This window comes from Streptomyces sp. NPDC029956 (assembly GCF_055574655.1).
This window is the reverse complement of sequence record NZ_JBVHZJ010000039.1, coordinates 1-56,085: the sequence shown is the minus strand read 5'-3', so window position 1 is coordinate 56,085 and position 56,085 is coordinate 1. Positions and strand designations below refer to the sequence as shown.

Annotated in this window: 51 protein-coding genes; 25 read left to right on the top strand and 26 right to left on the bottom strand. The window is 72.8% G+C overall.

Going from position 1 to position 56,085, the window contains the following annotated elements; translation table 11 throughout:
• The first annotated feature begins 633 nt into the window (after nucleotides 1–633).
• Complete coding sequence (locus ACZ4XX_RS27230; RefSeq protein WP_468510498.1) at nucleotides 634–1,323, top strand: HAD family hydrolase; 690 nt, start codon at nucleotides 634–636, stop codon at nucleotides 1,321–1,323.
• Nucleotides 1,324–1,448: 125 nt separating this feature from the next.
• Here ACZ4XX_RS27230 and ACZ4XX_RS27225 read toward each other — a convergent pair whose 3' ends face one another.
• A complete protein-coding gene (locus ACZ4XX_RS27225; RefSeq protein WP_468510497.1) occupies nucleotides 1,449–2,015 on the bottom strand; it encodes a hypothetical protein in 567 nt (188 codons plus the stop codon).
• A gap of 259 nt (nucleotides 2,016–2,274) precedes the next feature.
• Between ACZ4XX_RS27225 and ACZ4XX_RS27220 the strand changes: the two genes are divergently transcribed.
• Nucleotides 2,275–2,553, top strand: a complete 279-nt coding sequence (locus ACZ4XX_RS27220) for a hypothetical protein (protein ID WP_468510496.1) — start codon at nucleotides 2,275–2,277, stop codon at nucleotides 2,551–2,553.
• A 114-nt stretch (nucleotides 2,554–2,667) separates the two neighbouring features.
• Here the strand turns inward: ACZ4XX_RS27220 and ACZ4XX_RS27215 are convergent, their stop codons facing one another.
• Complete coding sequence (locus tag ACZ4XX_RS27215) at nucleotides 2,668–4,611, bottom strand: propionyl-CoA synthetase (protein WP_468510495.1); 1,944 nt, start codon at nucleotides 4,609–4,611, stop codon at nucleotides 2,668–2,670.
• A 509-nt stretch (nucleotides 4,612–5,120) separates the two neighbouring features.
• Between ACZ4XX_RS27215 and ACZ4XX_RS27210 the strand changes: the two genes are divergently transcribed.
• Nucleotides 5,121–5,822 carry a 2-phosphosulfolactate phosphatase gene (locus tag ACZ4XX_RS27210; RefSeq protein ID WP_468510494.1) on the top strand — a complete coding sequence of 234 codons (702 nt, stop codon included), beginning with the start codon at nucleotides 5,121–5,123 and terminating at the stop codon, nucleotides 5,820–5,822.
• A gap of 347 nt (nucleotides 5,823–6,169) precedes the next feature.
• Nucleotides 6,170–6,373: a cold-shock protein gene (locus ACZ4XX_RS27205; protein ID WP_030213732.1), complete on the top strand. Its 204-nt coding sequence runs from the start codon at nucleotides 6,170–6,172 to the stop codon at nucleotides 6,371–6,373.
• Nucleotides 6,374–6,536: 163 nt separating this feature from the next.
• On the opposite strand, the gene ACZ4XX_RS27200 is transcribed toward ACZ4XX_RS27205, so the two are convergent.
• Nucleotides 6,537–7,436: a TSUP family transporter gene (locus tag ACZ4XX_RS27200; RefSeq protein WP_468510493.1), complete on the bottom strand. Its 900-nt coding sequence runs from the start codon at nucleotides 7,434–7,436 to the stop codon at nucleotides 6,537–6,539.
• A gap of 169 nt (nucleotides 7,437–7,605) precedes the next feature.
• Between ACZ4XX_RS27200 and ACZ4XX_RS27195 the strand changes: the two genes are divergently transcribed.
• Both ACZ4XX_RS27195 and ACZ4XX_RS27190 read left to right on the top strand, forming a co-directional pair.
• On the top strand, nucleotides 7,606–7,971 hold the full coding sequence (locus tag ACZ4XX_RS27195) for an iron chaperone (RefSeq protein ID WP_468510492.1): 366 nt from the start codon (nucleotides 7,606–7,608) through the stop codon (nucleotides 7,969–7,971).
• Nucleotides 7,972–8,217: 246 nt separating this feature from the next.
• Complete coding sequence (locus tag ACZ4XX_RS27190) at nucleotides 8,218–9,504, top strand: hypothetical protein (RefSeq protein ID WP_468510491.1); 1,287 nt, start codon at nucleotides 8,218–8,220, stop codon at nucleotides 9,502–9,504.
• A gap of 3 nt (nucleotides 9,505–9,507) precedes the next feature.
• Here ACZ4XX_RS27190 and ACZ4XX_RS27185 read toward each other — a convergent pair whose 3' ends face one another.
• A complete protein-coding gene (locus ACZ4XX_RS27185) occupies nucleotides 9,508–9,879 on the bottom strand; it encodes an ArsR/SmtB family transcription factor (protein WP_468510490.1) in 372 nt (123 codons plus the stop codon).
• Between the two features lie 96 nt (nucleotides 9,880–9,975).
• Between ACZ4XX_RS27185 and ACZ4XX_RS27180 the strand changes: the two genes are divergently transcribed.
• Entirely contained in the window at nucleotides 9,976–12,135 is a 2,160-nt protein-coding gene (locus ACZ4XX_RS27180; protein WP_468510489.1) for a heavy metal translocating P-type ATPase, read from the top strand.
• A 60-nt stretch (nucleotides 12,136–12,195) separates the two neighbouring features.
• Here ACZ4XX_RS27180 and ACZ4XX_RS27175 read toward each other — a convergent pair whose 3' ends face one another.
• Together ACZ4XX_RS27175 and ACZ4XX_RS27170 are read right to left on the bottom strand one after the other, a co-directional pair.
• Complete coding sequence (locus ACZ4XX_RS27175) at nucleotides 12,196–13,167, bottom strand: LysR family transcriptional regulator (protein WP_468510488.1); 972 nt, start codon at nucleotides 13,165–13,167, stop codon at nucleotides 12,196–12,198.
• A gap of 166 nt (nucleotides 13,168–13,333) precedes the next feature.
• Nucleotides 13,334–14,029: a type 1 glutamine amidotransferase domain-containing protein gene (locus tag ACZ4XX_RS27170; protein WP_468510487.1), complete on the bottom strand. Its 696-nt coding sequence runs from the start codon at nucleotides 14,027–14,029 to the stop codon at nucleotides 13,334–13,336.
• A 586-nt stretch (nucleotides 14,030–14,615) separates the two neighbouring features.
• Between ACZ4XX_RS27170 and ACZ4XX_RS27165 the strand changes: the two genes are divergently transcribed.
• The 5 genes from ACZ4XX_RS27165 (at nucleotide 14,616) to ACZ4XX_RS27145 (ending at nucleotide 18,229) form a co-directional block, all read left to right on the top strand.
• On the top strand, nucleotides 14,616–14,966 hold the full coding sequence (locus ACZ4XX_RS27165; protein ID WP_468510486.1) for an SAV_915 family protein: 351 nt from the start codon (nucleotides 14,616–14,618) through the stop codon (nucleotides 14,964–14,966).
• Nucleotides 14,967–14,980: 14 nt separating this feature from the next.
• On the top strand, nucleotides 14,981–16,330 hold the full coding sequence (lysA, locus tag ACZ4XX_RS27160) for a diaminopimelate decarboxylase (RefSeq protein WP_468510485.1): 1,350 nt from the start codon (nucleotides 14,981–14,983) through the stop codon (nucleotides 16,328–16,330).
• Between the two features lie 253 nt (nucleotides 16,331–16,583).
• A complete protein-coding gene (locus tag ACZ4XX_RS27155; RefSeq protein ID WP_468510524.1) occupies nucleotides 16,584–17,405 on the top strand; it encodes a maleylpyruvate isomerase family mycothiol-dependent enzyme in 822 nt (273 codons plus the stop codon).
• A 239-nt stretch (nucleotides 17,406–17,644) separates the two neighbouring features.
• The gene (locus tag ACZ4XX_RS27150; protein ID WP_468510484.1) at nucleotides 17,645–17,785 is read left to right on the top strand and encodes a hypothetical protein; all 141 of its coding nucleotides are present in this window, start codon (nucleotides 17,645–17,647) and stop codon (nucleotides 17,783–17,785) included.
• Between the two features lie 144 nt (nucleotides 17,786–17,929).
• Complete coding sequence (locus tag ACZ4XX_RS27145) at nucleotides 17,930–18,229, top strand: DUF1876 domain-containing protein (protein WP_468510483.1); 300 nt, start codon at nucleotides 17,930–17,932, stop codon at nucleotides 18,227–18,229.
• Between the two features lie 143 nt (nucleotides 18,230–18,372).
• Here ACZ4XX_RS27145 and ACZ4XX_RS27140 read toward each other — a convergent pair whose 3' ends face one another.
• Nucleotides 18,373–18,996: a CBS domain-containing protein gene (locus ACZ4XX_RS27140; protein WP_468510482.1), complete on the bottom strand. Its 624-nt coding sequence runs from the start codon at nucleotides 18,994–18,996 to the stop codon at nucleotides 18,373–18,375.
• A 246-nt stretch (nucleotides 18,997–19,242) separates the two neighbouring features.
• Between ACZ4XX_RS27140 and ACZ4XX_RS27135 the strand changes: the two genes are divergently transcribed.
• Nucleotides 19,243–20,529, top strand: a complete 1,287-nt coding sequence (locus ACZ4XX_RS27135; protein ID WP_468510481.1) for a YncE family protein — start codon at nucleotides 19,243–19,245, stop codon at nucleotides 20,527–20,529.
• Between the two features lie 112 nt (nucleotides 20,530–20,641).
• On the opposite strand, the gene ACZ4XX_RS27130 is transcribed toward ACZ4XX_RS27135, so the two are convergent.
• The 3 genes from ACZ4XX_RS27130 to ACZ4XX_RS27120 form a co-directional block, all read right to left on the bottom strand.
• Nucleotides 20,642–22,705, bottom strand: coding sequence for a discoidin domain-containing protein (locus ACZ4XX_RS27130; protein ID WP_468510480.1), 2,064 nt, complete (start codon nucleotides 22,703–22,705; stop codon nucleotides 20,642–20,644).
• Between the two features lie 135 nt (nucleotides 22,706–22,840).
• A complete protein-coding gene (locus tag ACZ4XX_RS27125) occupies nucleotides 22,841–23,434 on the bottom strand; it encodes a TetR/AcrR family transcriptional regulator (protein ID WP_468510479.1) in 594 nt (197 codons plus the stop codon).
• Nucleotides 23,435–23,483: 49 nt separating this feature from the next.
• Nucleotides 23,484–24,062: a 3'-5' exonuclease gene (locus ACZ4XX_RS27120; protein ID WP_468510478.1), complete on the bottom strand. Its 579-nt coding sequence runs from the start codon at nucleotides 24,060–24,062 to the stop codon at nucleotides 23,484–23,486.
• Between the two features lie 105 nt (nucleotides 24,063–24,167).
• Here ACZ4XX_RS27120 and ACZ4XX_RS27115 point away from each other — a divergent pair, with 105 nt between their 5' ends.
• Nucleotides 24,168–24,371 (top strand): hypothetical protein, encoded by a 204-nt coding sequence (locus ACZ4XX_RS27115; RefSeq protein ID WP_468510477.1) that lies wholly within the window; start codon nucleotides 24,168–24,170, stop codon nucleotides 24,369–24,371.
• Here the strand turns inward: ACZ4XX_RS27115 and ACZ4XX_RS27110 are convergent.
• Entirely contained in the window at nucleotides 24,368–25,132 is a 765-nt protein-coding gene (locus ACZ4XX_RS27110) for a maleylpyruvate isomerase family mycothiol-dependent enzyme (RefSeq protein ID WP_468510476.1), read from the bottom strand. The genes ACZ4XX_RS27115 and ACZ4XX_RS27110 overlap by 4 nt on opposite strands.
• A 500-nt stretch (nucleotides 25,133–25,632) precedes the next feature.
• Here ACZ4XX_RS27110 and ACZ4XX_RS27105 point away from each other — a divergent pair, with 500 nt between their 5' ends.
• Nucleotides 25,633–26,061 carry a VOC family protein gene (locus tag ACZ4XX_RS27105; protein ID WP_468510475.1) on the top strand — a complete coding sequence of 143 codons (429 nt, stop codon included), beginning with the start codon at nucleotides 25,633–25,635 and terminating at the stop codon, nucleotides 26,059–26,061.
• A gap of 36 nt (nucleotides 26,062–26,097) precedes the next feature.
• Here ACZ4XX_RS27105 and ACZ4XX_RS27100 read toward each other — a convergent pair whose 3' ends face one another.
• Complete coding sequence (locus ACZ4XX_RS27100; RefSeq protein ID WP_468510474.1) at nucleotides 26,098–26,769, bottom strand: GntR family transcriptional regulator; 672 nt, start codon at nucleotides 26,767–26,769, stop codon at nucleotides 26,098–26,100.
• Nucleotides 26,770–26,850: 81 nt separating this feature from the next.
• On the bottom strand, nucleotides 26,851–28,047 hold the full coding sequence (locus ACZ4XX_RS27095) for a CaiB/BaiF CoA transferase family protein (protein ID WP_468510473.1): 1,197 nt from the start codon (nucleotides 28,045–28,047) through the stop codon (nucleotides 26,851–26,853).
• 137 nt (nucleotides 28,048–28,184) lie between these two features.
• Here ACZ4XX_RS27095 and ACZ4XX_RS27090 point away from each other — a divergent pair, with 137 nt between their 5' ends.
• Nucleotides 28,185–29,393 (top strand): acyl-CoA dehydrogenase family protein, encoded by a 1,209-nt coding sequence (locus ACZ4XX_RS27090; RefSeq protein WP_468510472.1) that lies wholly within the window; start codon nucleotides 28,185–28,187, stop codon nucleotides 29,391–29,393.
• Between the two features lie 155 nt (nucleotides 29,394–29,548).
• Here ACZ4XX_RS27090 and ACZ4XX_RS27085 read toward each other — a convergent pair whose 3' ends face one another.
• A complete protein-coding gene (locus ACZ4XX_RS27085; RefSeq protein WP_468510471.1) occupies nucleotides 29,549–30,052 on the bottom strand; it encodes an FBP domain-containing protein in 504 nt (167 codons plus the stop codon).
• Between the two features lie 76 nt (nucleotides 30,053–30,128).
• Nucleotides 30,129–31,598 (bottom strand): MocR-like transcription factor YczR, encoded by a 1,470-nt coding sequence (yczR, locus tag ACZ4XX_RS27080; RefSeq protein ID WP_468510470.1) that lies wholly within the window; start codon nucleotides 31,596–31,598, stop codon nucleotides 30,129–30,131.
• A 101-nt stretch (nucleotides 31,599–31,699) separates the two neighbouring features.
• Between yczR and ACZ4XX_RS27075 the strand changes: the two genes are divergently transcribed.
• A complete protein-coding gene (locus ACZ4XX_RS27075) occupies nucleotides 31,700–31,927 on the top strand; it encodes a hypothetical protein (protein WP_468510469.1) in 228 nt (75 codons plus the stop codon).
• Nucleotides 31,928–31,945: 18 nt separating this feature from the next.
• Here ACZ4XX_RS27075 and ACZ4XX_RS27070 read toward each other — a convergent pair whose 3' ends face one another.
• The gene (locus ACZ4XX_RS27070) at nucleotides 31,946–33,427 is read right to left on the bottom strand and encodes a DUF6777 domain-containing protein (protein ID WP_468510468.1); all 1,482 of its coding nucleotides are present in this window, start codon (nucleotides 33,425–33,427) and stop codon (nucleotides 31,946–31,948) included.
• A 124-nt stretch (nucleotides 33,428–33,551) separates the two neighbouring features.
• On the opposite strand from ACZ4XX_RS27070, the gene ACZ4XX_RS27065 reads away from it, so the two are divergent.
• Entirely contained in the window at nucleotides 33,552–34,934 is a 1,383-nt protein-coding gene (locus ACZ4XX_RS27065) for a streptophobe family protein (protein ID WP_468510467.1), read from the top strand.
• A 125-nt stretch (nucleotides 34,935–35,059) separates the two neighbouring features.
• On the opposite strand, the gene ACZ4XX_RS27060 is transcribed toward ACZ4XX_RS27065, so the two are convergent.
• The 3 genes from ACZ4XX_RS27060 to ACZ4XX_RS27050 form a co-directional block, all read right to left on the bottom strand.
• Nucleotides 35,060–36,085, bottom strand: a complete 1,026-nt coding sequence (locus tag ACZ4XX_RS27060; RefSeq protein WP_468510523.1) for a hypothetical protein — start codon at nucleotides 36,083–36,085, stop codon at nucleotides 35,060–35,062.
• Nucleotides 36,086–36,292: 207 nt separating this feature from the next.
• Nucleotides 36,293–36,670 carry a hypothetical protein gene (locus ACZ4XX_RS27055; RefSeq protein ID WP_468510466.1) on the bottom strand — a complete coding sequence of 126 codons (378 nt, stop codon included), beginning with the start codon at nucleotides 36,668–36,670 and terminating at the stop codon, nucleotides 36,293–36,295.
• A gap of 373 nt (nucleotides 36,671–37,043) precedes the next feature.
• On the bottom strand, nucleotides 37,044–37,439 hold the full coding sequence (locus ACZ4XX_RS27050) for a RidA family protein (protein WP_468510522.1): 396 nt from the start codon (nucleotides 37,437–37,439) through the stop codon (nucleotides 37,044–37,046).
• A 155-nt stretch (nucleotides 37,440–37,594) separates the two neighbouring features.
• On the opposite strand from ACZ4XX_RS27050, the gene ACZ4XX_RS27045 reads away from it, so the two are divergent.
• From ACZ4XX_RS27045 to ACZ4XX_RS27035, 3 genes are all read left to right on the top strand, one after another.
• Nucleotides 37,595–38,593, top strand: a complete 999-nt coding sequence (locus ACZ4XX_RS27045; RefSeq protein WP_468510465.1) for a helix-turn-helix transcriptional regulator — start codon at nucleotides 37,595–37,597, stop codon at nucleotides 38,591–38,593.
• Between the two features lie 213 nt (nucleotides 38,594–38,806).
• Entirely contained in the window at nucleotides 38,807–39,085 is a 279-nt protein-coding gene (locus ACZ4XX_RS27040; protein ID WP_468510464.1) for a hypothetical protein, read from the top strand.
• A gap of 323 nt (nucleotides 39,086–39,408) precedes the next feature.
• Nucleotides 39,409–41,583, top strand: a complete 2,175-nt coding sequence (locus ACZ4XX_RS27035; RefSeq protein WP_468510463.1) for a HEAT repeat domain-containing protein — start codon at nucleotides 39,409–39,411, stop codon at nucleotides 41,581–41,583.
• On the opposite strand, the gene ACZ4XX_RS27030 is transcribed toward ACZ4XX_RS27035, so the two are convergent.
• From ACZ4XX_RS27030 to ACZ4XX_RS27020, 3 genes are read right to left on the bottom strand one after another with little or no spacing between them, the layout of a single operon-like run.
• Nucleotides 41,580–42,563, bottom strand: coding sequence for a serine/threonine-protein kinase (locus ACZ4XX_RS27030; protein ID WP_468510462.1), 984 nt, complete (start codon nucleotides 42,561–42,563; stop codon nucleotides 41,580–41,582). The genes ACZ4XX_RS27035 and ACZ4XX_RS27030 overlap by 4 nt on opposite strands.
• Nucleotides 42,563–43,336 (bottom strand): hypothetical protein, encoded by a 774-nt coding sequence (locus ACZ4XX_RS27025; protein WP_468510461.1) that lies wholly within the window; start codon nucleotides 43,334–43,336, stop codon nucleotides 42,563–42,565. The genes ACZ4XX_RS27030 and ACZ4XX_RS27025 overlap by 1 nt, the downstream gene beginning before the upstream one ends.
• A gap of 3 nt (nucleotides 43,337–43,339) precedes the next feature.
• Nucleotides 43,340–46,000 (bottom strand): FHA domain-containing protein, encoded by a 2,661-nt coding sequence (locus ACZ4XX_RS27020; RefSeq protein WP_468510460.1) that lies wholly within the window; start codon nucleotides 45,998–46,000, stop codon nucleotides 43,340–43,342.
• Between the two features lie 101 nt (nucleotides 46,001–46,101).
• Between ACZ4XX_RS27020 and ACZ4XX_RS27015 the strand changes: the two genes are divergently transcribed.
• On the top strand, nucleotides 46,102–46,806 hold the full coding sequence (locus ACZ4XX_RS27015; protein WP_468510459.1) for a TetR/AcrR family transcriptional regulator: 705 nt from the start codon (nucleotides 46,102–46,104) through the stop codon (nucleotides 46,804–46,806).
• Here the strand turns inward: ACZ4XX_RS27015 and ACZ4XX_RS27010 are convergent.
• Together ACZ4XX_RS27010 and ACZ4XX_RS27005 are read right to left on the bottom strand one after the other, a co-directional pair.
• Nucleotides 46,775–47,581: a class II aldolase/adducin family protein gene (locus ACZ4XX_RS27010; RefSeq protein WP_319312179.1), complete on the bottom strand. Its 807-nt coding sequence runs from the start codon at nucleotides 47,579–47,581 to the stop codon at nucleotides 46,775–46,777. The genes ACZ4XX_RS27015 and ACZ4XX_RS27010 overlap by 32 nt on opposite strands.
• Before the next feature lie 259 nt (nucleotides 47,582–47,840).
• Nucleotides 47,841–48,680, bottom strand: coding sequence for a DUF3626 domain-containing protein (locus ACZ4XX_RS27005; RefSeq protein WP_468510458.1), 840 nt, complete (start codon nucleotides 48,678–48,680; stop codon nucleotides 47,841–47,843).
• Between the two features lie 128 nt (nucleotides 48,681–48,808).
• Between ACZ4XX_RS27005 and ACZ4XX_RS27000 the strand changes: the two genes are divergently transcribed.
• Nucleotides 48,809–49,513, top strand: coding sequence for a ThuA domain-containing protein (locus tag ACZ4XX_RS27000; RefSeq protein WP_468510457.1), 705 nt, complete (start codon nucleotides 48,809–48,811; stop codon nucleotides 49,511–49,513).
• Between the two features lie 253 nt (nucleotides 49,514–49,766).
• Nucleotides 49,767–51,164, top strand: coding sequence for an NADP-dependent succinic semialdehyde dehydrogenase (locus ACZ4XX_RS26995; RefSeq protein WP_468510456.1), 1,398 nt, complete (start codon nucleotides 49,767–49,769; stop codon nucleotides 51,162–51,164).
• A 119-nt stretch (nucleotides 51,165–51,283) separates the two neighbouring features.
• Here ACZ4XX_RS26995 and ACZ4XX_RS26990 read toward each other — a convergent pair whose 3' ends face one another.
• Nucleotides 51,284–52,309 (bottom strand): PHP domain-containing protein, encoded by a 1,026-nt coding sequence (locus tag ACZ4XX_RS26990; RefSeq protein ID WP_468510455.1) that lies wholly within the window; start codon nucleotides 52,307–52,309, stop codon nucleotides 51,284–51,286.
• Between the two features lie 125 nt (nucleotides 52,310–52,434).
• Nucleotides 52,435–54,516 (bottom strand): SpoIIE family protein phosphatase, encoded by a 2,082-nt coding sequence (locus ACZ4XX_RS26985; protein WP_468510454.1) that lies wholly within the window; start codon nucleotides 54,514–54,516, stop codon nucleotides 52,435–52,437.
• Between the two features lie 267 nt (nucleotides 54,517–54,783).
• On the opposite strand from ACZ4XX_RS26985, the gene ACZ4XX_RS26980 reads away from it, so the two are divergent.
• On the top strand, nucleotides 54,784–56,085 hold a 1,302-nt coding region (locus ACZ4XX_RS26980; protein WP_468510453.1), incomplete at its 3' end, for an AfsR/SARP family transcriptional regulator.

Here is a 56,085-nt window from a genome sequence, read left to right as displayed (position 1 = left end):
CCGAAGAATCCCTCCGGGGGGCGCCCTCGTGGTGTGACCAGGAGCCCACGAGGTGACTGCCGAGCCTGTCCCCCAGGAGGCACGTCGCGGCGATGCGTAGCAGAGAAACAGGGCGACCTGCAGATTCCCTCCGTACGGGGAGCAGCGCGCGATCTCCGCGGCGCGGGGCAGCTGCGCAGTGCCGCCTCCCGGCATCCGTCGGCGTACGGCGTGCGAAACGTCTCCGTGTGCCTCGGGCACGGCGGGCGCCGTGGTCACGGGCGGATCGAGGACGGTCATGTCGAGGGCTCCCGGGCGGCTCGCCGTCCGCGGGATCGGCCGGGGCGTCCCCCGGACAACTCTCCGGACCGGGTTCCGGACGGGTGACGCCGTCCCATCAGGTCTTCCGCGGAGTGATCGAAGTAGGCATGAGACGTGCTTCGCCGGGTACCCGCGAGGGTGACCGTGGAGTGTCCGTGACCCGTGGGGGAGGCGGAGGAGGCGGAGCAGGCAGGGCCGCGAGCAAGATGGAACGGACGCCCGATGACCACCCGTGAGGGTAGCGGCCTGTGAGGGACAGCGCCTGTGATGAACAGCCGTGTGTGACGGGTGGCTTCAGGGGGACGAACGCAAGCCTTGCAAGGAGTCGAGGACATGGACCGCGCCGCCCTCTTCGACGTCGACGGAACCCTCGTCGACTCCAACGCCCTGCACGTCGTCGCCTGGTGGGAAGGCCTGCGTCAGGGCGGACACCACGTCCCCACGCACGCCGTCCACCGAGCGATCGGCCTGCCAGGAGAGAAGCTCCTGGAGCACCTGCTCGGACCCGACCGGGACCGGTCCCGGGACGATCGCATCAGCGCCGCCCACGACACCCTGTACGGGGCGTACTTCGAGCGGCTCCGGGCCTTCGACGGTGCGGGTGAGCTGCTGAGCACCCTCGCGGGCAGCGGTTGGAAGGTCGTCCTGGTGACCTCGGCCAAGGACCGCGAGCTGGCGGCCCTGCGCGCGGCCGTGGACGCGGATGCGGCGATCTCGGCGACGGCCACGGCCGACGACGTCGAGGAGGGAAAGCCCGCGCCGGACCCGGTCGAGCACGCGCTCTCGCTGGTCGGAGTGGCCCCGGAACGCGCTGTGCTCGTCGGGGACAGCGTGTGGGACATGAAGGCCGCGCGGCACGCCGGCGTGGTCTGCGTGGGCCTCCTGTGCGGCGGCATTCCGCGCTCGGACCTGGAACAGGCGGGCGCCTCCGCCGTGTACGACGACGCGACCGACCTTCTCCACCACCTCGGGACGGGGCCGTTCGCGACCGTGGGGGCCGACCGGGAGGCGCCGTCGGAATAGCCGGACACCCTGCTGGCCACCACGTGGAGCGGGAGACGGAGGCCACGCAGGCCTTCACCGACGCGGAGGTCGTCGCCTGGAGGGCGGGCGCGACCCGACGGAGGACGGTCGCGCGTGCCGCGGTCCTACCGCTCGGGGGCTCCGGGACCGGCCTCGTCCCCGTCGGAGAGGAGTTCGTCGAAGAGGGCTCGGTAGTGGGCCATGGCTCCGTGCAGCTGCTCCGCGGTGGCCCGGTGCGCGGCGGCGAGCAGCGCGGTCTCGTGGGCCTCCCGGAAGTGCTCCAGCGCACGGCCGTGCTCCACGGGCAGATCGCGCGGCCGCTGCTCGACGTCCTCCGTGGGATATCCCCGCTCCCGCATGAGCACGTTCACCAGCCGGTCCGCGTCGTGGACCGCCGCTTCCGGCCGGTCGGCGAACTGCCCCTGCACGCCGTGCCACTCCCGCAGGTAGCGCTCCCGCACGTGGTCCGGCAGGGGCCGGCTGTCGAGGGAGGCGTGCCGTTCCTCGCGCTCTCCGAGGTCGTCCGGGGCCGCCCGCCGGCTGCCCGGCTCGTCGACCGTACGGCCGTACTCCGGGCCGAAGCGTTCGCGCAGCCGGCGCCGACGCCGAAAGTCCAGCGCGAACGCCGACGCAATCACGACGATCAGCACCGCGGCCGGAATGACGATGGCCAGAATCGTTCCGGTGGACATGGCCCACAGCCCCTTCGCCGCGATGGGTGCCTCTACCGGGCAGGTGCCCGCAGGGAATGCGCCGAAACCGGGGCGTAGGCCGCTCGCCCGCTACCGTACGGCTGCCGGTGAGGCGTCCCGCACGCCCGTACCGCCGTCGTCGAGGCGCCCCGCGCGCCACTGCGGAGCGGTTGTCGGATACTGGGTCCACCACCCGTTGCCTCCTCCCGCCCACGGAGGACCGAGGCAGAGGGCGGACCGACGTGTGGCAGGAGGGTTCATGCTCATCAGCCATGTCCTTGAGGATCGCGTCCTGCACGTGACTCTCCTGCGCGACCTCGATGTCACCGGCCGCGCGGCGGTCGCCCTGCACATCGAGACGCTCCTGGCCGCTCATGGCCCGCGGCACGTCCGCATACAGCTGCCCACCTCCGACCCCTCCCCGGCCTCACTCAGCGTGCTCGCCCGAGCCCGCCGTCTGTGCGAAGGCCTGGGGACCCCGATGACGGTCGTCGGCCCCACCCGGATCGCCCCGCACGCGCGGCCCGCGGCGGCGTGACGCGCCCATGAGCCAGGTGTCCGCGGCGGCCGTTGTCCGGTGTCCGGCGAGGCCGGTGAGGCCGTCGCCTCGGCGGCCTCGCCCCGGCGGGGTCCGACAGCGGACGGGACGCGCTCACGAAGTGTGACCGCTGGGGCCGCCGGGGCCGCCGGAGCCGCTGGGCCCGCTGGGACCACCGGGACTGTCGCGCCGGAGGAAGGGACGCAGCGCCTCGATGACGCTCGCGTCGTCGACGGTGGAGGGGACGGGTTCGTCGCGGCCGTCCGCGATGCCGCGCATCGTCCTGCGGAGGATCTTTCCCGAGCGGGTCTTGGGCAGGGCGGCCACGACCGCCACGTCCTTGAGCGAGGCGACGGCGCCGATGCGGTCGCGTACGAGCTGGACGAGTTCGCCCTCGACCTCGCCCGGTTCGCGGGCGGCGCCCGCCTTCAGGACGACGAAGCCCCGTGGCACCTGTCCCTTGAGCGGGTCGGCGACCCCGATGACCGCGCACTCGGCGACGTCGGGATGGGCGGCCAGGGCCTCCTCCATGCTGCCCGTGGACAGCCGGTGTCCGGCGACGTTGATGACGTCGTCGGTGCGGCCCATGACGAAGACATAGCCGTCGTCGTCGATGTGCCCGCTGTCGCCCGTGAGGTAGTAGCCGTCGTAGGCGGACAGGTAGGAGGCGATGTAGCGGTCGTCGTCGTTCCAGAGGGTGGGGAGCGCCCCGGGCGGCAGGGGCAGTCTGACCACGATCGCGCCGTCGACGCCCTCGGGCGCCTGCCGGCCCGACGGGTCGAGGACGCGGACGTCCCAGCCGGGCAGCGGGCGGGTGGGGGAGCCGGGTTTGACGGGGGCGGCCTCGATCCCGACCGGGTTGGCGACGATGGGCCAGCCGGTCTCCGTCTGCCACCAGTGGTCGATCACCGGGACGTCCAGGAGAGCGCTCGCCCAGCGATAGGTCTCGGGGTCGAGGCGCTCGCCGGCGAGGAAGAGGTAGCGCAGCCGGGAGAGGTCGTGGTCCGCGGCGAGTGTTCCCTCGGGGTCCTCCTTGCGGATGGCCCGGAAGGCGGTGGGCGCCGTGAACATGGTCTTGACGCCGTAGTCGGCCGCGACGCGCCAGAACTGCCCCGCGTCCGGCGTGCCGACCGGCTTGCCCTCGTACAGGACGGTCGTGGCGCCGACGAGCAGGGGACCGTAGACGATGTACGAGTGACCGACGACCCAGCCCACGTCGGATCCGGTGAACATCGTCTCGCCCGGGCCGATGTCGTACACGGCGCCCATCGACCAGTGCAGGGCCACCGCGTAGCCGCCGCAGTCACGCACCACTCCCTTGGGCTTTCCGGTGGTCCCGGAGGTGTAGAGGACGTACAGGGGATCGTTCGCCGCCACGGGGACGCACGCGGCCGGCGGCGCGGCGGACACCAGATCGGCCCAGTCGAGGTCGTCGGGTCCCAGCTCGGCCGGCGCCTGCGGCCGCTGCAGGATCACGCTCTTCTCGGGCTTGTGGGCGGCGAGTTCGATCGCCTGGTCGAGCAGCGGCTTGTACGCGAGGACACGCTTGCCCTCGATGCCGCAGGAGGCGGAGACGACGACCTTGGGCGCGGCGTCGTCGATGCGGAGGGCGAGTTCACGCGGGGCGAACCCGCCGAAGACGACCGAGTGGACCGCGCCGATGCGCGCGCAGGCCAGCATCGCGACGGCGGCCTCCGGAACCATCGGCATGTAGATCACCACCCGGTCGCCTCGCCCCACACCGAGCTGGGCGAGAGCCCCGGCGAAGGCCGCCACCTCGTCTCTCAGCTGCGCGTAACTGTAGGTGCGCCGGGTGTCGGTGACGGGGGAGTCGTAGACGAGCGCAGGTTGGTCGCCGCGGCCGGCTTCGACATGCCGGTCGAGCGCGTTGAAGCAGACGTTGAGCCGCCCGTCGGGAAACCAGCGGTAGAAGGGAGCGCCCGAGGAGTCCAGGGCCCGCCGTGGAACGACGTCCCAGTCGATTCCCTCGGCGGCGTCGAGCCAGAAGGACTCGGGGTCTTCCGTGCTGGCGCGGAAGACATCCTCGTACGTTCCCATCGCGGACTCCTCTTGTCGCGTCAGGGTTTCGACGCTGTGGGGTCGGACTACGGCTGCGGCGTACATACAGGCCGGGCGGACTGGGCGGCGATCGGGCCGGCCGGGCGAGCTGGGCGGGCAGGGCAGGGGGTGAGCTGGGCGGGCAGGGCAGGGCGGGTGAACCGGGCTGGGCTGTGTCGGGCTGGGCAGGCAGGGCGGACCACGCATACCGTATGTCGGCGGTCTGCCGTCTGCGACCGTGATCGACCGGACAGGTTCGGCCGGTCGGCGTCCCGCAGCCGGCCTCCTCGCAGTGCCGCATGACCCGGGCCCGACCTCAGGGCGATGGCCCGTCCGCCGGGTGGATATCCGTAACTCCCTTGACGGAGACCCTCCGTGGGGCATCTCGACCACTGGAGCGCGTGCTGACGCGGGCATTCGGCTCGGCCCCGGTCGCCCCGGTGAGCCGGCCGACGTGATGCCCGCCACGGTCGGGGCCGTTCGCGTCGGCCATGCGCGATCATGATCGGATGGACGCCCGATTCCTTGGTATCGCCGAGCTTGCTGAAGCCCCGTCCGTGGCGGTCGTGATCGACGTCATGCGCGCCTACACGGTGGCCGCCTGGGCCTTCGCCCAGGGCGCGGAGAAGATCGTTCTCGCCGAGTCGCTGGACGACGCCCTGGCGCTCAAGGCCCGTCACCCGGACTGGGTGGCGCTCAAGGACGGTCCGCCCGCGCCCGGCTTCGACGCCGTCAACTCCCCGGGTCTGCTGCGGTCCGTCGACCTCGGCGGGCGGACCGTCGTGCAGAAGACCACGGCCGGGACGGTCGGCGCCCTCGCGGTCAAGGATGCGTCGCTGGTGCTGTGCGCCGGTTTCGTGGTGGCGGAGGCGACGGCACGGGTCCTTCGGTCGCACGGCGGCGACGAAGTCACGTTCGTGGTCACCGGCGAGGACGGCCGGGCCGACGAAGACCTGGCGTGCGCGCAGTACATCGCCCGGAGGGCGACCGGGACCGCGACGGACCCGGCCGAGTTCCTCCGCCGCGCCGGCGCTTCGCGCGCCGCCACCGAGCTGAAGGAGGGCGTGCGCCAGGGAGCGCACCCCGACGACATCGCCCTCTGCCTCGAACTCGACCGGTTCCCCTTCGCCATGGTGGCGACGCCGGAGGACGAACTCATGGTCCTCCGCCCTCACAGCGTGCCTTCGCCCACCGGCGCGGCCGCGATCTGATCGCCGACGCGCGTTCCCACCTCACGGCTGCTCCGATCGGGCGAGGCGCCACCCGACGTCCCCGCACGGGCGGTTGCGAGGGCGCCCCGCATCTCGATGCGGGCCGGTTGTCTGCCCAGTCGGCCCAGGTACGGGTGGGTGTCGTGGGACCGAAGGCCACGTGGCGGCCGCCGCCTCACCGGCGTGTCCCCCGCCATCGGTTCGGGAGGTCACCCCATCGGATGTAACAAGATCGGATCGGTGGGTGTAGGGGGCGATGAGTCGGGGGAAGACGGAAGTGGCGCCCGTGGAAGGGCGTCGCGACGGTCCCACCCCGGACCGTCGCCGGACTGACCAGAAGGACGAGCATGGCCAGCGGCACCGTGAAGTGGTTCAACTCCGAGAAGGGTTTCGGCTTCATCGCCCAGGACGGCGGTGGACCGGACGTCTTCGCCCACTACTCCAACATCTCGGGCAACGGGTACCGCGAGCTGACCGAGGGCGAGGCCGTGACGTTCGACATCACCCAGGGCCAGAAGGGTCCGCAGGCGGAGAACATCGTCCGGGGCTGAGCCTCGGCTCACTCCGGCGAGCTTGTCTCCTTCCTGACGGCGACCCGCTGTCGACGGCGCCCGCACCTCGTGCGGGCGCCGTCGGGCTGTCGTGAGACCCCTCGTCCGTGACACCCTCGCCGTCGCGCCCGTCGCCGTGGCCGTTGGCCGACGCCGAGGCGGATCAGAGCAGTCCGGCCGTCCGAGCCGCGTAGAACGCGCCGATCGCGGCGGCCAGCATGCCGAGCAGCAGACGCAGCGCCCTCTCGGGCAGGCGGGGCTGGAGGCGGGCGCCGAGATAGCCGCCGACCAGTCCGCCGAGCCCGCAGGCCAGGCCGAGCCACCAGTCGGGGGCGACGTCACCGGATTCGGCCAGGGACAGCACCACGTACGCAGCGGCACCGACGAGGGACGTGGCGAACGTGGCGGCGAGCGCGGCCGGCGCCACCCGACTCATGGGCAGGCCGCGGGCGGCCAGGACCGGCCCGAGCACTGAGCCGCCGCCGATGCCGTAGATCCCGCCGAACACCCCCACCCCCACGGCCAGCGTGGTGAGCACCGCCGGGCGCGGCTCCGCCGGTGCGACGGCGGCGTCGAGCGGCTGGTCCCGGTCGGGGGTGAGAGCGTGCGCGGGGGCCGGTGTGCGCGCAGCGGCGAGAGTGCGGGCGGGGGCGGGAGTACGGCGGGCGGGGGCGTGGTCGCGGCGCGCGGGGACGAGGGTGCGGGCGCACAACCAGAGTCCGAGAGGCAGCAGGAGGACCGCGACCAGCAGCTGGAAGACGCCCGGGCCCGGGAGGGCGTAGACGCGGATCGCGGCGCCGAGGACGACTCCCGGCAGGGTGCCGGCGATCAGGCGCCGGGTCAGAGGGCCGCGCAGCGTGCCGTCGCGGCGGTAGCGCCAGAGGGCGCCGGGCCCGGCCACCACGTTGTACAGGAGGTTCGTCGGAGTGATCGCCGGGTTCGGTACGCCGAAGACGCTCAGGTGGAGCGGCAGCAGGAACACCGCCCCGGACACGCCGACCGGAGCGGTCACCACCGCGATCAGCAGGCCTGCGGCCAGGCCCGCCCACACCGTCCAGTCCACCGGGTTCCCCGTTTCTCTGTCCCCGTCGCCCGGACGGTACCGGAACGCGTCCGTACGCCGGTCGGTCCGGGGCTCGGCGGCAACGTGATGTTCACATGCCGACGTGCGTCGAGCTCGAAGCTCTGCCGGTGGGCGGGCTGCCGAGGCGCCCGGTCGGTAGGCTCGCCGTATGGTCCAGAGCAGTGCTGAAGACGTCGACGGATACCTGGCCGAGGTGCCCGCGCCCCGGCGGGAGGCGCTTGCGCGGCTGCGGGAGCTGTGCCGGGAGGAGCTGGTCGGCTTCACGGAGTCGATGGCGTACGGCATGCCGGTCTACGAGCGGGACGGCGTCGCCGAGATCGCCTTCGCCGGCCAGAAGCAGTACATCTCCTTCTACCTCATGCGCGGCGACGTCCGCGACGCCTTCACGGAGCGGCTGGCGGAACAGGACATGGGTAAGGGGTGCCTGCGGTTCCGGAAGCCCGAGCACATCGACTTCGACCTGGTGCGTGACCTCCTGAAGGCCACCGCCGTCCGCCCCGGTACGGTCTGCTGACGGTATCCGCCCCCGGCTGACTTCGCGGCCGTCGTGGCCTTCGCGGCCGGACGGTGAACACACCGACGACGTACGCAGGTTTCCTCCGGCACATGCAGGTACGCAGACCGCCGTCGGCACTTCCCTATGGGGGAGTTGACTGCGTGTCCAACAACGGCGAGCGTTCGGAGGGGCGGTTACTGGCCGTCCGCCGGGCCGCCCGTCGGGCAGGTTCCGGGGCCGCAGGGACGGACGGGGGAGTCGGTCATGCTCGCACGCTTACTGCGCGTACCCGAGGTGCGGAGGAGACTGCTGTGGACCCTGCTCGCCGTGGTGCTGTTCCGACTGGGGCAGAACCTGCCCCTCCCGGGCGTACGCGGCGAGACGCCGGCCAGGGTCGCGGCGGCGGCCGACGGTGCGGCAGCCGAGGGTGACGGGGCAGGGCAACGGCTGCATGGGCTGGTCGAGTTGCTCACCGGAGGTGGCCTCGGGCAGCTGTCGGTGTTCACCTTGGGGATCGTGCCCGTCATCGCCGCGCGGTTCGTCATGGAGGTCGCAGGGCCGTTGATTCCGCGGACACGGCTCCTGTCGGCGTCCGGCAACGAGGGTGCCGCGGTGATCGCGCGCCGGACCAGAGGGCTCGCCGTGCTTCTGGCCGCGGCCCTCGGAGTATGGGTGGCGGCCGGTGACGGATGCGTCCCCCTCGCCGGCATCTGCGGCTCCGGGAGTCCGGGGCTGCTCCGCGATCCCGCCGACGGCCCGATCGTGACCGTCGCACTGGTGGCGACCATGGCCGCGGGCACGGCGGCCGTTCTCGGGCTGAGCGGGCTGATCACGGCGCGCGGGGTCGGTGACGGGCTCTCCGTGCTCTTCCTCGCCCAACTCGCCGCCGTCGTCCCGGGCCAGGTGGCGAGCGCCGCCCGGGAGACCGGCGGCGCGCGCGGCGCGCTGCTCCCCCTCGCCGTGGTGCTCGCGCTCGTGGTCATGACGGTGGTGGTCGTCGTCGTGCGGCAGAGCGAGCGGCGCGTCCCCGTGCAGCGGGCCAAGCGGATGGTCGGCCGTGGTCTCCTCGGCCCCACGCCGACGTACGTCCCCGTCAGGGGCGGCCAGGACGGCTTCGTCGTGATGATCCCGGCCTCGCTGCTGCTCCTCGTGCCCGCGCCGGCCGGGCCGTGGCTCCTGCCCGTGTACGTCCTGGTCGTCTTCGCGTACACGTGGCTCCGCGCCCGCGTCGAGCCCGCCGCCCCCGACCTCGCCGACCGGCTGAAGCGGTCGGGCCTGTTCGTACCCGGCGTCCGTACGGGGCCGCAGACCGCGCAGTACTTCGCGTACGTCCAGTCGCGGATCGGGCTGACCGCCGCGCTCGCCCTGACGGGGGTCGCCCTGGCCCCCGTGCTCGCCCTCCTCCCGCTCGACGGGCCCGCCGGGCGGTTCGCCCTCAGCGCGACGACGCTGCTGATCGTGGCGAGCGTCGCCGTGGGGACCGCACTGCCGGCCGTGCGGCAGATGGAGTCCCTCGCCGTGCGCCAGGCGTACGGCCCGCTCCTGCGTTGATCGTCAGCGTGTCGCCGCGGCCGTGTCGGTCATGCCGAGGCGGAGGTGCTCCACGTGGTAGAGAGCCTGGTCGAGGAGGCCCGCGACATGGTCGTCGTGGAGCGCGTAGACGACGGAGCGGCCCTCGCGGGTGCCGGTGACGAGGCCGAGGTTGCGCAGCAGGCGCAACTGGTGGGAGCAGGCGGACTGTTCCATGCCCACGGCCGCCGCCAGTTCGGTCGCCGCGCAGGGTCCTTCGCGCAGGCGGGCCAGGATGAGCAGCCGCGACGGGGTGGACAGCGCCTGGAGTGTGGTGGCGACCTGCTGGGCGTTCTCCGGGGTCAGACGGGTGCGCGGTGCCGTGCTGCTGTCCGGTGCGTTCACTCCGTGGCCCATGGGTGCCATCCTACGGAAACGAATACATGAAAGGATGTTCAAGTGTTCCTGTACGGTGGGGACGTACGACACCTCCCGTGAAGGACTCCCTCTGTCATGGCCTCCACCCTGACCGCCAAGCCCGCACGGCCCTCCGCCGAACCTCCGGCCGTGCGCCGGCGCACCCGCCTCCTGGCACTGCCGGAGGCCCGTTGGGCACTGGCCGCCCTGGTGCTGTTCCTCGTCGGGCTTCCCCTGGACCTGCTCGGCGCTCCGGCATGGACGTGGGGGCCGCTCTTCGCCGCCACCTACCTCACCGGCGGCTGGGAACCGGCATGGGAGGGCCTGAAGGCCCTCAAGGACAAGACCCTGGACGTCGACCTGCTCATGGTGGTCGCCGCCCTCGGCGCCGCCGCCATCGGGCAGGTCCTGGACGGCGCGCTCCTGATCGTCATCTTCGCGACCTCCGGGGCCCTGGAGGCGGTGGCCACCGCCCGTACCGCCGACTCGGTGCGCGGGCTGCTCGACCTCGCCCCGGCCACCGCGACCCGTCTCCTCGACGACGGCGCCGAGGAGACCGTCGCGACCGCCTGCCTCGTGGTCGGGAACGTCGTCGTGATCCGCCCGGGGGAGCGGATCGGGGCCGACGGCCGGGTTCTGGAGGGGGCGAGCGAGGTCGACCAGGCCACCATCACGGGAGAACCGCTGCCGGTGGCCAAGCAGACCGGCGACGAGGTCTTCGCCGGCACCCTCAACGGCACCGGCGCGCTCCGCGTCGAGGTCGAGCGGGATGCCTCGGACTCGGTGATCGCCAGGATCGTACGGATGGTCGAGGAGGCCTCCGAGACCAAGGCCCCCACGCAGCTCTTCATCGAGAAGATCGAACAGCGGTACTCGCTCGGCATGGTCGCGGCCACCCTCGCGGTGTTCTTCGTACCGCTCGCGTTCGGGGCCGGACCGACCGACGCCCTGCTGCGCGCCATGACCTTCATGATCGTCGCCTCACCGTGCGCCGTGGTGCTCGCCACCATGCCGCCACTGCTCTCCGCCCTGGCCAACGCCGGCCGGCACGGCGTCCTCGTGAAGTCCGCCGTCGTCATGGAGCGGCTCGGGCAGGTCGACGCCGTGGCCCTCGACAAGACGGGGACGCTCACCGAGGGAACCCCATGGGTCACGGCCGTCCGCCCCGTCCCCGGCGCGTGCGAAGCGGACGAGGGCCGGCTCCTCGCCCTCGCGGCGGCCGCCGAGCAGCCCAGCGAACACCCGCTGGCCCGCGCGGTCGTCCTCGCCGCCCGGGCACGCGGTCATCGGCTCCTGCCCGCCGAGGACTTCAGCTCCACCCCCGGTGTCGGTGTCACCGCAACCGTCGGCGGCGACACCGTCGAGGTCGGCGCCCCCGCCCGGCTCCTGCACGGGGCCGGGGTTGAGGACGAGGGTGAGGTTGAGGACGAGGGTGAGGTTGAGGACACGCGGGTCGGAGGGGCCGCACGGGCCGCACAGGCCGCACGGGCCGCCACCGCGGCCGCGGGCCTTGCGGCCGAACTGGAGGCGGACGGGCACACCGCCGTCCTGGTCAGGGTCGACGGCATGCCCGCCGGCGTCCTCGGCGTCGCGGACCGGCTGCGTCCCGACGCCGCCGCCACCGTCGCCGCCCTGACCGGGCTGACCGGCACCGTGCCGACGCTGCTCACCGGGGACAATCCGCGCGCCGCCGCCCGCCTGGCCGCCGACGTCGGCATCACCGACGTGCGCGCCGGACTGCTGCCCCAGGACAAGGTCGCCGCAGTCCAGGAGTGGGAGAGGACAGGACGCAAGGTCCTGGTGATCGGCGACGGCGTCAACGACGCGCCCGCACTGGCCGCCGCCCACACCGGCATCGCCATGGGCCGCGCGGGCTCCGACCTCGCCCTGGAGACGGCGGACGCGGTGATCGTCCGCGACGAACTCGCCACCGTCCCCACGGTCGTCGCGCTCTCCCGCCGCGCCCGCGGGCTGGTCGTGCAGAACCTCGTCATCGCGGGAGTGTTCATCACCGGCCTGGTGCTCTGGGACCTCGTGGGCACCCTGCCGCTGCCCCTCGGGGTCCTCGGCCACGAGGGCTCCACGGTCCTGGTCGGCCTCAACGGTCTGCGCCTTCTCCGGGAGGCCGCATGGCGGCGCGCGGCCGCGACCGCGGCGTCGTCGGCCGGGATCCCGTCCGGTGACACCCCGTCCGCCGGGACCGCGTCTGCAGACACCCCGTCCGCCGGGACCGCATCCAGCGGGACCAGGCCTTGAGCGGTCGTACGCGAGCGGCGCCGCCCGACCGCGAGCCGCGGCCACGGTGCTGAGGCGGCGTCACCAGGTGCGTCCGGTCTCCACCAGGAGGTCCCGGACACGGGTGACGTCGGGGTGGGCGGGGCGGCCGGGACGCTGGGCGAGGTAGGCGGTGTTGATGGGCGGGTCATCCGGGTGGTGCAGGGGCACGAGGGCGCCCGAGGCCAGTTCGGCCTCGCAGAGATAGCGGGGCAGGACCGTGAAGCCCGCCCCGGCGGTGACCGCCGCGAGGACGCCGCGCAGGTCGGGGACGGTGACGGCGGCGGGGCGGGAGAGCCGGCTGCCGAAGACGTGGCGCCAGTACCGACGGGCTATCGGCAGGTCCTCGGCGTAACTGACGAGCGGGACGGAGTGCAGCGCCGCCGGGCCCTCCTCCGCCAGCCGCTCCCCGACGAGGTCGGCCCACGTGGGGGCTGCGACGAGCACGAACTCCTCGTCCATCAGAGGTACGGCGGTGAGAGCGCGCCCCCGCGGCCGGAAGGTGGCGATCACCAAGTCATGGCGTCCCGAACGGAGTTCGTCGAGGAGCGCTTCGGTGAGGCCCGGCGTGATCCGGAGCCGTACCCCTTCGGCGGCCAGCGGTGCCAGGGCCGGCAGGACGCGGGTGCAGAGCAGCTCGGCGGGGCCCGCCAGGTGCACGGGGGCGGCCCGCTCGTGGGGTTCGGTGTCATGGCCGGCCGCGGCGGCGAGCGCGTCGAGCGGAGCCGCGACACGGGCTGCGAGGTCGTGGGCGACGGTGGTCGGGGCGACGCCGCGCGGCAGTCGCTCGAACAGTTCGCGGCCCGTCTGCCGCTCCAGGGAGCGGATCTGGGTCGTCACCGTGGGCTGCGAAAGCCCCAGGAGCCCGGCGGCTGCGGTGAACGAGCCGGAGCGGTAGACCGCAAGAAAGGTGCGCAGCAGATTCAGGTCCGCCGGTCCCGTGCTGCCGCCGCCGGGCGTCGCCGTACCGGGGCGGGGAACGCCGACCGGCCCATCAGGATCCGTATGCCTCACACGGGAAGCCTACCGGGATTCCTATGACGGGAGCGCCCCCGCACGACGCACCGACGCCCCGCACCCTCAGGGTGCGGGGCGTCAGGCCACCGGGGCCCGTGTCAGGGGGCGTCCGCGGCACTCCGGGGCCGGCGTCCAGGGCCGGCCGGGTCTGTCCGGGGTCGTATCAGCCGAGTTCCTTCAGGACGCGCTCCGCGAGCGGGGCGGACGAGGCCGGGTTCTGGCCGGTGATGAGGTTGCGGTCGACGACGACCTTCGGCGCCCACGGCTCGCCGACCTGGACGTCGACGCCGGCCTCGACGAGGCGGGTCTCCAGGAGCCACTTCGCCTTGTCGGCGAAACCGGACTGGGTCTCCTCGTCGTTGGAGAACGCGGTGACCTTGTAGCCGGCGAAGGCGTTGGTGCCGTCGTCCTTCGTGGCGGCGAGCAGCGCGGCCGGGCCGTGGCAGACGACGGCCAGCGGCTTGCCGGAGTTCAGGGCCTCGATCAGCAGCCGGCCCGAGGTCGCGTCGACCGCGAGGTCCTCCATGGGGCCGTGGCCGCCCGGGTAGAAGACGGCCGCGTAGTCGGCCAGATCCACGTCCTCGAGGCGGAGCGGGTGCTGGAGCTCGGCGAGCGAGTCGATGACGGCGGCGACCTTGTCCGCACCCTCCTGCCCGCCGTTGAACTCCGGGGCGAGGCTGCTCTTGTCGACGGTCGGGACGACGCCGCCGGGGGTGGCGACGACGACCTCGTACCCGGCGGCGGTGAACGCCTCGTACGGCGCGGCCGCCTCCTCGGCCCAGAAGCCGGTCGGGTGCTTCGTACCGTCGGCCAGGGTCCAGAAGTCGGTGCCGGTCAACACGAAAAGGATCTTGGGCATGAGGGTTCTCCCGGGAGGTACGGGCCGGGTTCCGGCCCGAAGAGCGGTGATCACCCACCCGGTGCCCGGTGCGGGCACCGTCGGTGTGGCGATGTCCTCGAACGTAGCCCCGTCCCGGAGACCTTTCCAATGCGGAATCCAATGGCTGCCATGGGAACTCCGATGGCTCCGCGGGAATACGCCCATCCCGCCGACCTGCGGAAAGCTCGGACGGCCGTCGTCCCGGCCGCTGCCGGCATCGTGCCCCGGAAGGTGCGCCGACGGGCGAGCGGAGTGACCCCGATGGCGGCATGCACACGTGCGGGGCGCCGAGGTCCCGCTCGCTGAACGCCGCTCGCCGCGTGCCGCTCGCTCCCCGCCGCTCGCCGTGGGTTGTGCGCCCTGGGGTGGTGGGGGCGGTGGGGGTCAAGACGCCGGGTGCGCCCCGGGAGGAACGCACGCACGTCAGCGGGGTGTATGCATTCGGCCCCCGCGCGTCAGGAGCGCGTCAGGGCGGACCCGGGAGCGGTGATCACCGGGCATAGCGTCGAAGACACCCCCGGCGCGACCGTGCCGGGGACAGTCTTTCGCTCCTCTGGAGGAACCCATGGCAGACGCCCTGTACGGAGACGACCCGGAGCCCGGAGAACCGTACCCGGCCGGACGCCTCTGCGTGCCCGTCCGGCCGGGCTCCTGCGGCTTCGTGATCCGTCTGTTCCGCACGCCGGTCGGCGGCAGGACCGCTGTCGCGTTCACCGACCCGGCACGGCTGAGGGCCGTCCTGGGCGCCGACCAGCCCTGGATCCGGCTGTCGGAACCCGCGCTGCGGGCACTGACGGAGCCGCTGGGCGTCCACGAACCGAGGATCGACCCGGTACTGACGGCTCCCCGGGCCGTCACCACCTCCGTACTCCTGCCGGAGTCGCTGCCGCGGCCCCTGACCGCGCTCACGAGCTGACGGGAGACCCTGAGATGACCACACTCGACACCCGGCCCCGCTCCGCGACCGGAACCGCCCCCGGCGCCGACGCGCTCTCCGTCTGGCCCGCATCCACCACCGAGCGGCCCCACGGGGGCCTCCTCGTCGGCGGCGTGTCCCTCACCGGCATCGCCGAGAGCCACGGCACGCCCGTGTACGTCCTGGACGAGAACGAGGTACGCGCACGCTGCCGCACCTATCGCAGCGCCTTCCCCGACGCCGAGATCCACTACGCGGCCAAGGCCTTCCTGTGCCGCGCCCTCGCCCGCTGGGTGGAGGAGGAGGGACTCGGCCTGGACGTGTGCTCCGCCGGTGAACTGGAGCTCGCCGTCACCACCGGCTTCCCGGCCGACCGGATCCTGCTCCACGGCAACGCCAAGTCGCCGCAGGACCTGGGCACCGCACTGCGCCTGGGCGTGGGCCGGATCGTCATCGACACCCCCGCCGAGATCGCGCGCATCGCCGCCGCGGTCGGTACCAGCGGCCACCAGAGGGTCATGGTCCGCGTGACGCCCGGGATCAGCGCGGGCGGCCACCGGAAGATCCGTACGGGCTCCGACGACCAGAAGTTCGGCCTCTCCCTCCGGGACGGCCACGCCCAGCACGCGATCGCCCGGATACTCGACCAGCCGCAGCTCGAACTCACCGGCATCCATTGCCACCTGGGTTCACAGATCACGGACGTCAAGCCGTATCTCGTGGCCGTGCGGCGGCTCGTCGGCCTCATGACGAGGGTGCGTGACACCCACGGGGTCACCCTGCCGGAGCTCGACCTCGGCGGCGGCCACGGCATCGCGTACCGTCCCGGGGAGCCCGCCCTCGACCTCACCGCCCTCGCCCACAAGGTCCGCGCCGAACTTGCCGGGAGCTGCGCCGCCGCCGGCCTCCCCGCCCCACGCCTCGTCATCGAGCCGGGCCGTGCCGTCTCAGGACCGGCCGGAGTCGCCGTCTACCGGGTCCTCGCGGTCAAGCGCACCCCCGGACGGACCTTCGTGGCGGTCGACGGTGGGATGAGCGACAACCCACGGCCCGCGTTGTACGGGGTGCGCTACGCCCCGCGTCTGATCGGCCGTCACTCGGCGTCCGCCGGAGAGAGTGTGACGGTCGTCGGCCGCCACTGCGAGGCCGGAGACGTCCTGGCCGAGGACGTGTCGCTGCCCGCCGACACCCACCCGGGAGACCTGGTCGCGGTGCCGGTGGCCGGCGCGTACCACCTCTCGATGGCCTCCTCGTACAACCTCGTGGGCCGCCCGCCGGTGGTCGCCGTGCGCGACGGCCACGCGCGACTCCTGGTGCGCAGGGAGACGCTCGAGGACCTCCGGGCCCGGGACGTCGGTCTCTAGTCGGCGGGGACGCCGGAAGGGCGATCGGGTCGTTGCGGACGATCCGGTCGAGGCCCGTGTTCACCGACGCATGGCCGACCTCGACGTGCGGCGGACGCGACCGGGATGCCGATGGACGTGCGGCTGACGCGACCGGGGTGCCGATGGACGTGCGGCTGACGCGACCGGTGCCACGGGACCTACTCACTGGTACGGTCCCTCACCAACCGGTGCCTCACGTGGGGCCGCCGGCCTGGAGGGGTGCGGAGTGACGGTGGAACGAGTGGGTGCGGTCGGGGTGCTGCCCGAGGGGCTCGCGGAGGCGATACGGGGGACGGCCGAGGACATCGCCACGGTGCTGCGCGCCGCGCCCGGCGGGAACGGTGCCGGGCTGCCCGTACCCCGGTCCACCTGGACCCTCGGGGAGGCCGCCGCCCACCTGGCGCAGGCCAACGTCCTCATGGCCGACCTGGCCGCCGGACACGAACGCCCCTACGGCGACGGCACCCCCGGGAGCCTCGCCGACGCCAACGAGCGCGCGCTCGCCGGATTCGACGAGCGGGCACCCGGTCCCCTCGCCGAGATGATCACCGCCGCGGCCGAAGCCTTCCTCGCGTCCGTGGAGGACCGTGATCCGGAGGTGCTCCTCTCCGCCCCGCTCGGCGCCATGCGCCCGGCCGTCCTCGGCTCGTACCTGCTGACCCACATGCTCGGCCACGGCTACGACCTCGCCCGTGCCGTCGGCCGCCCCCACATGCTGGACGCGCGGCGGGTCGACCTCACGCTGCCGTTCATGATCGAGGCGATGCCCCGGGTGACCGACCCGGCCGCCGTCGACGGCCTGACGGCCCGCTTCGCGGTGCGGCTCCGCAGCGGTCCGAGCTTCGGCGTCCTCGTCACCGACGGCGCCGTCGAGACCACCCACGAGCCGCCCGCCCGCCCGGACTGCACCATCCTCACCGAGCCGGTCGCCTTCCTCCTCCTCGGCCTCGGCCGCATCGACCCCTGGCCCGTGATCGCCCGCGGCAAGGCCCTCGGCTGGGGCCGCAGGCCCTGGCTGGCCCCCCGCTTCCCGCGCCTCTTCCGCGCCCCGTAGGCCTCCGGGGCGCCGCCCGCGGTCCTTCCGTCGTACGCGGGAAGGCGGTTCGGCGGAGTACGGTCGCGTGACCGACCTCCTGGGACCCCTTCCGGCGGCCCGCCGTTCCGGCGACGAGCCGCTCCACCTGCGCGACACCGCGCACGGCACGCTGCTCGGATTCTGGGCCTGGGCCCACTACCCACCACCGGCACAAGCCGACGCTCGATCCGCTGGACCTCTCCCAGTGGATCTTCTACGTGCTCCCGACCCGGACCCTGGACGAACAGAAGGGTGCACAGGCCGCCATCAGCCTCTCCTCGCTGATCGCGCTGGAACCCGTGAGGACCGACTACGACGGCCTGCGTACGGCGGTCCTCGCCGCCCACGCGCCCAGCTGACCGGCCACCGAGCGTGCGGACGCGCTCCTGTTCCGTCACCTCCCGTCGCGCGGCGTGCCGCTCGGCGCGCGCCGATGGATCCTGGAGGTATCGGAAGGGGCCGCGCCCCGGTCGCGCGGGGCCGGCTCCGCGAGGAGGCAGATCATGACCCGCACCCTGGAGTGGACCGTCGGCGTGGAGCTGGTCGAGGACGACGGCAGGACCAAGGCCGAGGCCCGGCTCCTGACCGGCAACTCGACCCTCAGGGGTCACGGCTCCGCCCGCTGCAACCCGTCGGACGTCGACGTTCCGGCGATCGGTGACGAGCTCGCGGCGAGCCGGGCGATGAGGGACCTGGCCGGCAAGCTCATGCGCGAGGCCAACCGGGAGATGGAGGCGGTGGGCGCCGGGACCGTACCCCAGCACACGGGACCCGGCTACGGCTGGCCGGAGGCGGTCTCCTGACCGGCCCGCGTGCGTCTGCGGGGCGAGGATCCGGCGGCAGGTGAGCGACGCGCCGCCGGGCGGGGGCGGCCGCGTCCTGCACCGGGTCGTCGTCCGACCCCGAGCCGCTCCTGAGCCGCCCCTGAGCCGCTCCTGCGCCGCGCCTATGCGGCCCCGCCCGCCCCGCCCTCGGCGACCCGTTCGTCCTCGTACGTCAGCCGGTCCTCGACCTCCACCACCCCGTCCACCGTCTCGCACAGCCGGACGAGGATCGGTCCGATGCCGGCGCGGTCCAGCGTGCCGCTCAGTGTCACCCGGCCCTCGTCGACGTCGATGTGGACGGCGGAGGGGGAGAGGCGCAGGATGCGGACGACCACGTCCTCGCGGATCTCCTCCTGAATCGAGCGGTCCCTCCGCAGGAACAGCTGGAGCAGGTCGCTCCGGCTCAGCACTCCGATCAGCTTCCCCTCCGCGTCGACGACCGGCAGTCGCTTCACCCGGTGCCGTTCCATGAGGCGGGCCGCCTCGACGGCCGTCCAGGAGGGCCTGGCCGTCACGACGGGGCTCGACATCATGGCTTCCGCGGTGCTCGGCCCGTCCTTCGCGGTGTGCCGCCGCAGGAGGTCGGCCTCGGAGACCACGCCCACGGGCCGGTTCTCGTCGTCGACCACCGGGACGGCGGTGATGCCGTACTCGTCGAGGAGCCGCGCGATCTCCTTGAACGACGTCCCTGGCTGTACCGCCACCGCGGTCGGCGTCATCAGGTCGGCGACACTGCGGTGCCTCATCGTCCGTTCCGTCCCTTCTGGGTTCCGGAGTCCATGATCTCCTACCGGGCGCCGGAGCGGGACAAGGGGGCGACGGGGACTTGCAAGGCTTGTCATGTGCATGGTTACTTCGGGTAAGTCGCGACGGAAGCCGCGACGGAAGCCAGCCCTCACGTCGCGACGGGAGTCGCACCCGCAGCCCCACCCGACGTCATGTCCGCAGTCGCCCCCGAAGCCAGCCCTTCGATCCGGAAGAAGGACCCTCGCATGCCCTCTCCCCGTACGCCGTCCACCCGCCCCCGCCGCCTCGCCGCCGCCCTCGCAGTGGCCGTCGCCCTCGTCGCCACGGCCGGCGGCACCGGTTCGGCCGTCCCCGGACCGGCCGCCACCGAGGCGCCGGCGGCCGCCGGACTCCGCGAGGCGATGTTCGTCGGCAACAACTGGGACGGCACGGCCGACGTCATCGCCGCCCGGGGCGACTTCCACCGCATCGGCCGCGTGAACGTCGTCCCCGACAAGGAGGAGCGCCTCCGTGAGATCTATCTGAACCCCGTCAAGCTCGCGTTCTTCCTCGGTGTCCGCAGCGGCCCGGGGGAGGGGCACGACCAGTTCGTCGACGACATGTACGCGACCCCCGACGGGGCCTCCATGGTCGTCTCCCGGCCGAGCTTCGCCGATGTCGTCTCCCTCGATCTGCGCACCGGCCGGATCAACTGGCGGTTCCCCGTGGCCGGTTACCGTGCCGACCACATGGCCGTCTCGCCCGACGGCAGCCGGGTCGCGGTCTCCGCGTCCACCGCGAACACCGTGCACGTCCTCGACATCGGCACCGGCCGCGAGATCGGCTCCTTCAAGACGGGCGACAAGCCCCACGAGAACGTCTTCACCTCCGACGGCCTCCTGTGGAACATGTCCATCGGCGAGGTGACCACCGCCCTCGACGCCCCCTGGCTCGACTGGACCAAGGGAGACCGCCGCATCACCGTCGTCGACGCCACCACCTTCAGGACCGTCCGCGTCATCGACATGCGCGAGCGGCTCGACGCCTTCGGCCGCAGCGACCTCTCCGACGCCGTCAGGCCCGTCGCCTTCACCCCGGACGAGAAGAAGCTCTACCTCCAGGTCTCGTTCTACAACGGCCTCCTGGAGTACGACGTCACCACCGACCGCATCACCCGGGCCAAGGTCCTCCCCGGCAACCCGAAGACCGACCCCGACCGCACCACCTGGGTCAACGACTCGCGCCACCACGGCCTTTCGATGAGCCCCGACGGCAGCAGGCTCTGCGTCGCGGGAACGATGGACGACTACGCCACCGTGGTCGACCGCGCCACCCTCCAGGAGGGCCCGCTCGTCGAGGCGTCCAAGCCGTACTGGGCGACCGTGAGCGGGGACGGACGGTCCTGCGTCATCTCCGAGAGCGGCTCCGACCGCGTCACCGCGATCGACTTCGCCACCGGACGCCGCGTGGCCTCCGTGGATGTCGGCGACCACCCGCAGCGCGTGCGGCTCGCCCACATTCCGGCCGACTGGGCCGGTGTCGACGGGAGTTGAGAACCGGCGGCGGGGACCGGCCGGATCGAAGGACGATCCGGCCGGCCCCCGCCCACGCACGTTCGAGCCCTGTGCTGCCCAGGCCCCGTGCATGCTCAAGCCCCCAGCGTGCTCAGGCTCTGTGCACCGCGACCTCGTAGAGCGAATAGCCCCACTGGGTCGCCCTCCGCTCGCCGTGGATCCGCACGTAACGGGCCGACGTCGACGGGAACTCCGCCGTGTCGTACCCGCCGTCACCGGCGTCCGTGGACCACACCGTCCGCCAGTCCGTGCCGTTCTCCGACACGTCGATCCGGTACTGGCGCGCGTACGCACGCTCCCAGTCCAGGGTGACCCTGCCCACCCTGCGGACGGCCCCGAGGTCCACGCCCAACCACTGGTCGTCCGACCAGTCGCTGGCCCAGCGCGAGCCGGTGTCGCCGTCGAGCGCGCGGCCCGGCGCGTAGCTGACGAACGGGTTCCACTCCGAGGAGCTCGCCGAACCCGGCGCGCCCTTCGCGAGGTTGACCCCCGGCTCGTGGTTCTCGGTCGCCTTCCACGTGGTCAGGTACGACTCCGCCCCGGCCGCCAGCTCGTCGACGACGCCCTGGCCGCCGCTGAGCCGGATCTGCTCGACCCAGTCCGGCACCAGGCCGTTGTGCGCCGCGCCGTCGGTGTTGAGGTCCCAGGTGCGGTCGCCCGTCACCTGGCGGTCGATCACCGAACCGCCGTCGAAGCTGCGGAAGGGGTACTTCACCGCGTTCGGCGCCCCGCTGCCCACCGGGGCCGGCCAGCCGCCGACGCCGTTCATGTCGGTGCCGTAACCGAGACCCACCTTGTACTTCGCGCGCAGCGCGGCCTTCTGGCCCGCCTCGCCGACGAAGCCCTCCGCGCCGTGCATGTACTGGGCGACGAAACCGCCCAGCTTGTAGAGGCGCTCCGTCCAGTCCAGGTCCATCCAGCTGTGGCTGGACAGGACGCCCGGGTACTCCTCGGACTCCAGGATGTCGAGCGCCCGCCCGGCGGCCTTGACGCTCATGTGGTCCAGCTCCAGCATCATGCCGCGGTCGATCATGCCCCGCAGGGCGTGCTCACCGAGCCTGGTCAGACCACGCGTGTTGCACTTCGCGTCGGAGGCGTACGAGGGGGTGCTCACGCCCGGCGGCAGCTTGGACGCCATCACCGGGGCGGCCGCCAGCCCGATCGGGTTGTCGTGCTGCGGGCCCGCGCACTTCTCCGTCGCCCAGAACGTGCCCGTCGACAGGAACTGGCCGATGTTGACCGCCGTACCGATGGCGCCCGAGTCGAAGCGGACCCCGCACAGCGCGTTGTCGAACTTGTGGCACAGGAACATGCTGCGGACCCCGAGCCCGTACAGCTCGTCGAGACCGCGGTCGATGTCCTCCTTGCTGCACTGAGCGACATCGAGGATCTGCTTGCAGCCGAACGGCTCCGAGGTCTCGACGCCCAGGACCACCGCGAGCTTGCCCTGCTCGATCACCGAGCGGGCCTGCGCCGCGGAGGTGACGATCCGGAACCAGCCCTTGCCCGGTCCGCCGTACATCCCGTCGACGTAGTCCTGGAGCTCGTACGTCTTACGGGCCTGGAGGCGGATCGACGTCATCTCGTCGCAGCTCCGGTCACGGGGCAGGATCGAGCAGATGAGGCCGTTCGTCACCAGGTCGTTGACGAGCACCCGCTGCCCGCCGCGCCAGGCGCGCTCCACCCACGCGTAGTAGTTCTGCTGGTGCGTCAGGGAGTTGTGGGCGGGCCAGTCCTTGAACGTGGGCCAGCCGACCGGGTCGTGATGGCCGTCGGCCCCACCGGTGATGTTCTCGAACAGTGCGCCCGAACCGTCGGGATAGTGCTCGGGACAGTCCTTGAGCGCCTCCGCGGCGCCCGCCGTGGAGAACGTCTGACCGCAGATGAGCCGGCCGCCGAAGCCCTCGTTGGACATCAGGTGGTTGTGCGCGTCGACGAAGCCGCGCACCTTCCCCTGCGCGTCCGTTCCCGCGAACGGCGCACCCGTGACATTGATCTGCGAGTCGGCCGCGGGCCGGGACGTGGGCTCCCACCACGAGCCGCCTGCGGCGGCGGCGGGGACGGGACCGGAGCCGAAGAGGACGGCGGCCAGGGCGAGGAACAGCGCGAGGAGGGCGGATCTGCCGCCGGTCCGGCGCGAAATGGGTCGAGTCATGGTCAGCGATGCCTCCGGACGGTGGGGGAGTACCGGGCGCCCCGAGGATCGCGGTGATGGCGGAGTGAGTCAATAGTCCGGGACAGATGACCTGTTGATGGTCATGAGGCTGCCCCCGAGTGGACCCGGGTGCCCCTATCCGTCGATGAGGAGCACGAGTTGATCGGCCGTCAGATCGAGCAGGGTCGACGCGGTCCTCTCGTCCCCGACGACCAGGAACTGGAGGGTGAGACCGTCGATGGCCGCCGCCAGGTACCGGGCGATCGTCTCCACAGGCACCCGTGGCTCGATGCCCCGCATCGCACGCACCTGCTCGACGAGCGCGACCGCCGACACCACGTACTGCTCGTACTGGGCGCGCGCCACGTGCTCGAACCCCGGCTCCCGCAGGGCGTACTGGGTGAGGTCGTACGTCAGCATGTGCTCGCCCGGGTGGGCCGTGACATGGTCCCAGTACGACTGGAGCGCGCCCCGCACGGTCTCGCGCAGGGTGGCACCCGGCTCGACCGCCGACATCACGCGGGCCACGTAGTTGCTGTTGATCGTCTCGATCGCGGCTTCGAGGAGGGCCTGCTTGGACTCGAAGCAGTAATGGAACACGCTCAGCGAGACACCCGCCTCGGCGCAGATCGACCGGGTGGTGGTCCGGGCGACCCCGTCCCTGGTCATCGCCCTGATCGCCGCGTCGACCAGCTGTCTGCGTCGTTCGGCCGACGGCATCCGCCCCATGGTTCCTCCTCGCGTCCGGCGCCAGGGTAACCGCAGGTCCCCGAGGCGCCTACGGAACGTCCACCGCGCCGGCCTGCGGCCACGCGCCCCGCTCCGCGAGTCGCAGCACCAGCGCCGCGATGTTCCAGGCGTCGTCCTCGCCCCGGTGATGACGCCCCTCCAGGGGCAGCCCCGCGATCTCCAGGGCCCGCGCCATCCCGGGCCGCTTGGGAAGGCCGTACGCCTCGGTGAACACGGCCTTCGCGTTGGTGTGACGGCGCCCGAAGGGATACGGGGTGCCGCTGACCCGGCACTGGTGGGTGAACTGCTTGCGGTCGTAGTCGCCCCAGCTGGCCCAGGGCCGCAGACCCGCCTCGTACGTGGTCGCGAGCAGCCGGCAGGCGGCGGCGAAGTCCAGACCGGTGTCGACCTCCGCCTGCGTGAGCCCGGTCAGCTCGGTGCAGAACGCGCTGACCTTCGAGCGGACCGGCCGCACCAGGATCCGGTGCCGCGAGACCCGCTCGCCCGCGCCCGGATCGACCGCTGTCAGCCCGATCTCGATGATCTCGCTGACGGCGCCGGGCGGACGCTCGCCCTCCCAGCAGGTCGCCTCGACGTCGACGATGTTGATCAATCCCCCGTGATGCATGGGGAGAAGCCTAGTGACCTGAGTCCTTGATCCGTCGTCGATCAACGCATGGGACGTCTTGGGCCGAAGCCGGCCGAGCGACCGGTTCGTCCTGGGCTGAACCCGGTGGAACGACGGTTCGCCGAGCTCACCGACAAGAAGCTCCACTGCGGCGTCCACCGCTCCGTCCAGGCCCTGGAACGCGAGGTCCGAGCCTGGGTCGCCGACCGGAACGGCAACTCCCGCCCCTACATCTGGACCAGGACCGCCGACCAGATCCTCGAGTCCCTCGCCGCACACTGCCGACGGATCAAGGACTCAGGGCATTAGTCCCAGTCCTGCAGCCGCTGGAGCAGCCCGGCGTCGCCCTCCGTCCGCACCGCGTCGGCCGGGACGCGCATGTACATCAGCAGGGCCAGCTCGCTCGCCGTGCCGTGGAGGGCGGCGGTGGGCTTGCTGTCGGCGGCCTCCGCCGGGGTGAGGCGGGTGAAGCGGGAGCCGGCGGCGTCCAGCGTCTGGCGCCAGGAGCGGCCCTCGGCCGCGTGGTAGTCCATGGTGGCGGGCTCCCCCGGCCACGGATTCGTGACGGTGCAGACGGTGGCGAGGAACTCCTCGGCAGCGTCGAGCGCCTCGGTCGTCGGCAACTCCTGCGGGGCGCCGGAGGCCAGCTGGGCGTCATAGGTGTGAATCATCGACTCCGGGACGCGGCGACGGGCCGCGGCGGCCACCGTGTGCGGCGAGGCCAGCGGCTCCCACCAGGCCCAGCAGGCCCGGTCCGGACCGGCCTCGCGCAGAGCAGTGAGCAGCTGCTCCGTCGAGTCGGCCAGCCAGGCCACCAGGGCCTCGCGCTCCCTGGGCGCCGCCAGCCCGTCCTTGCTCGGCCGCTCGTCGCCCGGCGCGGTGTTCAGCACGATGTGGGCCCAGAAGCGGTCCCCCTCGCTGAGGTGGTTCGCCAGGTCGTACAGCTTCCATCCCGGGCAGGACGGGACGTCGGCGTCGAGGTTCGGGGCGGCGGTGATCGCGGCGCGGAACGCGGCGGACCGCTCGTCGATCATCTGCAGCAGGGTGGGGAAGTCGGGATTCTCAGTCACCCGGGATCTTGTATCACCCGGCCGGATGCTCACGCACCCGATTAAATCGCGCCCCTGGTGTCCTGAGTCCTTGATCCGACAGCACCAGCTCGGCCGGCTTCGGCCAGGGACGTCCCATGCAGGGATCAACGACGGATCAAGGACTCAGGGCACTGGAGGGTGTCGCAGAAGGCGGTGTCCGGGCAGGTCGGAGCCGGGATCGTGGCGGGTCCGGTCAGGATGCGGACCCGTGACCACCCGCCACGCCGACACCGCCCGGCCTGCGAAGCCGCCGTCGCGCGGGACGTCCAAGTCGCCTTCAGCTCGCCCCGCCGTGTGAGCTTCGCCCCGGGGAGCAAGCGCCTCGTGCTCAGTTGCCGCTCAGCGGAGACGCCCACATGCGGTCGTGTCGGGGCCTCCTCGCGAGGTGGGTCAGCAGGTGCTCGGCCGCGAGGGACGGGCAAGAGGCGCCGGCCGGCCACCGGACCGCCCCGAGCACATGCCCCTGCTAGGGTGCGCCGATGTCGACGATCAGGGAGTTCCAAGTCACCTTCGACTGCGCGGATCCCGAGCGCGTCGCCCGGTTCTGGTGCAAGGTGCTGGGGTACGTCGTACCGCCGCCGCCCCAGGGGTTCGCCACCTGGGAGGAGTACGGCCGCTCGCAGCCGGCCGAGGAGCGGGGGGCGTGGTTCGCGTGCACCGATCCCTCGGGCGTGGGTCCGCGGCTGTACTTCCAGCGTGTTCCCGAGGGCAAAGCCGTCAAGAACCGGGTGCACCTCGACGTGCGGGTCGCCACCGGGCTCGTGGGCGAGGAGCGCCTGGCCGCGCTCGAGGCCGAGTGCACACGGCTGGTCGCGCTCGGCGCGGTACGGGAGCGCCTGCTGTACGACGGGCACGACGCGTGCATCGGGATGCGGGACATCGAGGGCAACGAGTTCTGTCTCGACTGAACGTGCGCCTCGTCCGCGCGCGTCGCCGCCGGTGATTCAGTTCCGCTCCAGGTCCAGGACCTCGCGCAGGGCCGCCACCGCGTGCGCCCGGTGCTCGTCCAGCCGGCGGACGGTGGCGTCCTCGTCGCCGAGCCGGAGCGCGGAGATGACGGCGCGATGCTCGCGGACGGCCTGCTTCCGGTGCGGATCCTCGGTGTAGTAGAGCGAGCGGTACGCGTCGGTGGAGTCCCACAGGGTCGCGATCAGGCGAACCAGCCGCGGCATCCCCGACGCCTCGATGAGGGTGAAGTGGAAGCACCGGTTCGCCGCCGCCATCGCCGGCACGTCGCCCTCGTCGGCCGCCTGCTCCACCTCGTGCTGGATGCGCTCCAGGGCGGCCACGATGCCGTCCGGCTTCCGCCGCACGGCCATCCGCACGGCCTCCGTCTCCAGGAGTCCACGGATCCGGTAGATCTCCTCCAGATCGGCGAGCGAGAGCTCCGCGACGAAGTAGCCCCGGTGGACGTGATGGACGACCAGACCCTCGGCCTCCAGGGCCTTCAGGGCCTCGCGCAGCGGCACGCGGCTCACCTCGAACCGGGCCGCGAGGGCGTCCTGGCGGATCTGCCCGCCCGGCCTCAGCTCCCCGCTGGTGATGGCGCGCCGCAGTTCCTCCAGCACGAACTGCTGGGCGGTCTGCGGCCGCCGCCTCTGCACCGCGCTGCTCATCGCCTGTGACCTTCCGATCCCTCGTGCTGCCCACCGGATGATCTCTCCGCCGGTGCCGACCATCTTCCTACGCGCGCGCGGTCACGGTTCTCCCGTGGTGTTCCGTCCCGTCATCCCGAGCGAGGCCAGCACGTCCTCCGTGTGCTCGCCCAGTCGTGGGGGAGCGGCCCGGTACGTGGGCGGGGTGGCGGCGAGCCGGACGGGGTGGGCGACCTGACCGGGTCCGGCGGCGGACTCCGGGACCCGCGGGGCGAGGCCCAGCCGGTCGGCGAGGTCGAACGCGGCGGCCAGGTCGTTGATCGGTCCGCACGGCACCCCGGCCGCGGTGAGTTCGTCGAACCAGCCGTCCGCGGTACGGGTCGCCAGCGGCCCGGCGAGTGCCGCCACCAGATCGTCCCGGTGGGCGACCCGGGCCGTGTTGTTCGCGAAGCGCGGATCCTCGGCGAGCCCGGGCAGGCCCAGCCGCTCGCACAGGACCCGGAACTGCCGGTCGTTGCCCACGGCCAGGACCAGCGGCCGGTCGCGCGCCTCGAAGACCTCGTACGGAGCGATGCTCGGGTGCCGGTTGCCCATCGCGCGCGGCACGACCCCCGCGCCGAGGTGGGCGGCCGCCTGGTTGGTGAGCGCCGACAGGAGGGAGGAGAGGAGCGAGACCTCGATCCGCTGGCCCTCGCCGGTGCGTTCGCGGTGGCGGAGGGCGGCGAGGACGCCCATGCCCGCGTGCAGCCCGGTGATGACGTCGACCAGGGCGACCCCGGCCTTCGTCCCCTGCCCGTCCGGTTCGCCCGTCACGCTCATGAGGCCGCCCATGGCCTGGACGAGCAGGTCGTAGCCGGGCAGCCGGGCGCCCTCGTCGGTGCCGAAACCGGTCACCGAGCAGTAGACGAGACCGGGGTTGGCGGACCGCACGTCCTCGTACCCGAGGCCCAGCTTCTCCATCGTGCCGGGGCGGAAGTTCTCCACGAGGACGTCCGCGCGGGCCACGATCGCGCGCGCCGCCGCCAGGTCGTCGGGGTCGGTGAGGTCGAGCGCGACCGAGCGCTTGTTGCGGTTCACCCCGAGGAAGTAGGTGGCCTCGCCGCCGGCGAACGGCGGCCCCCACGCGCGCGTGTCGTCGCCGGACCCCGGCCGCTCGATCTTGATGACGTCCGCGCCCAGGTCGGCGAGGAGCATCGTCATGTACGGCCCCGCCAGGACCCGGCCGAAGTCGGCGACGACGATCCCGGCCAGGGCGCCGGCCGCCGTCGGCCCCGGTGTGCCCGGCTGGTCTGCGCTCATTCCGCTCTCCCTGCGCCGACGATCGGATCCCCTCGGACCGTAGGGCCGTGCTATCGGATTTTCAATACTGGATCCAATATCCGGTCTGGGGCTACGCTTCGGCTCGCCGAGTCGCCACAGCCGCCAGGAGGCCGTCCGTGAAGTCGCCGCAGTCGCCGTCGTCGTCGCAGTCCAGCTCAGCCCCCGTCCACCCCTTCGACCTGCTCGCCATCGACGGACTGCTGACGGACGAGGAGCGCGAGATCCGCCGGACCGTGCGCGCCGTCGCCGACCGCGAGCTGCGCCCGCACGTCGCCGGCTGGTTCGAGAAGGGCGAGATCCCCGCCCGTGAACTCGCCCGCACCCTCGGCGGCATCGGTGTGCTCGGCATGCACCTGGAGGGTTACGGCTGCGCGGGCACCGACGCCGTCGCGTACGGCCTCGCCTGTCTGGAGCTGGAGGCGGTCGACTCCGGACTGCGCTCGCTCGTCTCCGTGCAGGGCTCGCTCGCCATGTACGCGATCTGGAAGTACGGCTCCGAGGAGCAGAAGCAGCAGTGGCTGCCGAAGATGGCGGCCGGGGAGTACATCGGCTGCTTCGGTCTCACCGAGCCCGACGCCGGCTCCGACCCGGGCGCCATGCGGACCAACGCCAAGCGCGACGGCTCCGACTGGGTCCTCAACGGCACCAAGATGTGGATCACCAACGGCTCGGTGGCCGACGTCGCCGTCGTCTGGGCCCGTACCGAGGACGGCGTACGCGGCTTCCTCGTTCCGGCCGGCACCCCCGGGTTCAGTGCCCCGGAGATCAAGATGAAGCTGTCGCTGCGCGCGAGCGTCACCAGCGAACTGGTCATGGAGGACGTCCGCCTCCCGGCCGACGCCGTGCTGCCGGAGGCCCGGGGCCTGTCCGGCCCGCTCGGCTGCCTCAACGAGGCCCGTTTCGGCATCGTCTTCGGCGCCCTCGGCGCGGCCCGCGACTGCCTGGAGACGGCGATCTCGTACGCCCGGGACCGGACCGTCTTCGCCCGCTCCCTCGCCTCGTACCAGCTGACGCAGCAGAAGCTCGCCGACATGGCCGTCGAACTCGGCAAGGGCATGCTGCTCGCCCTCCACCTGGGGCGGCTCAAGGACGCGGGCGCGCTCACCCCCGAGCAGGTCAGCGTGGGCAAGCTGAACAACGTCCGCGAGGCCATCGCCATCGCCCGCGAGTGCCGCACGATCCTGGGCGCCAACGGCATCACCCTGGAGTACCCGGTGCTGCGCCACGCCAACAACCTGGAGTCGGTCCTCACCTACGAGGGCACGAGCGAGGTCCACTCCCTGGTCATCGGCAAGGCGCTCACCGGCGAACAGGCCTTCCGCTGAGCCGTGCCGGAAGGCCGTCCTGCCGGAAGGCCTCCTGAGGCGGCCCGGGCCCGGCGTGGACCGGACCTGACGTGGACCGGTCCCGCCGCGGACTCGGCGGACACCGGCTCGGCCCGACGCGGACTCGGCCGACGCCGAATCGTCGCGACGCGGGCTCAGCCAGATGTCACCCGGGCGACGAAGGCGTCCAGGTTGCCCGTCAGACGGGCGACCTGCTCGTCGACCGTGAGGGACTCCTCCTGGCGCCGGCCGCGCAGCTTCGGCTGCCGCCTGCCCCGCACGTACAGGGAACAGGCGAGGTCGGCGCAGAGGTAGATCCCGACGGTGTTCCCCTCGCGGCCCCGGGGCCCGGCGAGCGGTGCCACGAGCAGCGTGACGCCCGAGGAGGCGTGCCCGGTCAGGCACACCTGGCACATGCTCGACTTCATGGCGCTGGTCCGCCCGGCGGCCGGAACCCGCAGGCTCACGCCGACCGGGCCGTCCGCGCGGGGGACGACCAGGTGGGCGCGGAGCGGCGCACCGGGATCGATCCAGCCGAGGAAGTCCAGGTCCTCCCAGGGGAGTTCGGCGAAGTCGAGCGGCAGCTTGAGGCGTGCCGCCTCGCCCTTGGTGCAGTTCACGAAGGACGAGCGGATCTGTTTGTCGGTCAGTGGTTCCACTCGGTGGACCGTACATGGACCCCGCTCGGTGGGCATCCGAATAAGCCCCTGCATCGGCCCCACGGCGAGGGGGCCGTCAGGCCACCCAGTCCGGCAGTGCCGGGTCGGTGAAGCGCCCCGGCGCCCCGCCGAGGGTCGCCGCGAGCCGTTCCGCCGCCGGTTCGTACACGTCCTCGGGCAGGGTGAACGGAAGGCGCAGCCGGTGCTCGTGCGTGCCGGGGTCCACACCGAACCGGGCGCCGCCCTCCACCCGCACCCCGTGCCGCAGCCCGCGGGCCGCGAGGGCCGAGGCGGCCGGGCGGCCCAGGTCGATCCACAGGCACATCCCGCCGGGCGGCACCGTCCACCGCCACTCGGGCACATGGCGGGCCAGGGCCGAGGCCAGCGCGTCCCGGCGCAGCCGCAGCTCCGCCAGGCGCTTCGGCAGGATCACGTCGAGCCGGTCCATGAGGGCTACGGCGACCAGCTGGTCCAGTACGGAACCGGACAGGTCGGCGGTGATCCGTACCCGGGCCAGTTCGGTCACCACCCGGGACGCGGCCCGCACCCAGCCGACCCGGAGGCCGCCCCAGCAGCTCTTGCTCAGGGAGCCCACGGAGACGATCTGCTCGCTGTCACCGCCGGCGGCCGCCGCCGCGAACGGCGGCGGCGCGGGCACGTCGAGCGCGATGTCCGTCAGCGTCTCGTCCACCACCAGCCAGGTCCCGGTGGCCCGCGCCGCCCGCGCCACGTCACGCCGCTGCTCCTGCGGCATCAGATGCCCGGTCGGGTTGTGGAAGTCGGGGATCAGATAGGCGAGGCGCGGCGCGGTCTGCCGGAGCGCGGCCTCGACGAGCCCGGTGTCCCAGCCGGTCTCGGTGACCGGCACCGGGGTGATGCGGAGCATGCGGCCCCGCATCGCATCGAGGGCGTTGGTGTACGAGGGGTTCTCGGCGAGCACCCGGTCACCGGACCGGCCGAGCAGCGTGAGCACGAGGGAGAGCGCCTGCTGCGCCCCCGTGGTGACGAGGATCTGCTCCGGGAGCGTCGGCAGGCCCCGGGCCGTGTAGCGCGCGGCGACGGCGGCACGCAGCGCGGGCAGCCCGTACGGGTGGTAGCCCTGCGATCCGGCGTAGCGCGGGAGCTCGGCGGAGGCCGTCGCGAGCGCGGCGGAGAGCTCCTCGGCGGGGGCCTCCGGCGCGGCGAGGGCCAGGTCGATGGTCGCCCCGGTGTCGTCGTGGAACGCCCCGAGCGCCGTCGGGGCCTGGCCCTCCGGCAGTGCCGTCCAGGTACCCGCCCCCCGGCGGCTGTGCGCGTACCCGCTCTCCCGGAGGAGGTCGTACGCCCCCGTGACCGTCGTCCGGCTCACGGCGAGCACCGTGGCGAGCTCCCGCTCGGCCGGCAGTCGCAGGCGCAGGGCCACCCGCCCGTCGAGAAGGGCCTCCCGCACGGCCCGCGCGAGCTCCCGGTAGCCGAAGCGGCCCTCGGGGGGCGGGGTGAGGAGCGATGCCAGCTGACGGCCCGTGAGGGTCCGGTCCGCTGTATGGACCACGCGTGCCACTGCCATGCCAATCACTCCTCATTGGCTCTGCTGTCCGGGCCAATAAGGTTACAGACTCCCTTTCAGTGGCCTGGTGGCCACCTTCCACAGGGGAAAGGGGACGACCGATGTCCGGACACTTCACCGACCGTGACGAGCGGATGTGGCAGCGGCACGCGGAGGAGCGGGCGGCCCGCCCCCTGCGGATCGGGGCGCGGCTGCGGAGTCTGGCGCTGCTGCCCGGCGAGGCCCGCGTCCTGCGGCGGAACGCCCGTACCCCCGCACCCGATCGAAGGGGATCGACCGGGACGGGGGTGCGGGCGGACGAGGTCGGGCCGTGGCCGGGCCGGCCGTGAGGAAGCGGGCCGGGCCGCTCAGGCCACGGGCCGCAGGCCGGCCCCGGCGGCGAAGGACCAGGGCACGGCGGCGGCGGACCCGTCGGCCGATCCGTCGGACGGGCTCGCCGGACTCTCCGTGACCGGCGCGGACTCGGGGCCCGGCGATGCGGTCGACGGCGACGTGTCCTCCTGCGGGGTGGTGTCGTCCGAGGGCGTGTTGTCGGACGGGGGCACCACGGTGGACGGGGATGTCGTCGGGGGCGAAGTCGGCGGCGAGGACGTCGACTCCGAGGGGGTGAGCGTCGAGGGGCACGGCGACGGTGTCACGCCGTTGCTCGGGGTCGGGGTCTCGTCGCCCGTCACCGTCACGCACGGGACCGGAGTCGACGGGGAGACGGACGGGGACGTCGATGTCGAGGTGGACGGAGACGCCGAGGTCGACGGGGACTTGGTGGGCGGCGGGGTCGGCTTGTCGTTCTTGCCGTGGTCCCCGTGCTGCCGTGCGAACCAGCTGTCGTCCTGCAGGTCGTACACCACGAAGACGTTCACGACCGTCACCGACGGCGCCACCACGACCAGCTGGTCGGCGTTGTACCCCTGCCACGGTGTGCCCGTCGTCCTCGGTGACTTCTGCGCCACCGGCGGGGTCAGAGGGTTGCCGCAGGCGCAGCGCACCCGGGGCACCCCGCGGTTGTCGACCAGGACCGCCGTTCCGGCCTGGAGGACCGACTGGTACGTGGTGGCGGCGCCGTTCTTGTAGCCGTGGTTCGTGACCCGGGTGTCGGCCCGGAGCTGAAGCGGGGTCAGGGAGCGCAGGTAGCCGGGCACCTGGTTCGCCTGGATGCCCAGGGTGGTGGCGAAGGCGGCGTTCTTCGCCGGCTCGCCGGAGAGATAGCGGACCTGCTGTTCCACGTCGCAGGCGGCCACCGACTGCGTTCCGCCGTACAGGCCGGGGGTCGCGCCCGACACCTCCGTGGTGGCCGAGGAGGTACGGGGTGGCAGCGAGGCCGGTGAGGCGGAGGCCGTCTCGGTGCGGGCCGTCGACCTGGTGAACGGGTCGGGGCCGGACGCGGCCGCGTTCTGGAGGAACACCTCGCCGCCGCCGGAACCCGCCGTGTCGTTCTTGTCGTCGGGGCTGTTGGTGAGCACCACGGCCAGGGCGGCCGCCGCGACCACGACGGCCGTGACGGAGGCGACCTTCGGGACGGAACGCCACCAGGGGCCCTTGCCCGGGCCGCCGTTCCCGGGGGTGCCCGGAGTGCCGGGAGTGCCGTCACCGGAACCACCGTCACCACCGGCCCCGCCGGTGCTGCCGGGGCCACCTGGACCGCCGCCACCACCTGAACTGCCTGAACCGCCGCCGGAAGAACCGCCGCCGCCCGAGCCGCTGTGGGGCGGTCCGGGGGGCGGTGGAGGGGGTCCGGCGGATCCCGGGCGTGCGCCCGGGCCCGAGAGGGGGCCCGAGGGGGGACCTGCGGGAGGAACCGACGGAGGGCCGGACGGCGGGTGGGAAGTCACGTTTTTCCCTTTCTTCCGTTCCGGGCCCATTGTGTGCGCCGAACGGTGGGTACCCGCAAGCGGAGAACCCCGAGTGGCCTCATGCGGTCCCGTCCACAAGCGGCCGACCGCCACCGGTACTAGCGTGGGCAGGGTGAGCAGTCGGCTCCCCACCTCGACGCGGCCCCCCGCGACCACCGACGGGCTTCTCGCCCGCGTCGGCCTGCAGTCCCTGGCCGCGGTGGTCGCGGGGTACGTCGCGATGGGCATCGTCGCGGGGCTCGGCCTCTGGGCGGCGGGCGCGGGCGATCTCCCCGGCGGCTTCACCGCCGTCCTCGCCGCCGTCGTCGTCATGGCCGCGGGCGGCAAGGTCGACCTCTCGGGCGACGCCGGCGGCCTTGCCGGAACCCAGGCCGAACTGACCGCCATGCCGCTGACCGTCACCCTGGTCGGCGCGCTGGTCACCGGCTACTGCTTCCTGCGGCCGTTGCGGCACCACGCCGTGACCAGCATCCGCGAGCTCCTGCTCCGCGCCGTGAGCACGGTCGTCCTCTGGCTGGTGGCCCTGGCGGGAGTCTCCGCCGTCGCCCGGCACGACTTCCCCCTCACCATCGGCGGCGGGGACGAGCAGAGCTCCCTGATGGACATCTTCGGTGAGCTCCTCGACGCCGTGAACCCGACCGTCGGCTTCCGCACCGACCTCGGTCCGACCCTCTTCTACGGGCTCCTGTGGATCCTCGGCGTGCTCGTCGTCGCACTCCTCGTCTCCCGCAGGACCCCGCTGCCGCCCCGGTTCGTCCGCTATCACGAACCCGTACGGCCGGCGGCGTACGCGATGCTCCTGCTCCTCCTCGCGTACGTGGTCGTGGGCCTGGTCATCGGCGTGGTGGTCGCGGCGACCAAGGGCCACGCGGCGGAGACCTTCGCCGTCCTCCTGCTCGGCCTGCCCAACGTCACCTGGCTGGCGCTCGGCGTGGGCATCGGAGGTTCCTGGGAGGGCAGGGTCGACGGCCCGTTCGGCCTGCCGATGCCGCAGATCCTCGACGCCGTGCTGCGCCAGGGCGACGGCACGGGTGACAGCACGGACCTCTCGACGATCGACCTGAGCTCGCTCGCGGCGGAGGACGCCAGGGCGTGGTGGCTGCTCCCCGTGGCCGCCGTCCTGGTCCTCGCGGCCGCCTTCGTGGCGGCGGTCCGCTCCCCGGCGAGAATCAGGCTCTGGCAGCACGCCCTGCACCTGGGAATCGCCTTCGCGCTGGCGATGCTGGTCGTGGCCCCCCTGACCCTGGTGGAGGCCCGGCTCGGCCTCTCGGTCCTCGGCATCGGCGACCTGGACTCCCTGGGCGGCGAAGTGATCCTCCGCCCCCACATCTGGAAGACGGTCGGCTTCGCCCTGCTCTGGGGCCTGTTCTTCGGCTTCCTCGGTGGATTGCTCGCCACCCGCGTCCGTCGCAGGGGTGAGACCGGGACCGAGGCCGGGAGCAAGACCGCGCCACCACCGCCACCACCGCCACGGCCCCAGAGGTAGCAGCGGCCCGATGCGCCGGCGCGGTGTACGAGCAGGGGAGCCGCGAGCGGCGGCGGACCCTGCGCGGCAGGGCCCGCCGCCGGGACCGGTCCGAACGGCCCGGTCCCTACGGGTAAGCGGTATGACTACGCGGCGCCCTCCGCGAAGCCGTCCTCGCCCTCGGCGAAGCCGTCCTCGGGGCCCTCGTCCGGCATCATGGCGCCGAAGAAGCCGCCCATGAGCTCCTCCAGGTTCATCTCGGTGGCACCGGCGGGGGCCACCGGCTTGGTGCCGCCGCTCATCCTCAGCACCAGACCGAACTTCTTGACCTTGGCGTTCTCGGCCAGCTTCGCGAGGTCGACGTACACCTCGGTCAGCTCGCCGTTCCTGAGCGTGAAGTCGGCCGAGACCTTGGTGTCGGGGGTGTCCTTGAGGTCCTTGTCCGACGGCAGGTCCATACCGGGCGGCAGGTCCTTGGTGAGCGGACGGAGTTCGCCGATCAGTTCCGTGATCAGGGTGCGGAGCGGGGCCGTGGCGGTGATGTGCTCGGTGCCGTCCTGGCCGCCGGCGGTCTTGAAGTCGACCTCACGCGCGATGACCTCGCGGAGGGCCTCCGTGAGCTTCTTCTGGGTCTTGGGGTCCAGCGTGGTCTTCGGCGACGGCGTGGCGCCGGGCGCCTCGCCCATCTCCTCGGCCATGTCCCGGCCGGCCTTCTCCATCTCCTCGGTGTTGAACTTGATCCACTCGCCGTCGAGCACCTTCTTGAGGCCCTTGGCCTCCGGAGGCAGCTGGTCGGCGGGCGGCACGGGCGCGTCCATCGCCTTGCCGAGGGCCTCGAGGTCGGACCTGACGTACGTGTAGTCGCCGACGACCCGGTAGTCGAGGAGGTCACCGCCCGAGGTGCTGACCTTCATGGCCATGCCGACGAAGTCCTTCTCCTCGGACTCGTCGATCGCCTTCTTCGACTCCACCGTGACGCTGATCTTCGCACCGCTGATCAGCTCCGCGGCCTCGTCGGGGAGCTCCGCGCCGGGCTCGGGGTCCGACTCGGCGTCCATCAGCTTGAGGGTCTTCGCGTCGACGTCCAGGTCCAGCTCGAAGGAGATCGACTTCTCCTTGCCCAGCTTCTCGAAGGCCTGGTCCAGCTTCTTCCCGGCGGAAAGCTGCTCCACCGTGCCGCAGGCGGCCGAACCCGCCAGGACGGCTCCGACGACTGCGGTGGCGGTGAGGGTCTTGCGTATGGCGGTGATGATGGTCTCCTCGTAGGTTCGATCACCGGCGTGATCGATCAGGAGACGTACGACCGGGATGAATGGTTGCCTTGTACGTCGTGTTCCCTGCGTCACTCGGGGGACACGAAGGTCCGGAGACCTCGGAGGTCAGGAGGCGACCCGCGTCACCTCGGTGATCCGGCAGGTGACGCGCTCGTCGACCTGGGTCAGACTCTGCGCCCGCTCGTGGGCGACCTGGTCGGGAGCCAGATGGGTGACGGCGGCGTGGGCCTCGGTGAGGCGCTCTCCCGATGCCGCCGTGAACTCCACGCCGATGACGTAGTCGCTCGGCTTGCTGCTGCGGTTGGTGATGTCCAGCTCGGCGTAAGGCCACTTCGTACCGGTGTCCACCCGGCAGGCCGTGACCCTCACATCCCCCGCGGGCCCGTCCGGATCGTCCCGGCCGGGATCGTCCACCGCCGTCACCACGAGGGCGACGATGGCGATCACGGCGAGCAGCGCGATGCCGCCGAGGACGAGACCCACGATCAGACAGGTCCGCGACTTCCGTGGGGGCTGCGGCGGCTGGCCTCCCCAGTTTCCGCCCGGGGGAGGCGGCTGACCGCCCCAGCCTCCGCCCGGGGGAGGCGGCTGACCGCCCCAGCCTCCGCCCTGAGGCGGCGGCGGGCCTCCCGTGCCTCCACCGGAGGGAGGCTGCTGACCGCCCCAGGACGGGGGTTGCTGACCGGGTGTGACTCCCATGGCCGTCACCTTCTTCGTACGACTACCTCCACAGTGCTCCCGGAGAGGCGCGCGAGCAGGTCGAGGAGCAGGCGGACCCGGGTCGCAGCGGCACGGGGACCGGCGACCCCGGCCTGCCGCCCGTGCCGGCACGAGCAGCGGAAGCGCCGCGGTCGCGTCAGGCGACTGCGGTTCCCTCGAGTTCGACCAGCTGGCCGGGGATCGCCAGTCGCGTCACTCCGAGCATCGTGGTGGCCGGCGCGACCCCGGCCGAGCCGAGTCGGCCCGCCAGCTCGCCGTAGTGCTGGAAGAGCAGGTCGACGTCGGTCGTGTAGACGTTGAGCCGGACGAGGTTCGCGAGGGACATGCCGGCCTCGCCGAGTACGGCCTCGACGTTGTCGATGCTCAGCGCCAACTGCCCGGCCATGTCCCCCTCGTGCTGCGGCTTGCCCTCGTCGCTCATCGCGGTCTGGCCCGAGACGTACAGGGTCCGCCTGTGCCCGGTGACGAGTTCACCCTGGTTGAACCCCATCTCCACCGACCACGTCACCGGGTTGACCGCCGTTCGCTCCATCGCCACATCAGCTCCATTCGCTTCGTTCGACTCATGTCGATCCATGGGGAGTACGTCCGCGCATCGCCGCGCTGGGCGCCTGCTCCGACGTCGTGTGGACGAGCCTCCCAACAAATCACGACACCCTTGGTCATGTATTCCGTTAGCGTTCTCGCATGCGCGCCGACCGGCTGGTTTCCCTGGTGCTCCTGCTGCGGCAGCGCGGTCGCCTGACCGCGGACACCCTGGCCCGTGAGCTGGGGGTGTCCACCCGCACCGTGCTGCGCGACATCGAGGCCCTGTCCGGCGCCGGCGTCCCCGTGTACGCCGAGCGCGGCAGGCACGGGGGCTTCGCCCTGCTGCCCGGGTTCCGGACCGAGCTCACCGGGCTGAACCACGACGAGGCCCTGGCCCTGCTGACCGCCGGATCGGGGCGCGTGGAGCAGGCGTTCGGCCTCGGCTCGGCGCGCGCCTCGGCCATGCGAAAGGTCCTCGACGCGCTCCCCGAGAACCACCGGGCCACCGCGAGCGACGCGGTCCGGCGTTTCCTCGTCGAGCCGGAGGCCGACCTGCTCTCCCGGAGGGCGGCCACCGACGACGTACCCGGCACCACGATGACCGAGGTCCGGCGCGCGGTGCTCGCCGGACACAAGCTGCGCATCCACTACGCGGCCACGGGCCAGGCGCCGGAGTGGCGCACGGTGGACCCGATCGGCCTGGTCACGGTGCGCGACCGGGGCTACCTGCTGGCCACCCGAGCGGGCGCGGACCGCACGTACCGGCTGTCGCGGGTGCTGGCCGCGGAGGAACTGGCCGAGACGGCCGAGCGGCCCGACCGGGTCGACCTGGACCGGATCTGGCGCGAACGCTCGGCGCGGTTCCTCAGCGACGACCACCTCACCGTGCTGGTACGGGTGAACCCGGCGCGCCGGGAGGACCTGCTGGACACCGCGGTGGCCGTCCGCGCCGAGGAACCGGACGCGGACGGCCGGCTGCGGCTGGAGCTGACCTACCAGGACGCACGACACGCCGAATGGGCTTTGTGGCAGCTCGGTATGGACGCGGAGGCCCTGGCCCCCGAGTCCTTGCGCTCCGCCCTGCACCGCCGCGCCGGCGCACTGGCCCACCGCTACGAAGCCTCGGCCGAGGCCCCAGGCGTGAGCCTTGACGCCTGAGCCCTGCATGAGACCTGACGCCTGAGACCTGACGACTGAGCCGTGACGTCTGCGCTCTGGGGCGCAAGGTCCGGTCGTTGTTCGAGAGGTCGCCCGAGGGCAACGTTCCGGCGGGCTCAGGCGTCTGAACACGGGGGCTCAGTCCGGGCCGCGGCGCTATGGGGAGGGCATGTGGAGCGAGGCAGGGAGACCGGGGAAGGCGCGGGGCGAGAGGTGAACGCCTACGAGAAGGTCCTCGCGGAGGACCGTCGAGTCGTGCGCGAGCTGTTCCGTGTGAGCATGCGTGGGGCCCACGCCGGGCTCGCCGTGACGGTCTGCGCCGTGGGCCTGGTCGCTGCCCTCGGCGGTGTGTCGTGGGCCGCGATCGTCGGTGGAGCGGTCGTGTTCCTGTTCGTCGTCGCGCTCCTCGCGGCCGTCCGCGGCGGCCGCCGCGGGCGGGCCGCCGCCACGCGCGCCTATCTCCTGACCTTCGGCTGGGCGGGATGGCTGTGATCCGGACGGGGTCCTGAGCCTGCGGCGTCCGCAACGCGTGGGAAGTGGGCCTGCGGTGCGGAGTGTCGAAGGTGAGACGCGCGCGTCGGTGGACCGGCCTGAGGGTGTGGGGTGAACGAGGCAGTGGGGACGGGGATGTCGCTGAGAGCGTTCGACGCGGTGGTGTGGGACTGCCTGGAGACGGGAAGCCCGTCGGAGCCCGTCAAGGACGTCCGGCGGGCACTTCGTCGTCTCCTCACGGCAGGTGCGGCGGCGAAGGCGGAGGACACCCACCCGCTGTACTCACCGCGAGGGACGGCGGCGAGCCGCCGTCCGCGGCGGCGGTGGCCCTGCCGTTCATCATCGCCCGCGCCGCCGACCCCGTCGTGCCGGTGAAGGTGCTCTGCGAACTCGTCGACGTGCCGGCGGTGATGCAGGCACCCGCTCTGAACGGCGAGGACTGGTCCGGGGCGTGGGCACTGCTCTCGGATCCGGAGCCGGCGATGCGGCGGGCGGGGACGGCGCTGTCCGTCGGCACCGAAAGGCTCCTGGAACGCCGGCGAGTGGAGACGGACCCTGCGGTACGGCTGCCGCTCCTGCTCGCCCTCGGCGAGGAGACCGCCGCCGGACGGGCCGGGGAGCGGGCCGACGAGGTACGGGCGGTGCTGACCGGCATGCAGGACACCGCCGACCCGGTCCTGTGGGTCGCGGCCGTGCACGCCCCGGCGGGACTCGACCGCGACCTGCCGCTCCGGCACATGGAGGTGCCGATCGAGGTGATCCGCGACCTCGACCTGAGACCGCGGTTCGAAGAGGTCTGGTACAGCCCGAACGTCGACGACCCCTGGACGCGCGAGGACGTGCTGCGGCGGACGGTCGAGCTGCTCGCGCACGACGTCGAGGCCCGACTCTCCTTCGTCGTCGCGCTGATCGAGAGGTCCCGACGCTCGGCGGACGCCGCGCTGTGCCGGGAGGCACTCGACGCGGCGTGGCTCCTGCTCTCCGACAGGCGTTCCGTGGAGGCCGTCCCGCTGCCGTTCGCCGGCGAACTGCTGACCGACGCGGACGGCGCCGTACGGCTGAGGGCGGCGAACATCCTCGCGGTGCTCGGCCCGGCGGCGGCACCCTACGCGGACCGGCTCGCAGGACTGCTCGACGACCACGCGTCCGACGACCTTCTCGACGGAACGGTCCGGGAGTTCGCCCGGTGGGCACTGACCCGGATCGGTGACCCGCGCGCCCTGCCGGGGCTGATCGAGCAGCTCCGCGCACAGGAGGAGGAGCAGTGTCGCGCCTACGTCGTCAGCGAGCCGAGACGTCCGGAGATCACGGAGGTACTGACACCCCTGCGCGCGCACGCGGACGTCCTGCTGCCCGCCATGCTGCAGACGATCCGGGAGAGCGGGCCCGGAGCCGGTGCCACCCGCGCGTTCCTCGACGTGCTGGCGGCCTGGGGCGGGGACGCACTGACGGCCGCGCTGCCCGACCTCCTCCCGCTGCTCACCGACACCCGTACCTCGGTCACGGTGCTCAGGTTGCTGTCGGCGATGGGACCGGCCGCCGCCTCGGCCGGACCCGCCCTGCGCACCTGCCAGGTGCTGGACCATCCGGGCAACCACGACCTGCTGGCACGGACGGTCCTGCGGATCGGCGGAGACCGACAGGAGGTGCTGAGGACCCTGGGTGAGGCGGTCATGACGGCGGAAGATCCCTGGCGCGCACCCGTCATGGCCCTGGCCGAGTTCGGTCGCGACGCGGCGCCCTATGCCGACGGAGTGCGCGCCGCGATGGAGAACACCACGCACTGGTCCCGGATCGGCGCGGCGGCCGCTCTGGGAGATCACCGGCAGGGCCGAACCGACCCTGAGGGTCCTGGAGGAGTTCATCCCGCCGGTCGCCGACGGCGGAGACGGCTGCGGGCTCTTCCGAGAGGCTCTCAGGGCACTGATCCGCATGGGCGAGATCAGCCCGGCGGTCCGTACGGCGCTGCTGACGGTGCGGCAGTCGGAGCGTCGCCTGTGCGTGGAATGGGGATACCTCAGGATCCTCGAGGACGAGGAACTGCGCGGACTGGTCGAGGAAGCCCTCGGGTGTGCGAGCGCCGCTGCTCCGGCGGGCACCGTCAGAGCAGACCTCTGACGAAGTCGAAGAACCAGTTCATGCCGACGATCACGAGGATCACGAGCCCGATCAGGACCACGGAGAACCAGGAACAGCCGCCCCCCGCTTCCACCTGGTGCTCGTCCCGACCGCCCAGCTCACCGTCGAACAGGTCCACGTCCGCCCCCTCTTCCCGCCCGGGCCACCCCGGCCCCCGGCCCGTATGGACGCACGTTCGCACGCCCGGGTTCCGGAGCCGAAGGGGTCGCGTACTCAGGCGTGTACTCGGGCCTCTCTACACAACGCAGTTCGGGTACTGGGGTGGTGAGGCGGAGGAACGGCCCAGATGCCGTCGTCACACTCCTGTCGACGCAGGACACCGCTCCAAGATCCGGCCTGATCGACAGGACACGCCCTAACGGTTCCGGAACACCGGCCTCGCCCACGCGGGCGGGTCCCGCGGCGGAGTCAGCGGATCCCGGCCCTTCGTCACCACCGGCCCGGCACCGCCCGTCGTCAGCGCCGCCCGCAGCTCGGCCACGAACTCCAGGCATGTCCCGTACCGCTCCTCGGGTGTCTTCGCCAGCGCCTTCGCGAACACCGCGTCCGCCGACTCCGGCAGCCCCGGCCGCACTTCGGAGAGCGGCGGCGGCGGGTCGTACTGCTGCGCCCACAGCACCGCCCAGTCGGTGTCACGGCGGAACGGAGGCGCTCCCACCAGCGTCTCGAACACCACACACGCCAGGCTGTACACATCGCACCGGCCGTCCACCGGCTTCCCCGAGATCTGCTCGGGCGCCACGTAGTCCAGCGTGCCGACGAACTCGCCCACCGTGGTGAACCCCGTCAGCGACAGCGACTTCTTCGTCAGGCCGAAGTCCGTGAGGTACACGTGCTCCGGATGGTCCCGGTCCGTACCCTCCGCGACCAGGATGTTGCCGGGCTTCACGTCCCGGTGCACCAGGTCGTGGGCGTGCGCCGCGTCCAGGGCCGAGGCCACCTGTACGGCGATCCGCCCCGCCTTCCCGGGCGGCAGCGGCCCCTCGCGGTCCAGCAGGGCCACCAGGTCCTGCCCCGCCACGTACCGCATCGCGATGTACAGCACGCCCTCCGTCTCGCCCGCGTCGAAGACCGGCACGATGTGGGGGTGGTCGATCGAGGCGGCGACCCGCGACTCGTGCGCGAAGCGCCTGCGGAAGGTGTCGTTACGGGCCAGCTCGGGGGCGAGCAGCTTCAGCGCCACGGTCCGGTCGAGCCGCAGGTCCCGCGCCCGGTACACGACCGCCATCCCGCCGCGGCCGATCTCGCTCTCCACCCGGTAGCCCGCGATCTCCTTGCCCAGGAGTCCGGAGGGACGGCCCGCCGGCAGCTCCGGTTCGTCGCCCGGTCCGCCGGCCATCACTCCTCACCGGCCGTTCGGGGCGGCGGCCGTTCCACGATCTGCGTGGGCGGCGGCGCCGGGGCCGCGGCGGGGTCCGCCTGCGGCCGTGGCACGACCTGGGTCGGCGGCGGTCCGGCGGCCGGCGGAGCGTCGCCCCGCAGCACCACCTGGGTCGGCTCGTGGTCGGGGGGCGCGGCGGCGGACCGGTCGTGACCGTCGCCCTCACCGGCTCCCGCGGTCTCGTCGGGGTGCGCCGCGTCGGCGGCGGGGGACACCGGGGAGGCGGCCGAGGGCGCCGACGCCGCCGCGTACGTACTCAGCCCCACCCCGTCGCAGTACACCCACCGCTCGTGCTCCGCGTCGTACAGCCACACCGACTCGCCGTCCACCACCATGCCCACCCGTAGGCCGCGCGTCCGGAGCCGGAAGTTCTCACCGTCGAGGCGACCCGCCCCCAGTGCCTCCGCCGCCCGCCGGTAGCGGCCGAGCGCGTCCTCGGCGCGGGCGATCAGCGGGCGCGGGTCGGCGGTCCTGGCGAGTGGCTGCCCCGCCGCCGGAGGGTCGTCCGGGACGGTGACCAGGCGCCGCGCGTCGACCCAGGCCGTCCAGCCGTTGGAGCACAGGATCCGCCCCCAGTCGCCGGCCCGCTCCTCCAGACGCACCGGCAGGAACGCGTCGAGCGGCGTCGTGGGCAGTTCCGGATCCGGCCCCTCCCAGGTGTCGAGACCGTCACGGGGTACGACATGGGTGGGCCGGAAGTCCGGTACGTACTCGGGTACGGGGACGCTCACGGGCTACCTCCGCATGACGACCGGCTCGTGGCGGCGCAGCAGCCGCGCCACGAGCAGACCGATGACGAGACAGAGCACGACCATCATGCCCATGTCGAACAGCCAGGCCGCCGCCGTGTGGTCCATCAGCGGATCCGTGGTCTTGTCGCTCGGCGCCACCGTCCCGATGTCCACGGTGGCGCCCATCGCCGCGAACGCCCACCGCGACGGCACCAGCCACGCCAGCTGCTCCAGGACGGGCGTCCCCCGCACGGTCAGGAGTGCACCGCAGAACACCACCTGCACGATCGCGAGGAGGACGAGCAGCGGCATGGTCACCTCCTCCTTGCGGACCAGGGCGGAGACGAGCAGACCGAGCATCATCGCCGTGAACGACAGCAGCGCGACGGCGAGGGTGATCTCCACGAGCGGCGGCATCAGGACACCCTTGCCGCCGGGCACGTTCAGCGGGACGCCGATCAGGGCCACCAGGGTCAGGACGACGGCCTGGACGACCGTGATCGAACCCAGGACGACGATCTTGGATGCGAGATACGCCGAGCGGGACAGGCCGACGGCTCTCTCGCGCCGGTAGATCGTGCGTTCCTTGACCAGCTCACGGACGGCGTTCGCCGCGCCCGTGAGCACGCCGCCCACGCAGAGGATGAGCAGGACGTTCAGCGTCGACTCCTGGTTGAAGGCGCCCTCGGACAGAGCCCGCGCCATCGCACCCATCACGAACGGCAGAGCGATCATGATGGCCAGGAACGTGCGGTCGGCGGAGAGCGCCGCGGTGTACCGGCGCACGAGCGTCCGCAGCTGGGAGCCCCAGCTCTGCGCCTTCGGCGGCGGGGCCGGTTCCCGCTCCACCGGGGAGCCTCCCGGAACGGGGACGTTCGGGCGGGCCGTCGCGTCGGCGACGTAACGGCGGTGGAAGCGGGAGGACCGGTACAGGCCGGCCCAGTCGCGCTCCCGGTCGTTCTCGAAGGCCTCGAAGGCCTCCGGCCACTGGTCGAAACCGAAGAAGCCGAGGGAGTCCGCCGGTGGCCCGTAGTAGGCGACCCGGCCGCCCGGCGCGAGGACGAGCAGCCGGTCGCACACGTCCAGACTGAGCACGCTGTGCGTGACGACGACGACCGTCCGGCCGTCGTCCGCGAGCCCGCGCAGCATGTGCATCACGGACCGGTCCATGCCCGGGTCGAGGCCGGACGTCGGCTCGTCGAGGAAGAGCAGCGAGGGCTTGGTGAGCAGTTCGAGCGCGACGCTCACCCGCTTGCGCTGGCCGCCGGAGAGGCTGTGGATCGGCTGTTGCGCGCGCTCCACGAGCCCCAGCTCCTGCATCACCTCGTCCACCCGGGCCCGCCGCTCGTCCGGCTCGGTGTCCTCGGGGAAGCGCAGCTCGGCGGCGTACCCGAGGGCCCGGCGCACGGTCAGCTGGAGGTGCAGGATGTCGTCCTGAGGGACGAGCCCGATGCGCTGCCGGAGCTCGGCGTAGTCCCGGTACAGGTCACGGCCGTCGTAGAGCACCGTGCCCCGGTCGGCGGGGCGCTGCCCGGTGAGCGCGCCCAGGAGCGTCGACTTCCCGGCGCCGGACGGTCCGACGACCCCGAGCAGGCACTTCTCGCCCACGGGGAACGACACCTCGTCGAGGAGGGTCTTCCGTCCGTGGTCGACGGTGACGGCGAGCGACTGGACGTCGAGGGAGACCTCGCCGGTGTCGGTGAACTCGACGAGCTGTCCGCCGATGAGGCAGAACGCGCAGTGGCCGACACCGACGATGTCGTCCGGCGTCACACGGGCGTCGACGACGGGGGCGCCGTTGAGATAGGTGCCGTTGTGACTTCCCAGGTCATGGATCCAGTACGTGCCGTCGGGATGGGCGCGCAGTTCGGCGTGGCGCCGGGAGACGACGAGATCGGGGACGACGACGTCGTTGTCGGGGGCACGGCCGATCCGGATGCTGTGGGCGGGCAACGGCCGCACGGACGTCGGCTGCCGGAAGGTACCGGTGGCGGCGGGATGCGAGACCGAGGAGAGCCGGGGAGGTGCGTTCTGCGGGGTGACGGGGTCGGAGGGCACGGGGGAGGGGGAGGACGGTGCGGGGGCGGGCTCCACGAGGGAGGCCGCGGGGGCCGGATCAGGGGCCGGGGTAGGCGGCTGGGCGTGGGCAGGGGCCTGCTCGGGCGTGGGTACCGGCGGCGGAGCAGGTGCCGGTGTCGCCGGAGCGGGCGGGGGCTCCGGCTGGGCGGCCGCTGCGGGTTCGGGTGCAGGCGCCGGTTCGGGGTGCGGCGGTGCCTCCGGTGGTGCGTCCGGCTGCGCCGTCGGTTCGGGGTGGGGTGATGCCTCCGGGCCGGCCGGGGCCGTTCCCGACGACAGCACCGCGCGCGGTCCGTCCTCCGGATGACCGAACCGTACGACCGTTCCGGGGCCCACCTCCCGTGGTCCGTCGACCCGCAGGCCGTCCGTGAAGGTGCCGTTCGTGCTGTTCTCGTCCGCGAGGGTCCAATGGCCGGCGGCGGCGCTGAGCACCGCGTGATGCCAGGACGCGCGCGCGTCCGCGAGCACGATGTCGCTGGTGGGGTCGCGCCCGATGCGATAGACACGGCTCGGACTGATCCGGGTCGCGTCCCCGTCGATCTCGAGGACCAGATGGGGCGCCGCGGGCGCGACGGGTCGCTCTCCCATGCGTGAATATTATCCGCCGGTGGTCATCCGTGCCCGGGATGGGGCCGCCGGTAGGGTGGCGTCCGCCGCAGGACGCGGCCCGGACGAAGGAGGAAGCACCCGTGCCGAAAGGTGTCACCAGGCGGCGGCCCCGTACCCGCGCGGCGCTGCTGAAGGCCGCCCTGGAGACCTTCGCCGAGCACGGCTTCCACGCGACGACGATCGAGCAGATCTGTGAGCGTGCCGGATACACGCGGGGCGCGTACTACTCGAACTTCGCCAGCAAGGAAGAGCTCTTCCTCGCCCTCTTCGACGAGCACAGCGACCGGACCGTACGACGGCTCGGCGAGTCGATCGACGCGCTGACCGCCGAGGAGTACACCCTGACCCGGCTCGCGGAACTCGCCGCCCGGGTCGAACCGGACGAGCGGGACTGGTATCTCGTCACCACCGAGTTCACCCTGCATGCCATCCGCGACCCGCAGGCCGCCTGGGTGCTCGCACGCCACGACGCGCGACTGCGGGCCGAGATCGCCCGCGGGCTCACCCTCGTCCTGCGCCGGGCGGGGCGTGAACTGACCGTGGACGCCGACCGGTTCGCGCGCCTCCTCATCGCCCTGCGCGAGGGCGGACTCGCGCAGAGCTACGTGGAGCCGGCGGAGCTGCCGCCGGGCAGCCTGGAGCGACAGTTCCTCGCCCCGCTCCTGGAGGTGACGACGCGGGAGATCCCCGGCACCAGGACCGGCACCGGCACCGGCACCGGCGTCGAGGACGACGGTCGACCGGGGCCGGGAGTCAGTCGAAGAGGTCCGGGTCCGACGCCGTGATCTGATCCCACAGCGGGCGCGCCTGGAACCAGCCGGCCAGATGCCCGCCGATCTGCCCACGCGTGAGCAGGGCCGTCTCCCGGTCGATGTGCTGCGGCGTGCCCGCCGCCATCGCGAGGAGCTGCGCCTGGCAGGACCGCTCCATGGTGACGAACCACCACACGGCCTCGGCGACGGACTGACCGACGGTCAACAGTCCGTGGTTCTTGAGGATGACCGCCTTGTGGTCGCCCAGCGCCTTCGCGACCCGCTCGCCCTCCTCGGTCTCGTTGACGACGCCCCGGTAGTCGTCGTAGATCCCGTGGTCCTCGAAGAAGGCGCAGGCGTCCTGGGTGATCGGGTCGAGCGGGATGCCGAGGCTGGAGAAGGCCTTGCCGTACAGGGAGTGCGAGTGTGCGGCGGCGATCGCGTCGGGCCGGGCGGCGTGGACCCGCGAGTGGATGACGAACGCGGCCCGGTTCACGGGCCTGCGCCCCTCCAGTACGGTCCCCTCGTGGTCCACCAGGATCAGGTCGGAGGCCTTGATCTGGCCGAAGCTCATGCCGAAGGGGTTGACCCAGAAGGCGTTCGGGTCGCCGGGGTCGCGGACGGTGATGTGTCCGGCGACCCCCTCGGAGAAGCCGAACCTCCCGAAGATGCGGAAACCGGCTGCGAGTTGCTCCTTGCGGTACCGGCGCTCCTCCTCGACGGAATCGAAGGCGGGCGGCAGCGGAAGGACGACCCCTTCGGGCAACGGCCCGACGGCGGCGGCGAGCGCGGGCGGCACGGTGCTCATGACGGCTCCTCGGTGAGCGGGTGGGGCACGGGTCGGCGCGGGCCACGCACGGGCGGACGCACGGGCGGGCACGGGCGGGGCACGGCGGGCCGGAGGCCGGCGGTCCAAAAGATACAGAGGTGTATCCGATACGACAACGGATCTGAGCGCGCATCGAGAAACGCGTCACGGAGTACGCCGGTCACGCGGTCACGCGGTCACGCGGTCACGTGGTCAGGCGGTGGCGGTCTGGCGATCGGGCGGTCACTCGATCGAGCGGTCACGCGGCCGGCGCGCCGAAGCGGGCCAGGTAGTGCCAGACCTTCTTCACCTCCTGCGGGTCGTACCGCCCCGAGCCCGCCGCCTCCTGCACGATCCGGGCATCGAGCCGTCCGCCGACCGCGATCCGGGCGCCGAGCTCCACGTACTCCTGCCCCCGGAACCCGGGATGCCGCCTCAGTTCGTCGACGGACAGGCCGAATCCGCCGTGCCACTCCACCGGGCACGGCAGGCGCCGGGCCGCGGCCTCCACCTCCGTGCCCCGGTGGCTCGGGTCCAGGACCAGCGCCTCCGCATCGCGTCCGATGTGGACCGGACCGTGGATCTGCGCCTCGATGTAGTCGTCGAGCGGGTCCTTGTCGTCCTTCTCGGCGAGCGCGATCAGGCCCATCCGGGCCGCGACGCCGAAGTCGGCGGGCTCCAGGAAGCTGTCCGGATAGCAGAAGGTCGCCCGGTCCACGGCGGCCGCGGTCAGCCGCAGATGGGCGGAGCCGAAGCGGGGCGCGGCGCCGAACGGGCGGCGGCGGAAGTCGAGGGCGCCGTAGACGGGGCGCGCGTCCGCCGGTGCCTCGTCGTACGTTCCGCCGAAGATGCGGCTCTCCCAGCGATGCCGGTCGCCGCCGGGGTGGGCGGTGAGGCCGCCGTTGCTGGTTCCGGTGACGAACTGGGAGCGGTAGACCCCCTCGTCGGCCAGCCGGTCGAGGAAGTGCGGGTGGAAGTTGAGGGTGACACGCAGGGCGGGGTCGATCGCCTCGCCGGTGGATCGGGCCGCCACATGGGCGAGGGCGCGCCGTGCGCAAGGATGCGTGTGGGGGTGTGCCGCGGCGTTGATGCGTGTCATCGGGGCAGTGTGACGGAGGGGTGAGGGTTGCGGCCCGGGGTTTTCGCTGACTACGGTCGATCCCGTCCAGAAAGCGCTTACTCGCTTCCTCGCCCCTCGTCCGCCACCCTGACCCCTGGAGTCCCCGCGTGCCCACCCCGGACGTCCTGATCTACACCCGCACCGCGGGCTACCGACACGACTCGATCCCCGACGGGGCCGCCGCGCTCACGGAGCTCGCACACGACCTCGGACTGAAGGCCGAGGTGACCGAGGACCCGGACGCCTTCACGCCCGCGCGCCTGGCCGAGTGCGCCGTCGTCGTCCTGCTGTCCACGACCGGGAACGTCCTGACGCCGGAGGGGCGCGCCGCCTTCGAGACGTACCTCAGGGGCGGCGGCGCCCTCCTCGCCGTCCACGCGGCGGCCAACGCCGAGCCCGACTGGCCATTCTACGGCGAGCTGCTCGGCACCCGCTTCGACGGGCACCCCGAGATACAGCCCGGCATCGTCCTCGTCGACGACCACGACCACCCCGCGACGGCCCCGCTGCCGGCCCGCTGGGCCTGGACCGACGAGTGGTACAACTTCACGTCCGACCCGCGGGGCGCCGCAGGGCCCGGAGACAGCCCGGAGGCCGCGGGAGGCGCGGGGTCCGGGGTGCGGATCCTGGCCCGGGCCGACGAGACCTCGTACCGGGGCGGCACCCACGGTGACGACCACCCGCTGGTCTGGTGCCGGGAGACCGACGGCGGGCGGGTGTTCTTCACCGCGCTCGGCCACGCCTCGGAGACGTACCGTGACCCCGTGTTCCGCGCCCACCTCTCCGGCGCCCTGACCTGGCTCACCGCGTAGCTACGGGATGTGCCGTCGTCCCCACTCCCGCCTGCCCCGCGGCCTCCCGCCCGCCCCGCGATGTCATGCGCACGCTCTCGCCGCCCTTCGGGCGACGACGGGAGTGTGACGACAGGACCCGGAAACCGCCCGGCGGCCACGTTTCCCGAGGTCGCCGCCGTTTTCGGGTCACCCCACCGCACCGCCCCTGTTGCGCCGAGCCCCGCTTAGCGGAAGCGTGCAGACGGGGGCCGATGTCAGGAGGAGACCCGTCATGGGCATCGCCACGGTGAACCCCGCGACCGGCGAGACGCTGCGCGTCTACGAGGCCCACGGGCCCGAGGAGGTCGAGCGGCGGATCGCCGCCGCTCACGAGGCGTACCGCCAGTACCGCACCACCTCCTTCGCCGAACGCGCCCGCCTGCTGCGCGCCGCCGCCGGTCTCCTCGACGAGGACACCGAGGACATCGCGCACACCATGACCGTCGAGATGGGCAAGCCGATCGCCGCCTCCCGCGCGGAGGCCGCCAAGTGCGCCAAGGCGATGCGCTGGTACGCCCGCAACGCCGAGGAACTGCTCGCCGACGAGCATCCCGCGGAGAGCGACGTCCAGGACTCCGGCGCCGACGTGGCGCGCGTCCACTACCGGCCCCTCGGCCCGATCCTCGCCGTCATGCCGTGGAACTTCCCGCTCTGGCAGGTGATCCGCTTCGCCGCGCCGGCGCTCATGGCGGGCAACACCGGTCTCCTCAAGCACGCCTCCAACGTGCCGAGGACCGCGCTCTACCTCGGTGACCTCTTCCGCCGCGCCGGATTCCCCGAGGGCTGTTTCCAGGCCCTGCTCATCGGCTCCGGCGACGTCGAGCGCGTCCTTCGGGACCCCAGGGTCGTCGCCGCCACCCTCACCGGCAGCGAACCCGCGGGCAGGGCCGTCGCCTCCGTCGCGGGCGACGAGGTCAAGAAGACCGTCCTGGAACTCGGAGGCAGCGACCCGTTCATCGTCATGCCCTCGGCCGACATCGTCGGGGCCGTGAAGACGGCCGTCACCGCGCGCGTGCAGAACAACGGACAGTCCTGCATCGCCGCCAAGCGGTTCATCGTCCACCAGGACGTGTACGACGACTTCTCCGAGCGCTTCACCGCCGCCATGAACGCCCTGACCGTCGGCGACCCCCTCGACGAGTCCACCGACGTCGGCCCCCTCGCCACCGAGCAGGGCCGCACCGACCTGGAGGCGCTCGTCGACGACGCCGTACGGCGGGGCGCCACCGCCCTGTGCGGCGGCCACCGGCCGGAGGAGCCGGGGCTCGCGAACGGCTGGTACTACCGGCCCACCGTCCTCGCCGGCATCACCCCGGAGATGCGGATCCACCAGGAGGAGACCTTCGGGCCGGTCGCCACGGTGTACCCGGTCCGTGACGTCGAGGAGGCCGTGACCGTCGCCAACGACTCTCCGTTCGGCCTCAGCTCCAACGTCTGGACCCGCTCCTCGGAGGACGTCGCCTTCTTCGTGCGCGACCTGGAGGCCGGGGGCGTGTTCGTCAACGGCATGACGGCCTCGCACCCCGCCCTCCCCTTCGGCGGGATCAAGCGCTCCGGGTACGGCCGTGAGCTCTCCGGGCACGGCATCCGCGAGTTCTGCAACGCGACGACGGTCTGGCAGCGGGCCTGAGCACCGGACGGGCGGTTCGCGCGGGTCGAGGCCGAGGTCCGCCGGCTTCCGGTCGCGGGCCCTCACGCGGGTCACCCCCGCAGGCCCGGGTCACCCCCCCCTCGACTCCGAGTCCCCCCTCAGCTCCGAGTCCACTCCGACAACCGTTCCGCCGACCACGTGTTGATCACCCGGTCCTCCGGCACTCCGCACTCCTCGGCCCGCGCGCAGCCGAGGATCTGCCACCCCAGCTGGCCCGGCGCGTGCGCGTCCGTGTCCACCGCGAAGTAGGTGCCCGCCGCCACCGCGAGCCGCAGCAGCCGTCGCGGCGGGTCGAGTCGTTCGGGGCGGCTGTTGATCTCGACCGCCGTCCCGGACTCGGCGCAGGCGGCGAACACCCGCTCGGCGTCGAACTCCGACTCCGGTCGCAGCCGTCCGCCCGCCACCAGGCGACCCGTGCAGTGCCCGAGCACGTCCATCAGCGGGTTGCGCACGGCCCGTTCGAGCCGGCGGGTCATCGCCTTCCCGTCCATGCGGAGCTTCGAGTGGACCGAACCGACCACGAGGTCGAGGCGGTCCAGGAGCTCGGGCTCCTGGTCGAGCGAACCGTCCTCCAGGATGTCGCACTCGATCCCGGTGAGCAGACGGAACGGCGCCCACTCCTCGTTCAGTCGCGCCACCACGTCCAGTTGTTCCAGGAGGCGCTCGGCCGACAGGCCCCGCGCCACCGTGAGCCGGGGCGAATGGTCGGTGAGCACGGCCCACTCGTGACCGAGCTCCGCCGCCGCGCGGCCCATGTCCTCGATCGTGGCGCCGCCGTCGGACCAGTCCGAGTGAAGGTGGCAGTCGCCGCGCAGGGCCGCCCGCAACGCCTCGCCCCCGCTCGTCGGTTCGGCCGTCCGCAGCGACTCCTCGAGCTCCGCCTCGAGCCCCGCCAGATATTCCGGGACCCGCCCGTCCAGGGCCTCGCGCACCACCGCCGCCGTCTTGGGCCCGAGGCCCTTCACGGACTCCAGGGTGCCCGCCGCCGCACGCGTGGCGGCCTCCCCCTCCGGCAGGGCGGAGACCGCGGCGGCGGCCGTTCGGAAGGCCCGCGCCCGATACCCGGGAGCCTGGGCGCGCTCAAGGAGGAACGCGATCCGGTTCAGGGCGGCCACAGGATCCATGACGTCGCTCCTCGCTTCCTCGGGGCCCGTCCCCTGGCTTCTCCTCGGGCCCCTCCTCAGGGGTGTTTCCCCAGGTCCTTCCCAGGTCTTCCGCAGTGCTTCCCCGGGCCTTCCCCAGGTCTTCCTCAGGCACCCTTCACGGCGTCGGCCGGCACCTCCGCCGGTCCGATCTCGCACCACACGGCCTTGCCCTCGCCACGCGGCTCGACGCCCCAGCGCAGCGCCAGCGCGTCGAGCAGCAGCAGTCCGCGCCCGGAGGTGGCAGCCTCGCCGGGGGTACGCCGCCGGGGCCAGGCGCTCGACCTGTCCTGCACCGACAGCCGTACCCGCCGCACCGGTTCGGGCAGCACCTCCAGGGTCAGGACCGCGCCGCCCTCGGTGTGCAGCAGGACGTTGACGAGCAGCTCGCCCGTCAACAGCTCGGCGTCGTCGGCCAGTTCCGACATGCCCCAGTCGCGCAGCGCCTGCCCCACGGCCGCGCGCGCGTCCGACAGGCCCTGGGGATCGGCCTGGTGGATGTACTGGTGGATGCGCGGCGCGCGGGGCGTGCCCGGGTCCGGGCTGCGCCGCAGCACCAGGAGGGCCACGTCGTCGCCCGAGCCCCAGCGCTCCCACAGGCGTTCGGAGAGGTGGTCGGCGAGGGCCTCCGCCTGGGGCGGACCGCTGCTGATGGCCCCCGAGAGCGCGGCGAGCCCGGTCTCGATGTCCGATCCGGGCTGCTCGACGAGCCCGTCCGTGCACAGCACCAGGGTCTCCCCGGGCACGAGGTCGAGCCGCGTCTCGGGGAACTCCTCGTCGCCGAACACGGTCGCGAGCCCCAGCGGCAGCCCGCCCCGCAGCTTGGGCTGCCCGACCCGGCCGTCGGTGTGCCGGATCAGCGGCCCGAGATGCCCGGCCCGTACGGCACGCAGAGTGCCGCTGCCCAGATCCACCTGGGCGTACGTGCAGGTGGCGAAGCGGTTGGTGTCCAGCTCGGCCAGAAACCGGGAGGCGCGGGCCAGCACCGTCGAAGGGGCGTGTCCCTCACCGGCGTACGCGCGCAGGGCGATGCGCAGCTGGCCCATGATGGCGGCGGCATGGGTGTCGTGCCCCTGGACGTCGCCCACGACGATCCCGACCCGTCCGCGGGGCAGCGGGATCACGTCGTACCAGTCGCCGCCGACCTGCCGTCCGCTCCAGGCCGCGTGGTACCGCACGGCGATCTCGCCGCCGCTGATCCGCGGTATCCGGCGCGGCAGCATCGTCGCCTGGAGACCGGTCGCCAGCTCCCGCTCCTCGTCGAAGAGGATCGCCCGCTGGAGGGACTGGGCGACGATCGCCGCGAGCCCGAGGGCCAGGTTGCGTTCGTCGGCGTTGAACGAGGTGCGCCCCCGGTAGAACAGGGCCATGCCGCCCAGCGAACGCGCCTGCGCCACCAGCGGCAGATAGCAGGCCGCCCGGAAGTTCAGCCGCGCCAGGTACGGGGCCAGTTCGGGGAAGTCCCGCCCGAGCGACGGGAACGAGGAGACGAACCGGGGCCGCCCGCTGAGCACCGCCTCGGCCAGCGGCAGGCCCCGGTCGAGCCGCCGGATCCGGAGGTCGTTGAGCGCGTCGAGGGTCTCGCCGCTGAGCGCGATGATGTTCAGCGAGCCGTTCTCGACGAGGCCGAGCGCCAGGCCGTCCGCGCCCAGCCTGGCCAGGCCGCCGGGGCCGGTCAGGGCGGCCGTCACGTCGTCCACGGTCACCGCGCGCGACAGCGCGGCCGTCGTCCGCTCGACGATGTTCGTCTGGACCTCGCGCCGCTTCTCCAGCTCCTGGACGAACGCGAAGCGGGTGACCTCGGCGGTCGTGTCACGCACGATGCCGACGATCCGCCGCGCCCGCCCGTCCGGCGACCGCAGGATCCGCGCCTGCACGTGCGTCCAGTGGGGTGGTCCGTCGGTCTGCGGGATGGGGAAGTGCGCGGTGTACGACACCTCGCCGCTGGTGACCGCCTCCCGTACGACGGCCTCCAGCCTGGTCCGCTCGTCGGGGTCGAGGCGGGCGATCAGCGTCACCGGGCGGCCGTCGTAGGCGTCCGGGGCCACCCCGAAGACCAGCAGCCCGGGCGGGTCGACATCGATGGTGCCCGTGTCGAGATCCCAGTCGAAGCTGCCGGTCCGGTTCATGGCGAGCCACTCGGCGGGCCCGATCTCGCCATTGCGCGTACGCCGGTCTTCATCGGTCATCCTCCCCATTGTCGAACCCGCACCCCTTCGACGCCATGGCGATGACACGGCGTGGCGCGAGTTCGCCTCGGCGGGAGAGCGACCAGGAGGGGGCGAGGGGGCGGGAGAGGGAGGAGGGGCGGGAGGGGAGGGTGGGCGGTCGGGAGGCGGGGACGAAGGGCTCGGGCGGCGGCGGGAGCGGAGCGCCCGCGGGGTGCGGGCGGCGGTCCCGCGGCACCGCACGAAATCGCCGGTGACCCCCGGCGCGGGGCGGGGCAGAATGGGCCGGTGCAGCCGCCCTACCGCGTTCTCGGTCCGTGTCAGGCCTCCCGTACCGACGACGGGACGGAGGCCGTCCTGAGCGGTGCCAGACTCCGCGCCCTGCTCACCGCTCTCGCGGCGGCCGGCGGGCGGGCGGTGGGCACCCGCGCGCTGATCGACCAGGTGTGGGGCGACGCCGACCGCGCCGAGGACCCGGACCAGGACCGTACGGCGGCGCTCCAGGCACTCGTCGGGCGGCTGCGCCGGGCCGTGGGCCGGGAAGCCGTCGTCTCCGCGCCCGGCGGCGGCTACCGGCTGGCCGCGGACCCGGACGCCGTCGACGTCCACCGCTTCGAACGGCTCGCCGCCGAAGGGTCCGCCGCGCTCGGCGCCGACGACCCGGCCCGGGCCGCCGTCCTCCTCGACGAGGCGCTCGCGCTCTGGCGGGGGCCCGCACTCGTGGATCTGCCCGGCCGGGACACCGACCCCCTCGTCGTACGGGCCGAACAGCGGCGGACACAGGCACGGCGCGACCGGCTCGCCGCCGACCTGGCCCTGGGACGGGCCACGGAGGTCCTCGCACCGCTCGCCGCCCTGGCCGCCGGAGAGCCGCTCGACGAACCCCTCCAGGCCCTGCGGATCCGCGCCCTGCGGGCGGCCGGGCGCCCCGCCGAGGCCCTTGCCGGGTACGAGGAGGTCCGCGCGAGCCTCGCGGACCGGCTGGGCACGGATCCCGGACCCGAACTGCGCGCCCTCCACGCCGAACTCCTGGCGGACCCGGCACCCGCGCCCACGCGTCCCCCGTCCGTTCCCCAGGGGACGGGACGGACGGTCGGTCTTCCCGCCCGGCTGACCTCCTTCATCGGCCGGGACGACGACCTGGGCGCGCTCACCGCCGCGTGGGGTGACCTGCGGCTCGTCACCCTCACCGGGCCGGGTGGCGTCGGCAAGACGCGGCTCGCCCTGGAGGCGGCCGGGACGTACGAGGACGGACCGGTCCACCTTGCCGAACTCGCCTCCGTACGCGAGGAGTCCACGGTCGTCGCGGCCGTCCTCAGTGCGCTGGGTGCCCGTGAGACACACGTCTGGCACCGCGGGGCCGTCGCCGCGGCGGACCCGGAGGACCCGTTCGCCGAGCTCGTCGAACACTGCGCCGGGCGGCGGATGCTGCTCGTCCTCGACAACTGCGAGCACCTGGTCGCCGCGGCGGCGGAGCTCGTGCACGTGCTTCTCACCCGTTGCCCGGAGTTGCGGATTCTTGCGACGAGCCGGGAGCCGTTGGGGGTGCCGGGGGAGGTGGTGCGGCCGTTGGGTCCGTTGCCGGTGGGG

Coding starts and splice junctions, on each gene's coding strand:
- ACZ4XX_RS27230 (WP_468510498.1), top strand. CDS start 634: ATGGACCGCGCCGCCCTCTTCGACGTCGACGGAACCCTCGTCGACTCC.
- ACZ4XX_RS27225 (WP_468510497.1), bottom strand. CDS start 2,015: ATGTCCACCGGAACGATTCTGGCCATCGTCATTCCGGCCGCGGTGCTG.
- ACZ4XX_RS27220 (WP_468510496.1), top strand. CDS start 2,275: ATGCTCATCAGCCATGTCCTTGAGGATCGCGTCCTGCACGTGACTCTC.
- ACZ4XX_RS27215 (WP_468510495.1), bottom strand. CDS start 4,611: ATGGGAACGTACGAGGATGTCTTCCGCGCCAGCACGGAAGACCCCGAG.
- ACZ4XX_RS27210 (WP_468510494.1), top strand. CDS start 5,121: ATGGACGCCCGATTCCTTGGTATCGCCGAGCTTGCTGAAGCCCCGTCC.
- ACZ4XX_RS27205 (WP_030213732.1), top strand. CDS start 6,170: ATGGCCAGCGGCACCGTGAAGTGGTTCAACTCCGAGAAGGGTTTCGGC.
- ACZ4XX_RS27195 (WP_468510492.1), top strand. CDS start 7,606: ATGGTCCAGAGCAGTGCTGAAGACGTCGACGGATACCTGGCCGAGGTG.
- ACZ4XX_RS27190 (WP_468510491.1), top strand. CDS start 8,218: ATGCTCGCACGCTTACTGCGCGTACCCGAGGTGCGGAGGAGACTGCTG.
- ACZ4XX_RS27185 (WP_468510490.1), bottom strand. CDS start 9,879: ATGGGCCACGGAGTGAACGCACCGGACAGCAGCACGGCACCGCGCACC.
- ACZ4XX_RS27180 (WP_468510489.1), top strand. CDS start 9,976: ATGGCCTCCACCCTGACCGCCAAGCCCGCACGGCCCTCCGCCGAACCT.
- ACZ4XX_RS27170 (WP_468510487.1), bottom strand. CDS start 14,029: ATGCCCAAGATCCTTTTCGTGTTGACCGGCACCGACTTCTGGACCCTG.
- ACZ4XX_RS27165 (WP_468510486.1), top strand. CDS start 14,616: ATGGCAGACGCCCTGTACGGAGACGACCCGGAGCCCGGAGAACCGTAC.
- lysA (WP_468510485.1), top strand. CDS start 14,981: ATGACCACACTCGACACCCGGCCCCGCTCCGCGACCGGAACCGCCCCC.
- ACZ4XX_RS27145 (WP_468510483.1), top strand. CDS start 17,930: ATGACCCGCACCCTGGAGTGGACCGTCGGCGTGGAGCTGGTCGAGGAC.
- ACZ4XX_RS27140 (WP_468510482.1), bottom strand. CDS start 18,996: ATGAGGCACCGCAGTGTCGCCGACCTGATGACGCCGACCGCGGTGGCG.
- ACZ4XX_RS27135 (WP_468510481.1), top strand. CDS start 19,243: ATGCCCTCTCCCCGTACGCCGTCCACCCGCCCCCGCCGCCTCGCCGCC.
- ACZ4XX_RS27130 (WP_468510480.1), bottom strand. CDS start 22,705: ATGACTCGACCCATTTCGCGCCGGACCGGCGGCAGATCCGCCCTCCTC.
- ACZ4XX_RS27125 (WP_468510479.1), bottom strand. CDS start 23,434: ATGGGGCGGATGCCGTCGGCCGAACGACGCAGACAGCTGGTCGACGCG.
- ACZ4XX_RS27120 (WP_468510478.1), bottom strand. CDS start 24,062: ATGCATCACGGGGGATTGATCAACATCGTCGACGTCGAGGCGACCTGC.
- ACZ4XX_RS27105 (WP_468510475.1), top strand. CDS start 25,633: ATGTCGACGATCAGGGAGTTCCAAGTCACCTTCGACTGCGCGGATCCC.
- ACZ4XX_RS27100 (WP_468510474.1), bottom strand. CDS start 26,769: ATGAGCAGCGCGGTGCAGAGGCGGCGGCCGCAGACCGCCCAGCAGTTC.
- ACZ4XX_RS27095 (WP_468510473.1), bottom strand. CDS start 28,047: ATGAGCGCAGACCAGCCGGGCACACCGGGGCCGACGGCGGCCGGCGCC.
- yczR (WP_468510470.1), bottom strand. CDS start 31,598: ATGGCAGTGGCACGCGTGGTCCATACAGCGGACCGGACCCTCACGGGC.
- ACZ4XX_RS27075 (WP_468510469.1), top strand. CDS start 31,700: ATGTCCGGACACTTCACCGACCGTGACGAGCGGATGTGGCAGCGGCAC.
- ACZ4XX_RS27050 (WP_468510522.1), bottom strand. CDS start 37,439: ATGGAGCGAACGGCGGTCAACCCGGTGACGTGGTCGGTGGAGATGGGG.
- ACZ4XX_RS27045 (WP_468510465.1), top strand. CDS start 37,595: ATGCGCGCCGACCGGCTGGTTTCCCTGGTGCTCCTGCTGCGGCAGCGC.
- ACZ4XX_RS27030 (WP_468510462.1), bottom strand. CDS start 42,563: ATGGCCGGCGGACCGGGCGACGAACCGGAGCTGCCGGCGGGCCGTCCC.
- ACZ4XX_RS27020 (WP_468510460.1), bottom strand. CDS start 46,000: ATGGGAGAGCGACCCGTCGCGCCCGCGGCGCCCCATCTGGTCCTCGAG.
- ACZ4XX_RS27010 (WP_319312179.1), bottom strand. CDS start 47,581: ATGAGCACCGTGCCGCCCGCGCTCGCCGCCGCCGTCGGGCCGTTGCCC.
- ACZ4XX_RS27005 (WP_468510458.1), bottom strand. CDS start 48,680: ATGACACGCATCAACGCCGCGGCACACCCCCACACGCATCCTTGCGCA.
- ACZ4XX_RS26995 (WP_468510456.1), top strand. CDS start 49,767: ATGGGCATCGCCACGGTGAACCCCGCGACCGGCGAGACGCTGCGCGTC.
- ACZ4XX_RS26990 (WP_468510455.1), bottom strand. CDS start 52,309: ATGGATCCTGTGGCCGCCCTGAACCGGATCGCGTTCCTCCTTGAGCGC.
- ACZ4XX_RS26985 (WP_468510454.1), bottom strand. CDS start 54,516: ATGACCGATGAAGACCGGCGTACGCGCAATGGCGAGATCGGGCCCGCC.